Consider the following 51,265-nt stretch of genomic DNA (forward strand, 5'->3'; position numbering starts at 1 on the left):
CCCGCCGCGCGCCGCGCGGCGCGCCACCCTTTCCCGCGCCCGGTCCCGCTTCAGCGCGTATGCCGCTACCGCCGCCTTGACCGCTGCCGTCTTGTTCGGCGCCTTCTGTGGCACGACCGGCACCGCGCTCGCGGCCACGCCCGTCTCCACGGCCAACGCGGCGACGCCCCCCCCGGCCGCGGCAAAACCGAACATCGTCGTGCTCGGCGACAGCCTTTCCGCCGAATACGGCCTGCCGCGCGATACGGGCTGGGTGGCCCTGCTACGCCAGCGGCTCGCCAGCGAGCGGATCGATTATAACGTTGCGAATGCGAGCATCAGCGGGGACACGACCAGCGGCGGACTCACGCGCCTGCCGCTCGTCATGCAGCGCATCAAGCCCGCGATCGTGATCGTCGAACTGGGCGCCAACGACGCACTGCGCGGCGTACCGCTCACGACGACCGAGAGCAATCTGCGCGCCATCGTCGCGCAGATCCGCAAGGGCGGCGCGAAACCCGTGCTCGTCGGCATGTACGTGCCGCCCAACTACGGGGTCGACTATACGCGTGACTTCCACGCCGTCTACGAGCGGCTTGCAAAGGAACTGAACGTGCCGCTCGTGCCCTTTCTGCTCGCGGGTCTCGCCGACAAGCCCGAACTCTTCCAGGCCGACCAGATCCATCCCACCCGGCAGGCACAGCCTTTGCTGCTCGACAACGTGTGGCCAACGCTCAAGCCGCTGCTCGGCAGCGGCGTGCGGCGCTGAGTCGGCAGCTGGGCAAACGTGCGGGCGCCCTCACCGGGCGCCCTTTCCCAGGGCCCCAACCTTGGCGCGTTCAAGCCGCTCGAGCCTCTCAGCCAGCGTGGCGGCGGGCAACCGCGTCGCGCCATTGGCCACCGTTTGCGTCAGACACGCGAGCCCACGAAGCTTCGCTGTCTGAATCCGACCGACCCTGACTGGAGGGAAGAAGCGTGAGATATTTACCTCTCATTGTCGTTACGGCAGCACTTGCTGCCTGCGCCAATCAGCCAATGCCGAGCGGAGCGCAGTCCGTCGGCACGAGCCAGCAACCGCCTGCAACGGTTGCGCAATGCATCGCACAAAAATGGTCCGACAAGTCGCAGCAGCAAGTCATCTCGCAGTCCGTGCTCGCCAACGGCCAGGCTGTCGACGTCTACGTCCCTGGCCAGCAGCCGCCTAACGGCGCAGCGGCAACGGTGCGCCCGGCGTGGAGCGCCAGCGCGAAGACGTGGGTCGGCTTCCGCTCCGGCGGCGGCGCCGGTGGAGACGCCACCAGCGACATCAGCGCCTGCCTCTGATTTCGCGCTCGCCAGAACGCAAAAGCCCCGCAGTGTTTCGCGGGGCTTTTTTGTGCCGGCTCTCGACGCCGGCGGGCTGATGCGGGTCGGGCTTACTGAGCGCCGTCGCCGTCGCCCGACTGGCTCGCCGAGCTGAGCGAGCCGTAGAGCTTCACCTTCGCGCGATCGCGCAGCGCGTCGAGGTACGCCTGCACCTGCGACTGGCCGTCCACCTGGGCCAGCTGCTGCTGCGCGGCGGCCAGGCGCGGGCCTTCTGCGGCCGGACCGTTGGTCACGCTGTTCACGCGGTAGATCGCATAGCCGTCGTTGCCGAGGTCCACGCCCACGTAAGCGGGCAGCTTCTGCGAATCGGCCTTGAAGACGGCGGACAGCGCGCTGGGCGGCAACCCTTGGGCGTCGTTGCGCGACACCTTGAGCGCCGACGAGAAGCCATCGGTCGACTTCGACTTCTGCAACTCCGCGAGCTTCGCCTCGCCATCCTTGTGCGCCATGTCGGCGGCCTGCTGCGCGACCACCTTCTGGCGCACCGCATCCTTGACCGCGGCGAACGCGGGCACAGCGGCCGGCTGGTAGTTCGTCACGTGAGCCGAAATCAGCGTGTTGTTGCCGACGTCGATCGCCTGGGTGTTGTTGTGCTGGTTCACCGAGTCGCTCGCGAATACGGCGGCGAGGAACTTCTGGTTGTTCAGCGGGCTATCCGGCGGCAGCGCTGCATTCGGCTTCGGCGTGACCGTGGCCGTCTGGATCGTCAGCTTGTACTTGTCCGCGGCCGGCTGCAGGCTCTTGGCCTGCTCGTAGACCACCGACGTGAAGCCATCGCTCGCGTCGGCGAGCAGCTTCGCGGCTTGCTGCGCCTTCACGTCGTTCGTGATCTGCGCCTTCACGTCGTCGAACGGCTTCGTGACCGCGGGCTTCAGGTCCGTGACCTTGACGATGTGATAGCCGAAGTCCGACTGGATCACGTCGCTGATCTCGTCCTTCTTGAGCTTGAAGACCGCGGCGTCGAACGCCTGGCCGCCCGCGATCATGCCGGGGCCGAAGTAGCCGAGGTCGCCGCCCTTCGAGGCCGAACCCGGGTCCTGCGACTCCTTCTGCGCGATCTGCGCGAACTGATCCGGATGCGCCTTCACTTCGGCGAGGATCGATTCGGCCTTCTGCTTCGCGGCGTTGCGCACGTCGGCGCTCGCGTCCTTCGGCACCGTGATCAGGATGTGGCTCGCACGCACTTCTTCCTGCGTGCGATAGTGCGCGATGTTGTCGTCGTAGTACTTCTTGAGATCGGCGTCGCTCGGCTGCACGCCGGCGGCAACCGTCGCCGCCGAGAGCACGAGGTACTGGATCTGCGCCGTGGCCGGCGTGGCGAAAGCGTTCTTGTTCGCGTCGTAGTACGCCTGCAGTTGCGCGTCGGTCGGCTGCACCTTCGGCGCATAGTCGCTCACGTGGAACGCGAGGCCCTGCACTTCGCGCTGCTGCTCCGAAAGGCCCGTGAGCTGCTGCGCGAGCGCCTTCGGCGTGAACGCGCTGCTGATGATCGATGCCGGCAGCTGCTGCATGGCGAGGCTATAGCGCACGCGCTCGTCGTACTGCTCGGGCGTCATGCCCTGCATGGCGAGCAGTTGCTTGTACTGGTCGAGATTGATCGAGCCGTCGGGATTCTTGAGCGACGAGATCACCGGGTCGGCGAGCAGCGTGCGACGCACGGCGTCGTCCGAGGCGGTGAGGTGCAGGCGCTGCGTTTCGTCCACGAGCACGCGCTGCTGGATCAGACCGTCGAGGATGTCCTTGCGGTGCTGGGGCGTGTCGAACATGCTCGCGTCGAATTGGGCGCCGAGGACCTGGCGGGCCTGGTCGAGCTGCTGGCGCGCGGCGTTGTCGTACTCGGCACGCGTGATCTTGTGCCCGTTGACGCTTGCGACGTTCGCGCTTTCATCGAAGAAGCCGCGGAAACCTTGAATACCGACGAAGCCCAGCCCTGGCAGGACGACCAGGAGCAGCATGAACATCATCAGGCGTTTGTGATTGCGGAAAAAGTCGAGCATGCGTGACCAGACGTTGAGGGCGCCAAAAAATGGAACGCCCGATATTACAACAGCGGCCAACAAAAAAGGCGAACCGGAGTTCGCCTTCTTGTCGAGATATCCTTGGCGGAGCGGACGGGACTCGAACCCGCGACCCCCGGCGTGACAGGCCGGTATTCTAACCAACTGAACTACCGCTCCGTGCGGGTGCGCTACGTACCGGAACCGAAGCTGTGGTGGGTGCTGAGAGGCTCGAACTCCCGACCTACGCCTTGTAAGGGCGCCGCTCTACCAACTGAGCTAAGCACCCAGCTTCATGCTTTCCTGCGCTGCTTCCAGTGCTGCGACTTCTGCTGCGCTACCAATCAGGTAGCGAGCCCGCTAGTTTAGCGCATCCTTCAGCGCTTTGCCAGGCCTAAATTTGGGCACCTTCGCCGCCTTGATCTTGATCGCGTCGCCGGTCCGCGGATTGCGGCCCGTGCGCGCCGTGCGCTTGCCGACGGCGAACGTGCCGAAGCCGACGAGCGTAACCGAGCCGCCTTTCTTGAGCGTCCCTTTGACGCCGCCGATCACGGCGTCGAGTGCGCGTCCCGCAGCCGCCTTCGAAATGTCGGCTTGTTGCGCAATATGGTCAATCAGTTCCGTTTTATTCATTCCAGCCCCCGAGAATGTGTTTGGGTAAACGTAAGAAAGAAGGTCAACTTATTGGATAGACGTCCCCGCCATAGCGCGGGGCCCGCCCATTTAACGGGGCCGAAAGTGCCGTGTCAAGCGGGGTTGAGCCCGATTCGGCGCGGGATTCGAGGGATTATTCGAGGGAGTATTCGAACAAGGGGGAAATGGCGGAAAAAACCGCTGGTTGTCATCACAACGTCAAGAATCGTGGCGCAAATAAAAAGCCCGCGGAGCATGCCGCGGGCTTTCTGGAGTCCAACGCGCCGCGCAGGAGCGCGACTTGTTGAAGGGGTACTGAAGGTGTACCGAAGGCTTAGTGCTTGACGACTTCCGTCGCGGCGGCATCCTTCGATTCGGCCACGGGCGCCTTGGCGTCCTCGGCCTTCACTTCTTCTTCCGGCAGCGGCTGCGGCACACGTTCGAGCGCGAGTTCGAGCACCTTGTCGATCCAGCGGACCGGCACGATTTCGATCGAGTTCTTCACGTTGTCCGGAATCTCGGTGAGATCCTTGACGTTCTCTTCCGGGATCAGCACGAGCTTGATGCCGCCGCGATGCGCCGCGAGCAGCTTCTCCTTCAGCCCGCCGATCGGCAGCACTTCGCCGCGCAGCGTGATCTCGCCCGTCATCGCCACGTCGGCGCGCACCGGAATACCCGTGAGCACCGACACCAGCGCCGTCGTCATCGCACCGCCTGCGGACGGACCGTCCTTCGGCGTCGCGCCTTCCGGCACGTGGATGTGGATGTCCTGCTTCTCGAACGCTTCGTCCTTGATGCCGAGACGACGCGAACGCGAACGCACCACCGAGCGTGCCGCTTCGACCGATTCCTTCATGACGTCGCCGAGCGAACCCGTGCGGATCACGTTGCCCTTGCCGGGCATGACCGCCGCTTCGATCGTCAGCAGATCGCCGCCGACTTCCGTCCACGCAAGGCCCGTAACCTGGCCGACCTGGTTTTCCTTCGCGGCCAGACCGAAGTCGTACTTGCGCACGCCAAGGAAGGTGTCCAGATTCGCGCTGTCCACCGTGACGGCTTTGTCGGCCTTCTTCAACAGCAGCATCTTCACGACCTTGCGGCAGATCTTCGACACTTCGCGCTCGAGCGAACGCACGCCCGCTTCACGCGTGTAGTAGCGAATGATGTCGCGGATCGCGCCTTCGGTCACTTCGATCTCGGTCGGCTTCAGCCCGTTGTTCTTCTTCTGCTTCGGCAGGAGATAACGCTGGGCGATGCTGACCTTCTCATCTTCCGTGTAACCCGACAGACGGATGACTTCCATCCGGTCGAGCAGCGGCGGCGGGATGTTCAGCGAGTTCGACGTGGCGACGAACATCACATCGGAGAGGTCGAAATCGACTTCGATGTAGTGATCGGCGAACGTGTGGTTCTGTTCCGGATCGAGCACTTCGAGCAGCGCCGACGACGGATCGCCGCGGAAATCCATGCCCATCTTGTCGACTTCGTCGAGCAGGAAGAGCGGATTGCGCACGCCGACCTTGGTCAGGCTCTGCAGGATCTTGCCCGGCATCGAACCGATGTACGTACGACGGTGACCGCGGATCTCGGCTTCGTCACGCACGCCGCCCAGCGCCATACGCACGAACTTGCGGTTCGTTGCGCGCGCAATCGACTGCCCGAGCGAGGTCTTGCCGACGCCCGGAGGCCCGACGAGGCACAGGATCGGCGCCTTGACCTTGTCCACGCGCTGTTGCACCGCGAGATACTCGAGAATGCGTTCCTTCACCTTCTCGAGACCGAAGTGGTCTTCGTCGAGCACGGCTTCTGCGTTCGAGAGATCGTTGTTGACCTTGCTCTTCTTGCGCCACGGCAGGCCGATCAGCGTGTCGATGTAGTTGCGCACGACGGTCGCTTCCGCCGACATCGGCGACATCAGCTTGAGCTTCTTGAGCTCGGCGTCGGCCTTCTTCTTGGCTTCCTTGGGCATGCGCGCAGCCGTGATGCGCTTCTCGAGTTCTTCGAGATCCGCACCCTCTTCGCCTTCGCCCAGTTCCTTCTGGATGGCCTTGACCTGCTCGTTCAGGTAGTACTCGCGCTGGCTCTTTTCCATCTGGCGCTTCACGCGGCCGCGAATGCGCTTCTCCACCTGGAGAATGTCGATTTCGGCTTCGAGTTGCGCGAGCAGGTGCTCGAGACGCTCCACGACCGGGAACATCTCGAGGATGTGCTGCTTCTGGTCGAGCTTGAGCGGCAGATGCGCGGCGATGGTGTCGGCAAGACGACCGGCCTCGTCGATGCCCGACAGCGACGTCAGGATCTCCGGCGGGATCTTCTTGTTGAGCTTCACGTACTGGTCGAACTGCGAGACGATCGCGCGGCGCAGCGCTTCGGTTTCCGCGCTGTCGGCGTGGTCCGGTTCGAGCGGCATCACTTCGCACGAGAACTGCGTTTCCTGTTCTTCGATGGAAAGCGTCTTCGCGCGCTGCAGGCCTTCCACGAGCACCTTCACGGTGCCGTCGGGCAGCTTGAGCATTTGCAGGATGTTGGCGACACACCCTACTTCATACATGTCTTTTTCGGTCGGCTCATCCTTCGCGGCGGTCTTCTGCGCGACGAGCATGATGTGCTTGCCGCCTTCCATAGCCGCTTCGAGGGCCTTGATCGATTTCGGCCGGCCCACGAAAAGGGGAATCACCATATGCGGGAAGACTACGACGTCTCGCAGCGGCAGCAGCGGGAGCGTGGTGCGTTCCGGCGGGAGGAGTTGAGTTCCTGACATTTCATTTCCCCATGAGTGGAATCAATTGTTCGGTAATTGAGGCCTGAGATACCGATTGCAAGCCTCGCGCGTGTGGGAAAAGTTCAGTGACTCCAAAATAGTGCGCCATCGACCACAAGATTAAACGAAAAAGCCGTTCATCCCATTGTATGAACGGCCCTTTTCCGGAACTCTTTAGCCGATCACCACCATCAGTTCGACCCTGCAACCTTCGGAGCGTCTTCGTAGATCAGCAGCGGTTTGCCGTCGCCGTCGATCACGTTGTCGTCGATGATGACCTTGCTCACGCCCTTCATGGCCGGCAGCTCGTACATTACGTCGAGCAATGCCTGTTCCAGGATCGAGCGCAGGCCACGAGCCCCCGTTTTGCGGCGGATCGCCTTGCGGGCGACGGCCTGCAGCGCAGCCGGGCGAATTTCCAGCTCCACGCGCTCCATGTTGAAGAGCTTGTGATACTGCTTGACGAGCGCATTCTTCGGCTCGACCAGAATCTTCATGAGCGCGGCTTCGTCGAGCTTGCCGAGCGTGGCGACCACGGGCAGACGGCCGATCAGTTCGGGGATCAGGCCGAACTTGATCAGGTCTTCCGGTTCCGTTTCGCGCAGCACTTCGCCGGTGTCGCGCTCCTGCTTGCTCTTCACGCTCGCGCCGAAGCCGATGCCGGTCTTTTCCGTGCGGTCGGTGATGACCTTTTCCAGACCGTCGAACGCGCCGCCGCAAATGAACAGGATATTGGTCGTGTCGACCTGGATGAAATCCTGGTTCGGATGCTTGCGGCCGCCCTGCGGCGGCACCGAAGCCATCGTGCCCTCGACGAGCTTGAGCAGCGCCTGCTGCACGCCTTCGCCGGAGACGTCGCGCGTGATCGACGGGTTGTCCGACTTGCGGCTGATCTTGTCGATTTCGTCGATATAGACGATGCCGCGCTGGGCCTTGTCGACCTCGTAATTGCAGTTCTGCAGCAGCTTCTGAATGATGTTCTCGACGTCTTCGCCCACGTAACCGGCTTCGGTCAGCGTGGTGGCGTCGGCGATCACGAACGGCACGTTCAGAAGGCGCGCGAGCGTCTGCGCGAGCAGCGTCTTGCCCGAGCCCGTGGGCCCGATCAGCAGGATGTTGCTCTTGGAGAGTTCGACGTCGTCCTTCTTGTCGAGGTGCTTCAGACGCTTGTAGTGGTTGTACACCGCCACTGCGAGAATCTTCTTCGCGCGTTCCTGGCCGATCACGTACTGGTCGAGGATGTCGCGGATCTCCTGCGGGCTCGGCAGGTCCGAGCGCGACAGCGCCGCGTCGACGCCCGCACCGGCGGCTTCGTCGCGAATGATCTCGTTGCACAAGTCGATGCATTCATCGCAGATGAATACCGACGGACCAGCGATGAGCTTTTTCACCTCATGCTGGCTCTTGCCGCAGAACGAGCAATACAACAGCTTCTCGCTGTTAGAACCTTTCTTGTCCGCCATGGATAAATGAGCCTCCGGACACTCTGTTACATGATACGCCGTTTCCCCCGGCGAGGCCGGAGGGTGCGTGAACCGCTTGCTGTGACGGCGTTGGGGGCCGCAGGCCGCGAAGCGCGTTTGCCGATTATTTCACAAGGTCTGCGCGGCGTCGGCTATCCCCTTTTGTACGGGGGCCGAGCTGTTCCTTTACTTGCATTTTTCGCGGCCTGCGCACCCATCACAGGGTCGGACGCGCAAACCGCTTGCGCAGCTCAAGGACGCTTGTGCAGGACCTGGTCGACGAGACCGTAGGCCTGGGCGTCGTCACCCGACATGAAATTGTCGCGATCCGTGTCGCGCGCAATGCGCTCGACCGGCTGACCCGTATGGTGCGCGAGCAACTGGTTCAGGCGCTCCTTCAGGTACAGGATTTCGCGAGCCTGGATTTCGATGTCCGAAGCCTGGCCGCGCGCGCCACCGAGCGGCTGGTGAATCATCACGCGCGAGTTCGGCAGCGCAAAACGCTTGCCCCTGGCGCCCGACGCCAGCAGGAACGCGCCCATGCTGGCCGCAAGGCCCATGCAAAGGGTCGAAACGTCCGGCTTGATGAACTGCATCGTGTCGTAAATCGCCATGCCGGCCGACACCGAGCCGCCCGGGCTGTTGATGTACAGGCTGATGTCCTTGTCCGGGTTTTCGCTTTCGAGGAACAGCAGTTGGGCGACCACGAGGTTCGCCGTCTGGTCGTTCACCTCGCCGACCAGGAACACCACGCGCTCCTTGAGCAAGCGCGAGTAGATGTCGTAGGAACGTTCGCCGCGGCCGCTCGTTTCGACGACGATCGGCACGAGGCCGAGCGCCTGCGGGTCGAAGTCCCGCGACGAGTGGGAGGTCAACGTATCCAGCGATTGAGCGCGAATGGTCATGCGGTGCATCCTTGTCTGGAAAAGTTCTTCTATATACCCGTATGGCGACGGACCCCGGTTAAATCAACCACACGGACAGCATGGCTAAAACCTGCGGATACAAAAACGGCGTGCTGGCCGTCGGTCGCTCCGACAGCCGGCACGCCGTAGCGGGCAGTTTTAAGCCTGCGCCGTCGCGCTTGCCAGTTCTTCGAAGCTAACTTGCTTGTCCGTCACCTTGGCCTTGCCGAGCACGAAGTCGACGACGTTCGATTCGACGACATAGGCTTCCATTTCGGCCAGACGCTGCTGGTTGGAATAATACCAGCGCACGACCTCCTTCGGGTCCTCATAGCTTTTCGCGAATTCGTCGACTTCAGCACGGATCTGCTCCGGCTTCGCCTCGAGGCTGTTGGCCTTCACGAGTTCGGCGAGCACGAGGCCGAGCTTCACGCGGCGCTCGGCTTGTTCCTTGAACATTTCGGCCGGGATCGGTGCGTCCTTGGCGTTGGGCACGCCACGCTGCGCGAGGTCGGCGCGCGCCATTTCGACGAGGCGTTCCTGATCCTGCTCGACGAGCGCGTTCGGCACGTCGAGTTCGGCGATCTTCAGGAGTGCGTCCATCACCTGGTTCTTGACGATCGACTGCGTGCGGCGCTTCGCTTCGCGCTCGAGGTTGTCCTTGATTTCGGCGCGCATCTTCACGAGGTCGCCGTCGGCGATGCCGAGCGACTTGGCGAATTCGCCGTCGATTTCCGGCAGGTGCGGCCACTCGATCTGCTGCATCGTGATCGTGAACTTCGCCGTCTTGCCAGCGACGTCCTTGCCGTGGTAGTCCTCGGGGAACGCGAGGTCGAATTCGCGCGACTCGCCCTTCTTCAGGCCGATTGCCGCCTTTTCGAATTCCGGCAGCATGCGGCCTTCGCCCAGCACGAACGCGAAGCCTTCCGCGGTGCCGCCCTGGAATGCGACGTCGTCGATCTTGCCGACGAAGTCGACCGTCACGCGGTCGCCTTCCTTCGCTGCGGTGTCGGCGCCGCCGTCGCCGTGCTCGCCGGCTTCGCCGCGAGCGTGGAAGTGCACGCGCTGCTTGCGCAGGATGTCGAGCGTGCGGTCGATTTCCGCTTCGGTGATCGTCGTGGTCGTGCGCTCGATTTCGGCCGTCGCGACGTCGCCGAGCTTCACTTCCGGATAGACCTCGAAGGTCGCGTCGAACGCGTAGTCGCCTTCAGCGGCTTCCGACTTCGGCGCGAAGCTCGGCTGGCCGGCGACGCGCAGGTTCTCGGCGCGGCTGATGTCGAAGAATTCCTTGCCGACCTTGTCGCTCAGGACTTCGGCCTCGACCTGGCCCGAATACTGCTGCGTGACCATCTTGAGCGGCACCTTGCCCGGACGGAAGCCCGGCATGCGCACGTTCTTCGCGAGTTTGCGGATACGCGAATCGATTTCTTTCTGCACGGCGTCCTTCGGCAGGGAAATCGTCACGCGGCGTTCGAGCTTGCCGAGGTTTTCAACAACGTTAGCCATGGCTTCAATCGTCCTAAAATTGTTCGAGCGAATCAGTAATCTGTGGTCTTTGCGAGCCGCGGTCCGCCTGGATCCGATGTGGTCCAGCAACCCGCTTTGGAGCTGAACGCAGGCGCCTCGTGCGCCGCTCAACAGCGCCGAAACGGGCGGCTTGCGGTGCGGTTCCGTCAAAAGAGCCAAGTATTTTAGCAAACTATTTCCCGGTCCCACTGGAATTGCCGTTTGACTGTGCCATGTGGCTGTTTTTGACCCGGTTTTGGCCTGCTTTTGAGCCGCTGCGAGCCTGAAATGCGCTCCGATCCGCGCTATCGCAACGCCGTTATCCAGCCCGCGCGGCGAGGCTGTTAAGCTTACGCTCGCGCCGGACGCCCCGCCGGCCGCAGCCGCTCCCAACACAATTCTTCCAGCAGAGACACCATGCCGAATTCGTCGACTGACGCTCCCGTAATCGTCATTGCTCCTGATTCTTTCAAAGGCTCGCTCAGCGCGGACGGGGTCGCCGCCGCGATCGCCGAGGGCATCCGCCGCGTGCGCGCCGACGCCGACATCCGCATCCGCCCCATGGCCGACGGCGGCGAAGGCACGCTCGACGCGATGCTGTCGATGGGCGGCGAGCGCCGCGTGCTCACCGTGGAAGGCGCAGCGGGGCCGAAGCGCGACGCTGCCGTGGGCCTGCTGCACGACGGCAGCGCGATCGTCGAGACCGCCGAGATCGTCGGCATCACGGACCCCGTGGGCATGGGCGTGCCGGTCGATGCGCGCAGCACGCGCGGCATGGGCGAAGCGATCCGCGCGCTGCTCGACGAAGGCGTGCGGCGCTTTTACGTGGCGCTCGGCGGCAGCAGCACCAACGACGCCGGCGCGGGCCTGCTCGCGGGTCTCGGCCTGCAACTCTTCGACGCCGCCGGCAAGCCCCTCGAGCCCACGCCGCAAGCGCTCGCGCAGGTGGCGCGCGTGGACGTTGCCGGGCTCGACGCGCGACTTGGCGAGGCATCGTTCGTCGGCATGTCCGACGTGGACAATCCGCTCACGGGCGAGCATGGCGCGACCGCCGTGTTCGGCCCGCAAAAAGGCGTGACGCCCGAACAGGTGGCGTCGATCGACGCGGCGCTCGGCCGTTTCGCCGACCTGCTCGAAGCGGCGCTGGGCCGTCGCGTGCGCGACGAAGCTGGTTCCGGCGCGGCCGGTGGCCTGGGTTTCGCGCTGCGCATGCTCGGCGCGAGCTTCGAGCCCGGCGCCGAAGTCGTTGCGCGCACCATCGGTCTGGATGAAGCGCTCGATCGCGCGGACTGGCTCATCACCGGCGAAGGCCGCTCCGACGTCCAAACGCTGCACGGCAAGGCGCCGTTCATCGCCTGCCGCCACGCCGCGGCCCTGGGGGTGCCGGCCACGCTGCTCTCCGGCGCCGTGGACGCCGCCGCCCTGCCGCGGCTCGCGGCGCACTTCAGCGGCTGCTTCTCGCCCGCGCCGGGCCCCATCACGCTCGAAACCGCGATTCGCGACGCCGCACGCCTGCTCGCCAACGAAGCCGAGCAGCTCGTCCGCCTCAAATACGCTGCGCGTACATCCAACTAAGATCCGGGCAGACGAGGCTAGGGCCCGCCGCCTCGGCCTCGTTGCCGGAATCCGTGCGCCAGGATCGCGGCCAGACGCATGACCTCGGCGCATCACGCATTCCGCAGTAAGCGATTAATAGATTCGTGCACCGCATCGGATGCGCTGGACAAGGGTTAGGATGCGTTGACCCGCGCGCAAGATGGGGCAACAATCATGGAATCGCGACACGATCGCGCCCTTCCCAAGCGACCAGACCAGGACTCCCATGAAGGCAAGCAAAGCCGGACTCGAACAATTCCTCACCTATCGGCTGCATGTCCTGAACAAACTCTCCGAACGTGGCGCAAGCGAACGCTACCAGGCGAAGCTCGGCATCACACTTCCGGAGGCTCGGCTCATTGCAGCTGTGGGGGCGTTCGGCCCGTTTTCCGTGATGGAGCTTGCACGTCACGCCAATCTCGACAAGAGCCAGGCAAGCCGTGCAGCCGAGGCGCTGATGCGCCGCGGCCTCATGCAGCGCGACACGAGCGAGGAGGACGGACGCCTCGTGCTCGTTTCGCTCACAACCGACGGACGCGCGCTGTATCGCAAGGTCATGCCCATCGCGCGCAAGTGGAATGTCGACCTCTTCGCGAGCCTCGACGACAAGGAACGCGACGCACTCGCACGTGCGCTCGACAAGGTGATCGAAGCCATGCAGGCCGAACTGTAAGGCAGTCCGAACGAGCAGAGGCAATAAGCCAAACAGATGGCGGGCAGCGTCAAGCCGCCATCGCGAGTGCTTCGCGTAGACCGCCTACAAACAAAAAGGCCACGTACCGGAAGGTACATGGCCTTTTTTGCTTTGGTGCGTGAGGCCGGACTCGAACCGGCACACCCTTGCGGGCGTCAGGACCTAAACCTGGTGCGTCTACCAATTTCGCCACTCACGCGAATTCTTTGCGCTTGTCTTCTTGCGCCCGGCAGGACCGCTGCGAACCACGCGTGCGATACAACCCTGTGCGACATGCCGACTGATCGAGTCCTCGTGAGACGCCGGGCGCGGTGTTGGCCACCTCGCCCGCAATCCAGCCTGCTTCCTGACTGCGCCCGCCGGCAACGATGCTTCATTATGGGCCGGCTGCGCGCTTCCAGCTAAGCGTCAGAAAGCGCAAGCGCGAGATTCTAACCGATTGCCTGGCGCTTGTCTGCATTCCGGAAACAGTGCGCGACGGGGCACGACAGCGCATCGACGCGTGCATCGATCCATGCACCGGCCCGCCCTGCCGGGCCGGCCGAAAGCCGCGCCGATGCTAGAATCGCGGCTCTACCGTCGCGGCGCGCCCTGGCCGCCGCGTGAGCCGCTTCGCCCCACATCTCCGAACGCCGTGAACTTCGACGACTACTGCCTGCAAAAGGCGGCTCCCCCTGGTTCGAGCACTTACTATGCGCTGCGTCAGGCCCGCGCTGCGCGCCAGCCGCTCCTGACCGCCCTCTTCGCGCTGCGCCGCGAACTCGAGGAAACCGCGAAAGAAACGAGCGATCCCACCGTCGGCCGCACCAAGCTCGCCTGGTGGCAAAAGGAACTGGCCGCGCTCGCCGCGGGCAAACCCGCGCATCCGGTCACCCAGGCGCTCGCCGCGCATCTCGGCGATGCAAGCGCCGTCTATCCCGATCTGCAGGCGCTGCTCGCCGGCTTCGAGATGGACTTCGAGCAGGCGCGCTATCTCGATCTGCCGAACCTGCGCCGCTACATGCAGGGCGTGGGCGGCACGTTCGCCTCGCTCGTCGCGCAACTGAGCGCACGCACCGACGAGGACCGCGAGAACGCCGCACACTGGGCCGCGCCGCTCGGCAATGCGCTGATGCTCGCGCAGTTCGTGCCGGAAATCGGCAACGACGCGCGCCATGGCCGCATCTACGTGCCCATCGACGAACTGCAGCGCTACAACGTCACCGCCGCCGATCTCATCAACCGGCGCTACAGCGCGGAGTTTACGGAGCTCATGCAATTCCAGACCTCGCGCGCACGCGAATCGGTCCAGGCCGCGCTCGACGCGATTCCCGCTTCGGCGCGGCGCGACCAGCGCACCCTGCGTGCGCTCGCGGCGCTCGAACTCGCGCTGCTCGACGAAGTCGAGCGCGAAGGCTACCAGGTGCTGCACCAGCAGATCGTACTCACGCCGGTGCGCAAGCTGTGGATCGCCTGGCGCGCCGCGCGGCGCGGTTGAGGCTCGCGGCCGCGCTACGCGCGCAGCAGCGGCAGCGGCTCGAAGCGCTGCTGCAGCACGGCCTGCGCGTCGAGGCCCCACCAGGGCCCTAGCACGGTCGCATAGATCTGCCTGAAATCGACGCCCACCGGCAGGTTGCCGTTGCCGTCGAGCCGCGTGAGTTGGGGCGCCTGACCAAAGAGCCCGCCCGCCACGCGCCCGCCCACGACGAAGTGCGCCGAGGCCGTGCCGTGATCGGTGCCGCGGCTTTGATTCTCGCGCACGCGCCGCCCGAATTCCGCATACGTCACGATGAGCGTGCGGTCCCAACGCCCGAGTTCCACGAGCGCCGAGCGCATCGCCGCCATGCCCGTCGCGAACTGGCGCAGCAGGTCGGCGTGACGCTGCGGCTGGTTCTGGTGCGTGTCGAAGCCGTTCAGCGTCAGACGAATCGCTGCGACGCCACGCCCCGCCATCGGCGCGCCTTGCGGCGTGTCGCTCGAGGCGAGTGCCTGCATGGCCGTTTTGATCGAGGCGCCGAACGCGCCGGCCGGAAACGCCGTCCTCAGCGCGTAATTGCCCGGACGCGGCCGCAGCGCATCGGCGGCATGCACGATGTCGTTCTCCAAGTCGAGGATATGCGCGAGCGCGGGATTGCGTTCCTTGAGCGCGACCGGCGTGACGAGGCGCGACGCCCGCGCGAACTGCGCCGGATTCACGAGCGCGATGGCGCGCGCGCCGTTCGAGAGCGGCCCCATCTCGGCGCTGCCGAGCACGAGCGCGTCGGCGGCGAAGCCGGACGGCACTGGCTCGTGTGCGAACGCGCGCGTGAGCCAGCCCTCGCGCAGATATTCGTTGGAGCGCGAAGCCGTGTCCCAGATCTCGATCGATCGAAAGTGCGAGAGATTGGGCTGCGGGTAGCTCACGCCCTGGACGATCGCCAGCTCGTGCGCGCGCCACATCGGCATGAGCGGCGCAAGCGACGGATGGAGCGCCGTGCGCTCGTCCAGCTGGATCGCCTGGGCGCGCGGCACGGCGATCGATTGCCGGTAGCTGTAGTAGAGCGGATCGGCAAACGGCACGACGGTGTTGAGGCCGTCGTTGCCGCCCTTCAGCTCGACGAGAATCAGCAGGTTCTCGTAGCCGCTCGCCGTGCCCGGATGCATGGGCGCCGTGCCTTGCGCGCGCGCAGCGCGAGGCAGCCATAGCGTCGTACCCGCCACCGCGGCTGCCGTCACACCGGCTGCAAGAAAGTCGCGTCGCTTCATGGCTTGCCTCGCTCGTCGGTGCGGCGGCGCACATTGCCGCCAGGGATTCGGCTATTCGTATTCATGCTTCACTTCAACTGATACACCGGATCCATCAGCAGTGCCTGGAGATATGAACCCGCACGGCTGCCAACTGCAATCGCATCGACAGGCGCCAGCGGCAGCACTGCATGCTGCATTTGCAACTGCGCGGACAGGCCGGGCGTAGCATCGGCAGTGAGACCGTAGCGCGAGAGCCAGCCATCCAGATCGAAGCGCATGCCGCCTTGCAACGCGTCACGCCGCGTCGCGTTCGGCGCGTTCTGCATGGTTTGCGGCATGCTTGCCGCGATCTTCGTCGCTGCGGCCGCAGCATGCGGCCGCCCTGCTTCCGTCGCACGAAACAGCTGCTCGACGAACTGCTTGCGCGCGAGCAGCGTCGAACTGTTGATCCACGACGCCCCGCCGGGCCACCCCTTCACGTTCGGCGGATAGAACAGGTTCTCCCCCAACGCGGCCGCGCGGCGCGCGAGCGGCAGCGTATCGCCATAGGCCACCTCGAAGCGCCGCATCGTGCCGACGATGAACTCCACCGGCGAACTCACGAGCACGCCCCGATTGCGTTCGTCCCAGAACGCGGGAGTGACGAAGAGCGCGCGAAGCGCAGCGCCGATCTCAAATCCACTTGCGTGAAAACGAGCGGCGACGCTTGCGAGCTGCGCATCGTCGGGCGTCGCGGAGATGAACTCGCGCCAAAGTCTCGCCGACACATACCGGGCAGTTTGCGGCTGCGCGAGCAGGATGTCGAGCACCTGATCGCCGTCGAACGGACCGCTGCGACCCAGCACGGTCTTTTCGCCGTCGTCGTGCAAGTCGGCGCGCCAGACGAACGCCTGGGTGTCGGGATCGAGACTCCAACCCGTGTAGGCGCGCGCCGCCTCGGCAACGTCGCGCTGCGAGTACTGCCCTTCGCCCAGCGTGAACAGTTCCATCACTTCGCGCGCGAAATTCTCGTTGGGCCGGCCCTTGCGATTGCTCGCGCCGTCGAGGTAAAGCAGCATCGCGGGGTCCTTCGCGAGCGCGTGCAGCATGCTCGCAAAACTGCCCAGCGCATCGCGCCGCAACAGCGCGTTTTGCGCGGCCATCAACTGCGGCTCACCGACTTTGTCCTGCCCCGAAGTGAAGTGGTTGTGCCAGAAGAGCGTCATGCGTTCGGTCAGCGGCGAAGGCGTGACGAGCATCTCGCGCAGCCACCATGCGCGCAATTCGTCATAGCGCGCACCGCGCTGACGCTGCGCCTGCTGGCGTTCTTCGGGGGTCCATGCGCTGCGCTGTGCCCGGCTCGGCGGCACTTCGGCGGTCCACGCGGGCAGTGGCGTGAGCGCTTCGCTCCGCGCGCTGCCGACGAGTCGCGCGACAGCCTGCTCCCGCGTGAGCCCCACATAAGTCTCGACTTCGCTCTCGCGCGGCGCGAACCCCGTACGCACCAGGAGATGGCGGACGTCGTCGGCGTCGAGCAGCGCATCCGCGCCGTCGTCGGGCGCCGCTGCGCCGGCGGCGGACTGCGCGTTTGGCTTCGACCGTCTGGAGTCGCTCATGATGAATGGGCGCACGACGATTCCGCCGGCGCGATCATTAAATGTACCGGCTTAACGGCTGCGACGAAACGGATGTTGACGGTGCAATTGCAACGGTATTTTTCAGCGCATTTCGGCGGCGCGAGTGCACGAATGCGCGCTTCGATGCCGATAAAATCATGAAAGGCGCGAGAAAGGCGTGCGCGCGGTGCGCAGAGAAAATCGCGTAAACGTTATCGCGGCACTTTCGCAGCAGAGCCGCATTTACGCACGCCGCAGTATCAGCGCTTGTACAGTTCGCGCACGGCGTCTTCGATATGCTGGCGCAGGAGGCGCCGCTCATCGGGCGTCATATGGCCGTCGCGGCGACGCTGATCGAGATCGGGGGGAACTGCGGGACGCTGGTTGATGTCCGATGCGGGGCGCGGGATCGTGTCGCTGCGTACGCGCCGCATCGACGGTTTGCCGCCCGGCGAGCGAGCGGTGGACTGAGAGTTCTCGTAGCGGTCTGCGGAGGGCTGGGCCCGGGCCGGCACCGACTCCAGTGCAGCCGCCACGCCACCGGCTAGCGCCAGTGCAAGCATGGTGTGGCGCATTGTCGGCCTGACCCCTCCCATCGTTTTTTTCCCTTCTTGACGCGGCAAACGGCTACCTCGAATACATGTGCGAACCCGGCTCGGCGCGGGCATGAATTTTAAAGTCGAATGAAGTATCTACCGAACTGCCGCTTTACGTAAAGAAGTCTATCTGTCGGTGCTTGCGGTCGTGGCACAGCACGGGTAAATTTTGTAACTGACTGTAACCTGATAATTGGTGCAAACTCGCATCAGTATCCAATCGCGCTAAGATGCCAGGCATGGAAACCAAAAACCCGTCCAAAATTCTCGTTGTCGATGACGATCCCCGACTGCGGGACCTGCTGCGCCGCTACCTCGGCGAGCAAGGCTTCAATGTCTACGTGGCCGAAAACGCCCCCGCCATGAACAAGCTGTGGGTGCGCGAGCGTTTCGACCTGCTGGTGCTCGACCTCATGCTGCCAGGCGAAGACGGCCTGTCGATCTGCCGCCGCCTGCGCGGCAGCAACGACCGCACGCCCATCATCATGCTCACCGCCAAGGGCGAGGACGTGGATCGCATCGTCGGCCTCGAAATGGGTGCTGACGACTATCTGCCCAAGCCTTTCAACCCGCGCGAACTCGTCGCACGCATTCACGCGGTGCTGCGCCGTCAGGCGCCGTCCGAACTGCCGGGCGCGCCCTCGGAAACCACCGAAGTGTTCGAGTTCGGCGAATTCGCGTTGAATCTCGCCACGCGCACGCTCACCAAGGCAGGCCAGGAAATTCCGCTCACCACGGGCGAATTCTCGGTGCTCAAGGTGTTCGCGCGTCATCCGCGCCAGCCGCTCTCGCGCGAAAAGCTCATGGAGTTGGCGCGCGGCCGTGAATACGAAGTGTTCGACCGCAGCCTCGACGTGCAGATCTCGCGCCTGCGCAAGCTCATCGAACCCGATCCGGGCAGCCCGCGTTTCATTCAAACGGTCTGGGGCCTCGGTTACGTGTTCATTCCCGACGGCGCCGCCTGATCCTGAATGGTGTCTCGTTGTCTGCACTGCCTCTGTTGAAACGGGAAGGGCCCATGCGGATTGACCGGCGTTTGCTCACGCTCGCGTTCGGCGATCTGTTCTGGCGCACCTTCCTGCTGATCGCCCTTCTCATCGCGGTCAGTCTCGCCGCGTGGTTCCAGAGCTTTCGCGTGATCGAACGGGAGCCGCGCGCGCAGCGCGTGGCGCTCCAGCTCGTCGCGATCGTGAAGCTCACGCGCACCGCACTCCTCTACTCCGATCCCGATCTGCGCCGTGCACTGCTGCAGGATCTCGAGAGTAACGAGGGCGTGCGCGTGTACCCGCGCGAAACCACCGACAAATACAAGCTCCAGCCCGACGAGTCGCTCAATCGCCTGATCGAGCACGACATCCGCGGGCGCCTTGGTGACGACACCGTCATCGCCCAGTCCGTGAACGATATTCCAGGCGTGTGGATCAGCTTCAAGATCGACGAAGACGACTACTGGGTCGCGCTCGACCGCGACCAGCTCGACAACGTCACAGGCTTGCAGTGGGTCGGCTGGGGTGTCTCTGCGCTTGCGCTATCGCTCTTCGGGGCGGCCTTCATCACGAGTCTCGTGAACCGGCCATTCGCGCGCCTCGCCATGTCGGCGCGCATGCTGGGTTCGGGGCAGCCGCCCGCGCCCTTGCCTGAGCGCGGCATGGGCGTCGCGGCCGAAACGAATCGCTCGTTCAACCAGATGGTGCGCGACCTCGAGCAGCTGGAGGCCGACCGTGCGCTGATGCTCGCGGGCATCTCGCACGATTTGCGCACGCCGCTCGCGCGCCTGCGGCTCGAAACGGAGATGAGTCCGTCCGACCAGGCCACCAAGGACGCGATGATCGACGACATCGAGCAAATGGACATGATCATCGGCCGCTTCCTCGATTACGCACGGCCGACCCAGCGCATGCCCGAGCGCGTCGACCTCTCGATCATCGCCGGCGAGATGGCCGCGCGCATGGCGAGCGAAGACGGCGTGCGTCTCATCACGCGGCTAGCGCCTTCGGCCATGATCGAAGCCGACGACACCGACATGCGCCGCGTCGTGGGCAATCTGATCGAAAACGCGCGCAAGTACGGCGCGAGCGAAACCGACGGCATTCCGCACATCATGCTCGAAACGCGCGTCTCGCATTCGCGCGTCGAGCTTTCCGTGGTCGACGAAGGCCCGGGCATTCCCGAGGATCAGCTGCCGCTCGTCACGCGGCCGTTTTACCGCGTCGATACGGCCCGCACGCAGGCCAACGGTACGGGCCTCGGCATGGCCATCGTGCAGCGCCTCGTGGGCCGCTATCGCGGCGCGCTGCGCCTGCGCAACCGGCTGCCGGGCCCCGGCCTCGAAGTGACGATCGAGTTCCCGCTCGCCAAGGGCGCCTGAGCCTCGCCCCTCCTGATCGAGACCCGGCGGCGGCGCACCGTCGCACCACGCGCCGCCCGCACCTGCGACAATCGTTTTCATGGGCACGCCACGCAGCGCGTGGCGGCAAAGCGGGCCGCCCGGCCCGTCTCTCGTCTGAGGACCTCCGCCATGAAAACCGTCGGCGACAAACTCGAAGCCTTTACCGTCACGGCCGCGAAGCCCGGCTTCAACCATCCCGAAGAAAACGGCGAATCGGCATTCACCGAGATCACCGAGCAGACCTTCGCCAACAAGTGGAAGGTCATCTACTTCTACCCCAAGGATTTCACGCTCGTTTGTCCCACCGAGATCGTCGCGTTCGCACGGCTCATCAAGGAATTCGATGACCGCGAAACGGTCGTGATGGGCGGCAGCTGCGACAACGAATATGTGAAGCTCGCCTGGCGTCGCGAGGACAAGACGCTCGATCGCCTCAATCACTATTCGTTCGGCGACGTGAAAGGCGAACTCATTGATCAGCTCGGCATACGCGACAAGGAAGCGGGCGTGGCGCTACGCGCGACATTCATCGTCGATCCCGACAACACGATCCAGCATGTCACGGTGAACAACCTCAACGTCGGGCGCAGCGCCGAAGAAGTGCTGCGCGTGCTCGACGGGTTGCAGACCGGCGAGCTGTGTCCGGACGGGCGCGAAGTCGGCGGGGGGACGCTCTAGGCATCGCGCCGGCGGACATCACGTCTGGCTCGCGGCGGCGCGGGTGGGCAGGCGGTTGCGGATCGCCGTTTCGAGCGGCCGCTTCCACTCGAGCACGCGCCTTTCCAGCACCTGCCACGACAGATGCGCGAGCAGCACGGCCAGCGCGAACTGCAGCACGAGTGCGAGGACCGACTGCGCCAGCCCTGGCACATGGAACCTCGTATAGAGCCCCGGCGCCACGCCGAGGCGCGCCGGCACGAGATTGTGAAACAGATAGAAGCCGTAGCTGATCGTGCCGAGATACGCCAGCGGGCGCAGCTCCAGCGCCGCGACCAGCACGCTGTCCTGACGGCGCACGAGCCACAGGAACAGCGCACCGAGCGAGAGCGCGAGCCCGATGTCGAGGCAGCCCGGCAGCATCGTCGCGCTCGTCACGCCTTCGGCGCAGTCCGTGCAATCGGCGCGCGCCAGCGCGAAGCCGGCAATCGCCGCACACGCCCCGACGAACCACGCCGCGCTCAACGCCCCTGCGCGCAATGGCACGCGCGCGCCGCCAATCGCCAGTGCGCCGCCGAGCGCCAGCATGGCGAAATTCCACGGCGAGAATGCGTAGATGAGCGGCGCGATCGCCGCTTCCTCATAGAGCGCGAGATGCGCAAACGCGGCCGCCGCGATGACCACCGCGCAGAGTGCGAGATGGCGCGACGCTCGCACAAATAGCATTGCAAACGGCGCGAAGAGATAGAACTGCTGCTCGACCGCCAGGCTCCAGAAATGCGACACGGTGCCGGGCCAGCCGTCGTGCACCACGCCGATCCAGTAATTGGAGAGGAATACGAAATGCCAGGCGAGCCCAAGATCGACATCGCGCTGGTAGAAGCTCGCATGCGCGATGGTGAGCGCCACGAGCAGCAGGTAATACACGGGAAAAATACGCAGCGTGCGCTTCATGAAAAAGACGTACAGCAGCGCGGCCGTGCGCGCGCCGTGCTGTTCGATGCGGACCCGATTGCGATGCAGCTCACCGATGATCAGATAGCCGCTGATCAGAAAGAACAGCCAGACGCCGATCTTGCCCGCGTCGATCGCGTCGACGTGGGCCTTGTGCGAGAGGAACACGAGCACCACTGCCAGCGCCCGCAGGCCATCGAGGCCTTTCACGCGTCTTTCAACTCCCGCCATCGTCCTCCCCACTTCCGGTTACCCGGTTCAGTATGGGACGAAAAAAACGGAAATTAATCGGCAAGAAAAGCAACGGCGATGATTGCAGCTGCAATCATCGCCGTCAGGTGCGGAGCAGGCACGCGCCCTGCTCGGGCCGTTCAACCCCCTGCTCGGGCCGTTCAACCCTTCACGCGCGCAGCAGCAGTACCGCCGCCTGCGCTTCGATCCCTTCGCTGCGGCCGAGATAGCCGAGCTTTTCATTGGTCTTCGCCTTCACGTTGACGCGCTCGACCGGCAGGTTCAGGTCTTCGGCGATCGTCTGGCGCATCGATTCGATGTGCGGTGCGAGCTTGGGCGCCTGCGCGATCACCGTGGTATCGACGTTCATGAGCGTGAAGCCCGCCTCCTGCACGCGGCGCAGACATTCGCGCAGCAGCACGCGGCTGTTCGCGCCGTAGAACTGCTTGTCGGTGTCGGGGAAATGGCGGCCGATGTCGCCGAGCGCGGCGGCGCCGAACAGCGCGTCGGTGATGGCGTGCAGCAGCACGTCGGCGTCCGAGTGGCCGAGCAGGCCGCGATCGTAGGGGATCGTCACGCCGCCGAGCACGAGCGGGCGGCCGGGCACCAGCGCGTGCACGTCGTAGCCTTGTCCGATTCTGATGTCCATGGTTGGGGTTCCGGGTAAAGGGATTGCGGCGCGCTTACTCTGCGGGCCGGCTGAGGATCGCTTCGGCGAGCGCGAAATCTTCGGGGTACGTCACCTTGAAGTTGCGCAGGCTCCCCTGCACGAGCCGCGGCGCGTGACCGAGCCACTCGATCGCACTCGCTTCGTCGGTGAGATCGTGGCCGTCCTGCTGCGCGCGCTCGATGGCCGTGCGCAGCATGCCGATGCGGAACATCTGCGGGGTCTGGGCCTGCCAGAGGCCGTCGCGCGATTCGGTGCACGCGATATGCGCGCCGGGCGCCGCGGGGTCCTTCGGCGCGACGCGCTTGAGCGTGTCGGCCACCGGCAGCGCCATGATGCCGCCCACGGGGTCGTCCTTGAGCGACTCGACTAGCGCGCGGATCAGCGCGGGCGTAATGCCGGGGCGCGCGGCGTCGTGCACGAGCACCCAGTCGTCGTCGGTTGCGCCGAATTCGGCGAGCGCGGCGAGGCCGTTGTAGACCGAAGCCTGGCGCGAGGCGCCGCCGCAGCGGCGCACGGCAAAGCGCAAGCCGCCAAAGCGCCGGGCATCGAAGTGGTTATCGTCGGGAGAAATCACCACGAGCGTCTGCGAGAATTCGTTGCAGGCGTCAAAAGCGGCAAGCGTATAGTGCAGGAGGTCGCGTCCGGCAACGATTCGATATTGTTTCGGCATGGCCGAGCCCGACCGGCTGCCGGTGCCGGCGCACGGAATCAGGGCAAAGAGGCGTGAAGTCACGGTGTCGCGAGCCGCATGAGTCAAAGTAAAGGACGGATTTTATAATAGGTCCCTTACCCGCACGCCGGACGCCCGCAAAACGGCCATGGAATGCCCGCGCAACCTAAGGAAAACCGCGCCGGTTTCGCTTGAAGTCCACAAACCGGCCCCCATATTCCGGCGTTGCACCGTGCCCGAACTGAACTGGCCACCATACCGACACAAGCGCCGACACAATCGTCGGCCACCCTGTTGCCCATGTCCGATATCGCCGCTTCCTCGCAGTCTCCGTCCCCCGTTGCCGTCGTCAAGCCGGGGCAGCGCTACGCGTTCGACGGCACGCACGGCTCGTCCGACGCGCTCCTGATCGCCCGCTACCGCGAGGCCGCGCGCGCCAGCGCCGCCCGTGCGCCGCTGCTCGCCGTGATCTGCGCGAGCGCCGTGGACGCGCAGCGCCTCGCCCAGGAAATTCCGTTCTTCGCGCCCGAGGCGCGTGTACGGCTTCTGCCCGACTGGGAAACGCTGCCGTACGACACGTTCTCGCCGCACCAGGACCTCGTTTCCGAGCGCCTCGCGACGCTGCACGATCTCGGCGAAGGCCGCTGCGACATTCTCATCGTGCCGGCCACCACGGCGCTCTACCGCATGCCGCCCGCCTCGTTCCTCGCGGCCTATACGTTCTCGTTCTCGCAGGGCGAGCGCCTCGACGAAGCGAAGCTCAAGTCGCAGCTCACGCTCGCGGGCTACGAGCACGTGAGCCAGGTGGTGCGCCCGGGCGAATACTGCGTGCGCGGCTCGCTCATCGACCTCTTTCCGATGGGCTCGCCGCTGCCGTACCGCATCGACCTCTTCGACGACCAGGTCGACTCGATCCGCGCGTTCGATCCGGACAGCCAGCGCAGCCTCTATCCCGTGAAGGACGTGCGCCTGCTGCCGGGCCGCGAGTTCCCGTTCGACGAAGCCGCGCGCACGGCGTTTCGCAGCCGCTGGCGCGAGGTGTTCGAGGGCGACCCGAGCCGCGCGACGATTTACAAGGACATGGGCAACGGCGTGCCGTCGGCGGGCATCGAATACTACCTGCCGCTCTTCTTCGAAGAGACGGCCACGCTTTTCCACTATCTGCCGGCAAACGCCCAGCTGGTGTTCTCGGGCGACCTCGACACGTCGATCCGCCGCTTCACGAACGACACGAAGCAGCGCCACAACTTCCTCTCGCACGACCGCGAGCGGCCGATCCTGGAGCCGCAGCGCCTGTTCCTGACCGACGAGGACTTCTTCACGTTCGCGAAGCCGTTCGCGCGCCTCGTGCTGCCCGCCACGAGCGCGGGCGGCTGGGCCACGGCGCTGCCGAGCCTCGCGATCGACCGCCACGCCGACGACCCGCTCGCATCGCTGCGCGCGTATCTCGACACGACGAAGAACCGTGTGCTGTTCGCGGTGGAATCGGCGGGCCGGCGCGAAACCATCGCGCAGCTGCTCGCCGACAACCACCTGCGCCCCGCGAGCGCGGACAGCTTCGAGGACTGGCTCACCGGCGACGAGCGTTTCGCGATGGGCGTCGCGCCCCTTTCCACGGGCTTCTCGCTGCCGGGCGAGGAGCTCGCGGTCATCACCGAGACCGAGCTTTACGGCCCGCTCGCGCGCCGCGCGGGGCGCCGCCGCCAGGAACAGGCGAGCAACGTCGATTCGATGGTGCGCGACCTCTCCGAGTTGAAAGTGGGCGATCCGGTGGTCCATGCGCAGCACGGCATCGGACGCTATCACGGCCTCGTGACGATGGACCTCGGCGAAGGCGATACCGAGTTCCTGCACCTCGAATACGCGAACGGCAGCAAGCTCTACGTGCCGGTGTCGCAGCTGCACGTGATTTCGCGCTACAGCGGCGCCGATCCCGACAGCGCGCCGCTGCATGCGCTCGGCTCGGGCCAGTGGGAAAAGGCGCGCCGCAAGGCCGCGCAGCAGATCCGCGACACGGCCGCCGAACTCCTGAATCTCTACGCGCGCCGCGCCGCGCGCGAAGGCCACGCGTTCGCGCTCGAACCGCGCGACTACGTCAAGTTCGCGGAGAGTTTCGGCTTCGAGGAAACGCCCGACCAGGCCGCCGCCATCGCCGCCGTGATCGGCGACATGACGAGCGGCAAGCCGATGGACCGCCTCGTGTGCGGCGACGTCGGCTTCGGCAAGACCGAAGTGGCATTGCGCGCGGCATTCATCGCCGTGATGGGCGGCAAACAGGTGGCGATTCTCTCGCCCACCACGCTGCTCGCCGAGCAGCACACGCAGACCTTCACGGACCGCTTCGCCGACTGGCCCGTGCGCATCGCCGAGCTATCGCGCTTCAAGTCCGCCAAGGAAGTGAGCGGCGCGATCCAGCAGATCAACGACGGCAGCGTCGATATCGTGATCGGCACGCACAAGTTGCTTTCGTCCGATGTTCAGTTCAAACGCCTCGGGCTCGTCATCATCGACGAGGAGCACCGCTTCGGGGTGCGCCAGAAAGAGGCGCTCAAGGCATTGCGCGCGGAAGTCGACGTGCTCACGCTCACCGCCACGCCGATTCCGCGTACCCTCGGTATGGCGCTCGAAGGCCTGCGCGACTTCTCCGTGATCGCGACCGCGCCGCAAAAGCGCCTCGCCATCAAGACCTTCGTGCGCCGTGAGGAAGACAGCGTGATTCGCGAGGCCATGCTGCGCGAACTCAAGCGCGGCGGCCAGGTGTACTTCCTGCACAACGAAGTCGAGACCATCGAGAACCGCCGCGCGATGCTCGAAGCGCTCGTGCCGGAAGCACGCATCGCCGTGGCGCACGGCCAGATGCACGAGCGCGAACTCGAAGCCGTGATGCGCGATTTCGTGGCGCAACGTGCGAACGTGCTGCTCTGTACGACGATCATCGAGACCGGCATCGACGTGCCGACGGCCAACACGATCCTCATCCACCGTTCCGACAAGTTCGGTCTCGCGCAACTGCACCAGTTGCGCGGCCGTGTCGGGCGCTCGCACCACCAGGCGTACGCGTATTTGCTCGTGCACGATCCGCAAGGGCTCACGAAGCAGGCGCAACGGCGGCTCGAAGCCATTCAGCAGATGGAGGAACTCGGTTCGGGCTTCTATCTGGCGATGCACGACCTCGAGATCCGCGGGACGGGCGAGGTGCTCGGCGACAAGCAGTCGGGCGAGATCCAGGAGATCGGCTTCCAGTTGTATACGGACATGCTCAACGATGCGGTGAAGGCGCTGAAAGACGGCCGCGAGCCCGATCTGAACGCGCCGCTCGCGGCAACCACCGAGATCAACCTCCACGCGCCTGCCATCCTGCCCGCCGACTATTGCGGCGACGTGCAGGAGCGTCTGTCGCTCTACAAGCGGCTCGCGAACTGCGAGCACGACGATTCGATCGACGGCATTCAGGAAGAGCTGATCGACCGCTTCGGCAAGATGCCGGCGCAGGCGCATGCGCTGATCGAAACGCACCGCCTGCGTCTGGCGGCCAAGCCGCTCGGCATCACGAAGATCGATGCGGGCGAAGCGGCCATCGGCCTGCAGTTCGTGCCGAATCCGCCCGTGGACGCCATGCGTATCATCGAGATGGTGCAGAAGCACAAGCACATCAAGCTCGCGGGACAGGACAAGCTGCGCATCGAAACGCGCAGCCCCGATCTCGCGGTGCGCGTGGCGACCGTGAAGGAGACCTTGCGCGCGCTCGGCGCGCCCAATCGCGCTGGCGCATCGCGCTGAACGCTGCCACAGCGGCGTCGCGGCACGGGCGATGCTGCGGCGCGGCATCGCAGACTAACGACCGGCAAGCGCAATAGAACGTTGCGCTTGCCGGCTTCAGGCGCTTTGGCTTGACGCATTCTTTTTGGGTAAGATGAAGAATACAAGCAAGCTGGAGTCCAACATGTCCCTCGCCGCTGAAACAGCGCAGTCGTCGTCGCCTTCCGCCGCCCTTCCCGCTTCGCTCCCCTGGGTCACCCGTCTGGTTTCGATGGATACGGTCAGCCGCCATCCGAATCTCGGCCTGATCGAGACGGTGCGCGACGATCTGCGCGCGCGCGGTATCGAGTCGACGCTCACTTACGGCCGCGACGGCAAATGGGCCAACCTGTTCGCCACGATCCCCGCGCACGACGGCGAGACGAACGGCGGCATCGTGCTCTCGGGCCACACCGACGTGGTGCCCGTGGACGGCCAGAAATGGGACAGCGACCCATTCAAGCCCGAGATTCGCGACGGCCTGCTCTATGGCCGCGGCACTTGTGACATGAAGGGTTTCATCGGCGCGGCGCTCACCCTCCTGCCCGAGATCCAGCAGACGAAACTGGCGAAGCCTCTGCATCTCGCGCTCTCGTTCGACGAGGAAGTGGGCTGCGTCGGCGCGCCGCTCATGATCGAAGAACTCGTGAAGCGCGGCGTGAAACCCGAAGGCTGCATCGTGGGCGAGCCCACCAGCATGCGCCCCATCGTCGCGCACAAGGGCATCAACGCGTACCAGTGCTGCGTGCGCGGCCAGGCCGCCCATTCGTCGCTCACGCCGCGCGGCCTGAACGCGATCGAGTACGCGGCGCGCCTCATCTGCTACATCCGTGACATGGCCGACGAGTTCCGCGCGAACGGTCCGTTCGACGAGCTTTACGACGTGCCGTTCACGACCGCGCAGACGAGCACGATCGAAGGCGGCAACGCCATCAACACGGTGCCGGCCGAATGCCGCTTCGCGTTCGAGTTCCGCAATCTGCCGACGCTCGACCCCGACACGATCTTCGCGCGCATCGAGCAGTACGCGCGCGAAACGCTCGTGCCGAAGATGCAGCGCGAGCACGCGGTGGGCGCGATCGAGTTCACGAAGATCGCCGCGGCACCGGGCCTCGACGCCACCGAGCAGGCCGCGATCACGCAGCTCGTGCGCGCGCTCACGGCCGACCAGGCGCGCCGCAAGGTGGCCTATGGCACCGAGGCGGGCCTGTTCGCACGCGCGGGCATTCCGAGCGTGGTGTGCGGCCCCGGCGACATCCAGCAGGCGCACAAGCCGAACGAATACGTCTCGCTCGAACAGCTCGCGGCCTGCGAAGGTTTCCTGCGCAAGCTCGTGCACGGCATGTCCGTCGAAGCCCTGGCACGGTAACCACGGCGGACGCGCACCATCATGTCCACCGCCGCGCCGCTGCCCACCAGCCACACGATCGACGGTGAGGCGATCCCCACGCTCGACGAGATCGCCTCGCAGCATTTCGCGCTCGCGCCGTGGGTGCTGCGCACGCCGGTGTTCGACCGCCACGATCTGTCCACGCTCGAAGCGACGCTCGTGAACTTCAAGTTCGAGCTGCTGCAGTCGAGCGGCAGCTTCAAGGTGCGCGCCGCGTTCACGCATCTGCTCGCACTCGACGCCGCGCAGCGCAGCGCCGGCGTCACCTGCGTGTCGGGCGGCAATCACGCCATTGCCGTCGCGTATGCGGCGATGCGCCTCGGCATCAGCGCGAAGGTCGTGCTCTTTCGCACCGCGAGCGCGGCACGCGTCGCGCAGTGCAAGCGCTTTGGCGCGGAAATCGTCGTGGCGGGCAACAGCAGCGAGGCGTTCGAGATCGTGCGCCGTATCGAGACCGACGAGGGACGCTATTTCGTGCATCCCTTCAACGGCTATCGCACGGTGCTCGGCACGGCCACGCTCGGCTACGAATGGGCCACCCAGGCGCCCGATCTCGACGCGGTCGTCGTGCCCATCGGCGGCGGCGGGCTCGCTGCGGGCGTCGCCACCGCGCTGCGGCTGGCGAATCCGCGCGTGCGCGTGTATGGCGTCGAGCCCGAGGGCTCGGACGTGATGGCGCGCAGCTTCGCCGCGAACCACACGGTGCGCCTGACCCACATGCACTCGATCGCCGACTCGCTCATGTCGCCGCATGCCGAGCAATACAGCTACACGCTGTGCCGGCGTCATCTCGAGCGCGTGGTCACGGTCTCCGACGACGCCTTGCGCAGCGCGATGCGCGTGCTCTTCGAGCAGCTCAAGCTCGCCGTGGAGCCCGCTTGCGCCACCGCCACGGCGGGCTTGCTCGGGCCGCTGCGCGACACGCTGCAAGGCAAACGCGTCGGCGTGCTGCTGTGTGGCACCAACACCGACCCGGCGACCTTCCACCAGCAGATCTCGCTCGCGCGCTAACGGCACGTACGCGCGATGGGCACGCCGCGTGCGTTCGCCGGGACTTCGTCGCCGGTCCCCGGCAAAAGGTCAGGGAATGTCAAATTGCTACCGCGATACGGATGCGTTCGCTATGATTGCGCCAATACGCCGTATTGACCCCAGCCCCGTGCTGCGCCATTCAGGGAGAACCCGCTCATGAGCATCGTCCAGGAGTTCAAGGAATTCGCCGTCAAAGGCAACGTGATGGATCTCGCCGTCGGTGTGATCATCGGCGGCGCGTTTTCGAGCATTGTCAACTCGATCGTGAAAGACCTCATCATGCCGGTCATCGGCGTGATCACGGGCGGCCTCGACTTCTCGAACATGTTCGTGCGGCTCGGCCACATTCCGGCCAGCTACAAAGGCAACCCCGAGTCGTACAAGGACCTGCAGACCGCGGGCGTGGCCGTATTCGGCTATGGCTCGTTCATCACCGCGGTGATCAACTTCGTCATTCTCGCGTTCATCATCTTTTTGATGGTGAAGTTCATCAACAAGCTGCGCCAGCCGCAAGCCGCCGCGCCCGCCGAGCCGCCGCCCACGCCCGAAGACGTGCTGCTGCTGCGCGAGATCCGCGATTCGCTGCAGAACAATCCGCGCTAAGCCCGCACGAGCGCCCGGACAAAAGCCCGCGCCGCCGCAAGGCCGCGCGGGCTTTTTTGTGCCCGGATCCAGACGGCGTCAGGAACGAGGCGCGGCGGAATCGGGCTCGGCCGCCGTGCTGCGCGCGGCTGCGGCCTCTTCGATCAGCCGTTCGAGCTGCTCGAAGTTGACGGGCTTCGTGAGATGCGCAGTAAAACCCGCTTCGACGCTGCGGCGCACGTCGTCGTCGGTGCCGAAGCCGGTGAGCGCGATGGCGGGCGCCGTTGATTGCGCACGAAACGCCCGGATGAAGTCGATGCCCGAGCCATCCGGCAGGCCGATGTCGCTCACCACGAGGTCGAAGGCCATGCTGGCCGTGAGCGCGAGCGCGCCGGCCACGCTGCCCGCCACCGCCACCTCGTGGCCGCCCGTGCGCATCAGCTGCGACATGACCTCGGCCGTGTCCTCGTGATCCTCGATCAGCAGGATGTTCAGTGCGCCCACCCGGTGCGGCCCGCGCAACTCGGCGGCCGCCGCCGCCCCCTCGCCGCGCGCCGCGGTCGGCAGCATGATGGTGAAGGTCGCGCCACAATGCGCGCCGGGGCTCCTTGCGCTCACGTTGCCGCCATGCGCCTCGGTCAGCGCCCGTGTCACGGCGAGGCCTAGACCGAGGCCGCCGAACTGGCGCGTGAGATTGTGGCTGCCCTGCTCGAAGGCATGAAAGAGCTTGCCGATCTGCTCGGGCGCGATGCCGATGCCCGTATCCTCGACCTCGATCTCCACCTGCATGCGCTCGTCGCGCGTGCGCACGTAGATGTGGCCGCCGTCAGGCGTGAACTTCGCGGCGTTGCGCACGAGATTCCAGAGCATCTGCTGCAGGCGCGCACGGTCGCCGCGCACGTAGTGCTGCTGCGCGCGCAGATCGACGTGGACGTCCTGCTGCTTGATCTGGATTTCGCTGTGGAAGAGCTCGAGCACGGCCTCGATCACCTCGTGCACGTCGACCGTCTCGAGCGCAAGGCTCAGCTTGCCGTTGGCCACGCGCGTGAGATCGAGCAGATCGTCGATCAGACGCGCCTCGAGTTCGATATTGCGGCGGATCATCAGCACACCCGCGCGTGCCGCCTCGGGCAGGCCCGGGATCTGCTCCAGCAGACGCGTGCCCGCGAGCACCGGCGTGAGCGGCGTGCGCAGCTCGTGCGAAAGCATGGCGAGGAAGCGGTCTTTCGCGCGGTTGGCTTCTTCGGCGGTCTGCCGCGCGGCCTGCTCCGAGGCGAGCAGGCGCTCGCGCTCCTGGGTCGCTTCGCGCTGCGCGTCGATGTCGGTGCAACTGCCGAACCATTTGTTCACGCCGCCGCGCGGGTCGCGCATCGGAACGATTCGGACATCGAACCATCGATAAATGCCATCGTGGCGGCGAATCCGCAACTCGTGGCGGTAATCGGCTGCGCCGCTGCTCACGGCCTTCAGCCACGTGTGGCGAATTTCCTCGCGATCGTCGGCATGCACGGCGTCGAGCCATGCGAGACCGTGCGACTGGCCCGCGTCGAGGCCCGTGTAGTCGAGCCACTGCTTCGAGACGAAGTCGCAATTGCCGTCGGCGCCGCAGGTGAGCACGAGGTGCGGCAAGGCTTCGGAGAGCGTGCGGTAATGCTCTTCGCGGTCGCGCAGGAGCAGCGCTTCGTCGGAGGCGCGCTGCAGCGCGACCTGCGAGAGTACACGCGCGACGGCTTCGGGCAGATAGTCGAGATAGTCGCCCGATTTCGGCACCACGTCCGAGACGCCCGCGCGCAACGCGGCGATCACACGGGATTCGTCGGTGAAGCCGGTCACGAGGATGGCCGGCACGCGCACGTCGTCGGCACGCAGGCGGCGAAAGAAGTCGAGGCCCGTTTCCGCACCGTCGAGCTGATAGTCGAGCACGAGCACGTCGGGCGTCTGCACGGCGAGCAGCGCGCGCGCCTCCCCGACACCCGTGCAGGTGTCCACGCGCGCCCCGGCGCGCAGCAGCGATTTGCGGGCGAGGCGCAGGATGCCTTCGTCGTCGTCGACGACGAGCACGCGTGCGCCGTCCAGCATCGTGGTTTCCTCAGTCATGCGCGAAGCGTCCCTTCGGGTACGGGTCCGGCTTGCCGCCGTTCTTCCATTCGATTGCCAATGCGTGATGAATCCATGCGTGATGCATGCGTAATGCGTTATTGGGTGCCGGCCGGCCGCGCCTGAACGAAGCGATGTCCCGGCGGCAGCTTGACGACCTGGAGAAAGAAGCCGAGCCGGCGAACGGCCTCGATGAACGCGTCATATTCGACCGGTTTCGTGATGTACACGTTGCAGCCGAGTTCATAGCAGCGTTCGATCTCGCGCGGGTCGTCGGTGGTCGTGAGCACGATCACCGGCACCGACGCCGTGGCGGGCTCCGCTTTCAGGCGCCGCAGCACCTCGAAGCCGTCCACGCGCGGCATGCGCAGGTCGAGCAGCACGACAAAATTGCCGAGCGCGTCGCGTGACGGCCAGTTCGCGTGCGCAGCCGGGTGATCGCCCGGCGTGCCGAAAAAGTAATCGAGCGCTTCCTGGCCGTCGCGAAAGCGCAGAAAGCCGTTCGAGATCCCCGAACGCCGCAGGTTACGCTCGACCAGCGTGGCATGCCCGTCGTCGTCTTCGATCAGCACGATGCTGACCTGTTCCCCGTTCGTCATCTCGACTCTCCTACGTGCTGCATGAACTTTTTTAAGGCTTGTTGAAAGCTTGCGGCGCAGCGCACGCCAGATTACCCGCTATGTGGTACGCAACGGCTGGTCGGGCAGCACGACGAAGAACGTCGAACCCGCGCCCTCGGTCGATTCGACCCAGACGCGCCCGCCATGGCGCTCCGCAATGCGCCTGGCGAGCGCGAGGCCGGTGCCCTGCCCCGGCGATTCGCCGCCGTGCAGCCGCTGAAACGCGCGGAACAGCTTGGGCAGATACGCCTGCGCGATACCAACGCCATTGTCGCGCACAAAATAAGTCCGCGTACGTTCGCCAGGCTCTCCGGCCGCTGATTTTCCTCGGTCTTTTCCCGCGCCATTACCGGCTTCGCCGGCGGATTCGCCGCCGGCCTCCAGCGCGCCGATCTCGACCCGGCCCGGTCGCGCGGGATCGAGATGGTGCAGCGCGTTCTCGATGAGGTTCCCGAAGATCTGCTCGAGCGCCGCCGGATCGCCCCACGCGGGCGGCAACTCGCCCACTTCGATGCGCGCGGCCTTCGCGCGTTCCTCGGCGAGGCCGCCGAGCACGCGCTCGACGACCCGCGCGACGTTGACGCGCTGCCAGCGGTATTCGAGCCGCCCGGCGCGCGAGATGCGCAGCAGCGCGTCGATGATGGCCGCCGCGCGCGCCACCGCCTGACGCAGAAATTTCAGCGATTCGTCGACATCGCCGTCGAGCACTTCGGCCATCGCGCGATATTCGTGTTCGGGCAGCCCCGCCGCTTCGACCTGCGCGCGCAAGTCGTCGCACGATACTTGCAGCTCCTTCGAAAAACCCTGCAGGTTCACGAGCGGCGAGCGCAAATCGTGCGACACGCTGTAGATGAACATCTCGTTGTCCTGACTCTCCTGGCGCAAATGCTCGTTGGCGCTCGCCAGATCCGCGGCGCGCGCCTGCAGCTGCGCCTTCAGCGCGGCCTGTTCGCGATCGGCCACGCGCAGCCGCGCGCTGGTCTGATGCAGCACCGCATCGAGCGCGGCGATTTCATCGTCGCCTGAGAGCGGCGGCGCGAGCGGCGCCCCATCGCCCAGACGCTCGGCGTTCGCGCCGAGCGCGGCGAGACGCACGCCCACGTTGCGCGCAAACGCCATGGCCGTGAACGCCCAGATCAGCATCGAGCCCACCACGGCGAAAATCAGCGCGTCCTGCTGGCGCTCGCGCGTCTCGCGCAGCATCGCCGCGCGGGCCTCGTCGAGCCGCGTCTCCTCGGCGATGAACTCGCCCAGCACCTCGCGCACCGTTTCGATCTCGGGCGGCATGCCGTTGCCCGCCACGCGCGCGAACGGCGCGCTACGGCCCGTGCGCAACGCATCGGCAATATCACCCGCTTCCTTGCGCCATGCATAGGCGGCGTCGCGCATGCGCTCGACGCGCGCGAGCTGGCGCGGATTGTCGGCGACCATGCGCGCGAGCAGCGTGATGCGGTCGGAGAACTCGGTCCAGACGGCGTGGCGATCGATGAAGGAAGGGTCTTCGAGCACGATGCCAGTGCGCACGCGTGCGGCTTCGCGCAGCAACGGGTCGACGAGACTGTTGGCTTGCCAAAGGATTTGCTGCGTGTTCTCGGCGCGTTTGGCCGCGAGCGCGGCCTTTCCCTGCGTGTCGAACACGACGCCGAGCAGCGCCAGTTCGATGACGCTCGGAATCGCGATCAGCAAGAGCCCCTTGGCGAAGAGTTTCATGTCGGTCTGGTTCGGTGGCGGTCTGGGCGGCGCGCCGTGCTTTTCGCCATGCTTTTTGCAATGCGTTTTGCAAGCTCTCGCGCCGCGTTCGACCTCGCCATGCCGGTTGGCTCAGGGCGCCGGAGGCAACCGCGGGCACCAGAACCGCAACATTATCTGCGCGATTTTTCAGGATGACAATGTATGTGACACAACACACTTCACGTCGTGGAAAACCCGCTTTTTTGCGGCAATTCGCCACACCGAGTGCACACACAGGTCTATTATTGAGACGGAGACAAGCGAGAGAGCGCCGGGATATCTACATGAGCGCGACGTGCGATCCGGCATGGCGTTTGCGAACGCGATGAGGGTTTTGAAACAGGGGCAGCAAGCCGCGCCGCGCAGGCCGGATCGCTTCAGGCGGTCCGCGCGCCGTTAAAGCGGACCGTCCCCATCTCTATCCTCATGAACACTGCAAATCCGTGTGCTATAAAGGATCGACGTGCGGCGCACCAGTCCGGGAGTGGTCGCATGGGAACGCTGCGTGTACTGCAATCCACCTTTTTCAGGCGAATTTTTATGTCCTTCCCGAAAAAGCGCAAACGCGTCAAGGCAGACGGCGATGAGTCATTTCTCGCCGTGCTGAGCCATTTCAAACCGTTCGGCCAACTGGATACCAAGATCGCGCGTGCGCGCGCGCAGGACGAGCCCGTGCTCTATGCGCATATCCTGCCGGGGCTCGACGTGCTCTTGTGCAGCGTGCGCGGTGCGCAGCCGCCCTATCCGGGCACGAGCGAATTGCGCAAGCGCTGCATCGAATCGATCGCTCACGCGCTCGAGCAGCCGATCGAAGGCCTCGAGAATGGCGGTTACTGGTACGAGGCGGACGGCTTCGGCTTCCTCGTGTTCGCGAGCCGCGCGCGCGGCCGGGTCCTGCCCGAGTTCGGCGCGGCGCGTCCGACCATGACCACCCGGCGCGTGACGCGCCGCCAGGACGCCGCCGGCGACACGGCACCGCGTTCGTTGCGCTAGGTCGCGCTTCCAGCGAAGTTCACTGCACACTGCGCCGGGTCGATTGGCCCGGCGCAGTGTTTTTCGCGTCCGCTTCCCGAATCAGCTTCCCTTGTAGAGCGGCTCCTGCCCTTGGGTCGGCTTGCCCGCCGAGGCCGGCGACGGCGCGTTGCGCGTGGCGGGGCCCGCTTTCGCGCCCTTGTCACCTTTATCGCCCTTGCCGGCCTTGTCAGTCGCCGCAGCCGCGCTCGCCCCCGTGCCTGCGCTGCCGAGGTCGGGCTTCGGCAGCGCGCGCATTTTCTGGCCCGGCGGCGGCGCCACGGGATGCTGGTGCATCTGAGCGAACAGCGTGTCGCACGGCAGTGGCTTGTTGTTGCTCGGCGCGATGAGCGGAATCAGCGCGGCGAACGGGTTGATCAGACCGAGCCCGATCATCGCGCCGCCGCGCAGCGCGAGCGCCGTCGCATCCACGCCCACGTGCGGGTTCTTGAAGGTGCCCTTCACGTAGAGCGGCGAGCGCAGCGTGAAAACGCGGAAGCCCTTGGTGTGCGGGTGGATCTTCATGTTCATCGACTCGTCGCGCAGATCGATCGGGCCGTCGATATTGATCACGGCGTCGTCGGTGTCGAGCGCGAACACGCGTGGATCGAGCACGCCGTTGGTCGCGACGAAGTCGGCCGCCGCGCAATTGATATTCACGTCGCGCGAGCCGAACAGCTTTTCGTAGACCACGTTGGCCACGTTCAGGCCGGCCGCCTCCATGAGCAGCATGCTGATCGTGCCCTGTGTGACGAGCAGCTTCACCTCGCCGTTCGAGGTCGCCGCGAGCGCCGCCGGCGAGTTGCCGGTCGCGGTGAGCGAAGCGTCGCCGTTGATCTCGCCGAGCGCCGACTGCATCGTCTTGAAGTTCGGGAAGAGCTGCTTGAGCTTCAAATGGCGCGCCTCGAGCGTGCCGCGCGCCTTGAGCGGCGCGCCGCTGCCGTCCAGGTTCAGCCGCGTGCCGAGCGTGCCGCCCGCCACGCCGAACTGCAGCGGGTCGAGCACGAGCACGCCGTTCGTCATCACGACGTGCGTGTAGAGGTCCTGCACCGGCAGGCTGCCCTGCTTGATGATGCGCCGGCCCGTGAACTTGACGTCGGCGTCGATGGCGTTCCAGCGGTCGGTGCGGAACTGTTCGACCGGAATCACGCGATCGGCTGGCTGGGTCACCGTGTCGCCGCGCTTTTGCTTGCTGGCCCGGCTGTCGGCGCCGATGATCGGCGCGAGGTCCGAGAACTGCAGCAGGTTCGAGACCAGCTCGCCGGTCAAAAGCGGCCGTGGCGTGCGTTGCTCGTAGACCACCGTGCCGTTCAGATCGCTGCCGCCGACCCGACCCGTGAAGTTCTCATAGCGGAACACGCTCGCGCCGCGCCTGAAATTGCCGACGAAGTGGCCTTCGGTGGCATACGGCGGCGTTTCGGGCAACGTCACGCCGGTGAGGTTGTAAAGGTGCGCCAGGCTTTGCCCCTGCAGCCACAGGCGCAGATCGACGGCGGCCAGATGCATCGGGTCGGTGACCGTGCCGACCAGCGCGATATGCATGTCGCCCACGCGCACGTCGGCCTGGATCGGGAACGGACGCTTCGCGTCCTGCAGGGCGAGCACGCCGCCAAGCTTGCCGTCGCCCGAAAGCGCCGTCTTGCCATAGGTGCCCTTGATCGTCCAGCCGATCGCGTAAAACGGCTGTTTCACGGGCGGCTGCGCGGGCGCCGCGCCCGAGCCGACGACGGCGCCGCTGGCGCTGCCCGCTGCGCTCGCGGCGAGCGCCGGCGAGCCGGCTGCTGGCGCACTTGTTGCCCCCGACGCGCCCGTGGTTGCGCCGGCAACACTCGCGGCCGCCGGCACGCCCGAAGCCGCCGCGCCGCTCGCCTCGCTGGCCGCGCTGGCGGCCGCCGCCTCCGAAGCCTGCTCCTTGTTGACCTGCTGCGTCAGCCGGTTCGCCCCCGCCCGCCCGATGACCTGCGCGGAGCCCTGGCGCGACGCCGCTTCCTGTTCCTCCATCACCTTGCCGATCGGGATGCCGCGCCCGAGCAGGCTCACCACGATCTTCACGTCGGTTTTCGTCTGCTGGTCGCTCACGGCGATATTGCCGCTCGAGAACGTAATGTCGTGCAGATTGAGCCGCCACGTCGACGGCCCGCTCGAGGCGGCCAGCTTGAAGGTCCAGTTGTTGCGCCCGTCGACGAGGCGCTCGACGTCGATCGACGGATTCACGAGATTGATCGCCGGAATCACGATGTCGTGCGCCAGCAGCGGCAGCACGGCCACCTCGAAGTCGATTTCGTCGAGCGTGGCGAACTGCGGGGACTTCGTCCAGTCGGGATTGGCAATCTGGATCTGCGTGGCGGAAAAACGCGGCCAGGGCACCCAGGCGCGCCAGCCCGTTTCGCCGGGCGGCCGTTGCCAGCCCACCTTGAGGTCGCCTTCGATCGCGAACGGCCGCCCGATGGCCTCGGTGACCTTCTCGTTCACGTAGGGTTTGGCGTGGTTCCAGTCGAACGTCAGGATGAAGACGACGAGCACGGCAATCAACACGACGACAACCGCGACGAGCCATGCGATGATCCTGGCGAGCGTGCGGCCAAGGCGGAAAGGCTTGGGCTGCGGTGACGTCATGCGTACTCCACGTTATGCGTTGTTGTATGGCCTGCTATGTTGCAATACCGCAAGAGCAGTCAGCGTGCCCGGTTCCATCGGCATGACTGCCTCGCACGACCTGTATGCCGGCCCTGTTTGCAATCTTTCGATGCTCAAGCACAACCCACTTCCCCCACCCCACGCCGATGGCGCGCCGCTCGTCGAGGCGCACCAGGTCGCCCGGCGCGACGCGCAACGCGGCCAGTGGCTGCTGCATCCCACCGATTTCGCCCTGCAGGCGGGCGAGCGCGCCGTGCTGACGGGACCGTCCGGCTCGGGCAAGAGCGTGTTCCTGCGCGCGCTCGCGCTGCTCGACCCGCTCGACGGCGGCGACGTGCGCTGGCATGGCGAACCGGTCACGCGCGGGCGCATTGTCCACTATCGGCGGCATATTGCGTACCTGCGGCAACGGCCCGCCCTGCTGGACGGCAGCGTCGAGGACAATCTGCGCTACCCCTATACGCTAGCGGTCTACCGCGACATGCGATTCGACCCGGCGCGCGCCGGCGCGCTCTTTGCCGCCATCGGCCGTTCCAGCGACTTCCTCGCGCGTGACACTTCCGAGCTGTCGGGCGGCGAAGCGCAGATCGTGGCGCTCGTGCGCGTGCTCCAGCTCGACCCCGAAGCGCTTCTGCTCGACGAGCCGACCGCGTCTCTCGACCCCGAATCGGCGCGCGCCGTCGAAGCGCTCGTCGCGGGCTGGTTCGACGAGGCGCGTACGGCGCGCGCTACGGTCTGGGTCTCGCACGATCCCGCCCAGGCACAGCGCGTAGGCGCGCGGCATCTGACGATGCGCGCGGGGGTGCTCGAAGAACCCGCCACGCGCTCGGCATTCGCGCAGGGAGCCGCACAATGAGCCCGGGCGTGCTGCAGAACCTCGGCATCGGCGACGTCGCCATTGCGGCGCTGCTCGTGTTCGTCAACGGCGCGGTCTCCGTGCTGCTCAAGCTTGACCTCGAACGCAAGCTGGCGTGGGCCGCCGTGCGCACCGTCGTGCAGCTGCTCGCGATCGGCTACGTGCTCGGCTGGGTGTTCGCGTTCAACCGCTGGTACGTCGTGCTGCCGCTCATGGTACTCATGACGCTGATCGCGGGCTTTGCGGGGGCGCAGCGCGGCGCACGCACCTATGGCGGTCAGCGCGCGGACAGCATCGTGTCGATCTGGGTGAGCGCGTGGCTCGTCGCGGCAGTCGGGCTCTTCGTGGTGATCCGCATCCGGCCGTGGTACGAACCGCAATATGCGATTCCGATCCTCGGCATGATCCTCGGCAACACGCTGACGGGGGTGTCGCTCGGCGTGGAGCGCATGATGCAGGAGCTGACCGCGCGGCGCGACCGTGTGGAGAGCGCGCTCGCGCTGGGCGCTACGCGCTGGGAAGCCGCACAGGCGAGCGCCCGCGAGGCCGTGCGCGCCGGCATGATTCCGACGCTCAACCAGATGGCCGTGGTCGGCGTGGTGAGCCTGCCCGGCATGATGACGGGCCAGGTGCTCGCGGGGCAATCGCCGCTACAGGCCGTGCGCTATCAAATCGTGATCATGTTCCTGATCGCGGCTTCGTCGGCGCTCGGCACGGTGGGCGCGGTGCTGCTCGCGTACCGGCGCCTCTTCTCGCCGCAGCATCGCTTTCTGGTTGCGCGGCTCATCGAGCGCAAGGCACGCGCTTAACGCCTGGGCGCCGTGCGCGGCCGGCGTGCGTTGTGTGCCGCGCCATCCCGCACTCAAGGCGCGCCCTAGCGCTGCGCCGAGATCGTGATCTGCGTGCCGTCGCTGAGCTTGAGCGTCTTCGCGGTGCCATTGGTCGGCATCGTAAGGTGCGCGACCTCGCTATGCGCGACCACGGCGGGGCACGTGATCGACGCGCCGTTGCTCGACACCGACTGCGTGCCGTGCGGCGCCTGGGCGCGAAAGCTCACCTGCACGGTGGCCGTGCCGTTGCTCGCGACGATAGGCGCGAGACGCAGCTGGGTCTGCCGGACCATCGCGCCGTTCGCGTCGAGCGGCAGCGAGGCATAGTCCGGGCAGCCTTGCGGCGTCGCGACCGCACCGCCGGGCGGCGTGGTGCGCCAGGTAAAGTCGTCGGTATCGCCCGAGCGCAGTGTGCGGGTCTCCTGGGCGTCGCCGAACGCCTTCGATGCGACCCGCACGGTATAGCGGATCGGCCCGTCGGTTGCGGCCTTCGAGGTGACCGTGATCGGTGTAGCCGCGAATGCCGGCAACGCGAGGGCGCAGGAAGCGGCGAGGACAAACTGGACGAGCGCCGCGGGACGGCGGCGAGTATGGCGGGAGCTGCGGCAAGGCATGCGTCACCTCCTGGCGGGAACGGCCGCGCCCGCAAGCGAAAAGCGGCGTACGCAACGAACGCGGCGAGCCGCGCAACGCCAGGTACGACGCTCCGCTCCCGTGCGGCGGATGGTCTGTTAGCAGTCTAGCGCGCTGCGCGCTGCCTTGCGCCGAGCACATGCATCGAACGGACCAGGTTTTATCCTGCTTGCCATCGCCAGCAATTTGCTAGCCGTGCGACAGCGCACGGTTGGCGCCGGGCGTCGTCTGCAGCGCCGACGCGTCGTGCATGGACGGCACGCGCAAACCCTCACCTCGCGACGCTACTTGCCGGCGGTTTCGAGACCCAGCGTCAGCTCCGCCGTCAACGTCTGGCGCACGCGCCCATAGGCCGCCCAGGGATCGGCTTGCTCGATCTGCGCGAGACGCGCGTCGATCGTCGCAAGCGTCCATTGCGCGCCGCCCGTCGTCGCCTCCAGTTCGTCCCAGCCGATCGGCACGGACACGCCCATGCCCGGCCGCGCCCGCACGCCATACGCGAGCGCCGTGCTCGCGCCGCGCGCATTGCGCAGATAGTCGACGAAGATCTTCTTCCTGCGATGTTCGGGGCCCATGGTGGCCGTGATCTGCGTGGGCCAGACCGAGGCCAGATGCTGCGCAACCGCACGAGCGAACGCCTTCGCGTCGTCCCAGCCCGCCTCCGGCGTGAACGGCACGACGATATGCAGCCCCTTGCCGCCGCTCGTCTTGCAGAACGATTCGAGCCTCAGTTGCGCAAGCAAGGCGCGCGTGGACTGCGCCGCCTCGATCATGCGGTCCCAGCCCAGCGACGGATCGGGGTCGAGGTCGAACACGACCCGATCGGGCCGCTCGATGTCGTGGACGCAGGCGTTCCAGGTGTGCAGCTCGATGACGTCCATCTGCACGGCGCTCACCAGCGCTCGCGCCGTATCGATCGTGAGCAGCGGCGGATGGCCCGGGTCGAGCCCTTCGTGTTCGCTGAGTTCGGGCAGCGGCGCGCGAGCGCGATGGCGCTGGAAGAACATCTCGCCGCTCAAGCCGCGCGGCGCGCGCACGAGCGATACGGGGCGATCGCGCAGATGCGGCAGGATCCAGCGCGCGGCGCGCTCGTAGTAGCGCACGAGTTCGAGCTTGTGCGTGCCGCTGTCCGCATCGATGACGCGCCGTGCGCTCGTGATGCGTATGCCGTCGATTTCGCAGTCGGCGGAGTCGTCGCGCCGACGCCGTGCGCTACGAGGCAAGCGGTGCACGGACGCGCCAGGCGTGGCCGGTGCGGCGGCGTCCGATGTCGGGGCCCGCTCGCCGCGCGGCGTTCGGGCAGATATCGTGGTTGGGGCCTTGCGGGCGTCCTGCATACCGGTTCCCCTGGCGCCTTGGCGCACATGACGCGTCGCGCGACGCGAGTCGCGACACGTTCGGTTGACGGCACGCGGCGGCCGCCCCCGTCGGATCGCCGCACGTGCTTTCATTGTGCCTCGAATGCGCGCTTTCGTCGCTGCAAGGTGTTCGCAAACGCCCGCCAAAAACAGGGAAGCATCCGCCAGGCGGGCAAGCGCACCGGATGGCACATGCGACCGCAGCGGTCGGCGGGACGTTACAATAACGGGCTTTGCCGCGCACTGCAGGGAGCATTGCGGGGTCTTGCACGCACACGCGCGACTGCGCCCTTTTTCATCCGATCGATCCGACGACGCCGTGCGTCGGCTTTGCCCGTCCTGCCATGAACCTCGTCATCCAGAGTCCCGCCCCGCTCGACACCGTCCATCACAAGCCGCTCCTCGGCCTCGCCCGCGGCAGCCGCCTCGCGCCGATCGACGCCCACGCGCTGCGCATCGAGAACGCCGAGCCGGCCCAGCGCGCCGATCTCGAGGTCTACTGCGGCACGCATCAGCTCGACTATGCGTTCGTCGACGCCGGCCGCGCGCTGGCCGATTTCGGCCTGCTGGCGATGGACATGGACTCGACGCTCATCACGATCGAATGCATCGACGAAATCGCCGACTTCTGCGGTCTGAAAGCCGAGGTCGCGGCGATCACCGAGGCCTCGATGCGCGGCGAAATCAAGGACTTCAACGAGAGCCTCACGCGCCGCGTGGCGCTGCTCGAGGGGCTCGACGCGAGCGCCCTGGAGCGAGTCTACGAGGAACGCCTGCAGCTTTCGCCGGGCGCCGAGCAGATGCTCGCGGGCGCGAAGGCCGCGGGGTTGAAGACGCTGCTCGTTTCCGGCGGCTTCACCTTCTTCACCGAGCGCCTGAAAACGCGGCTCGGGCTCGACTACACGCGCGCGAACACGCTCGAGATCGTCGACGGCAAGCTCACGGGCCGCGTGACGGGCGAGATCGTCAACGCCGACGTGAAGGCGCGTACGCTCGCCGAAACCTGTGCCGAAATCGGCATCGACCCGCGCCGCGCAATCGCGATGGGCGACGGCTCGAACGACCTCAAGATGATGGGCGCGGCCGGTTTGTCGGTCGCGTTCCGCGCCAAGCCGGTGGTGCGCGAGGCCGCGAGCGTCGCGTTCAACTTCGTCGGGCTCGACGGCTTGCTGCGTCTGTTCTGATTCGGGTTTCGCGGCGGCCAGCTACGCCAACGGCCGCTCGTGTCCCTGTGGACGCGAGCGCCCGTTGTGGCTTTGCGCAGGTTATTCAGGCGTACTTGTTTTTTCCGCGAGCCTCGCCAGCGAGCGCTCGATATCGGCGCGCAGGTCGGCTTCGTCTTCGAGACCGATGTAGAAACGCACCAGCGTGCCGCGATACGGCCAGCTCGCAGCCGTGCGCATCGAACCGACGTCGTACGGCATTGCCAGGCTATGCGCCCCGCCCCAGCTCCAGCCCAGCGCGAAGAGTTCGAGCGACTCGCAGAACGTGTCGACCTGCGCCGCGCTATAGCGCTCATCGAACACCACGGAAAAGAGACCGCCCGCGCCCGTGAAGTCGCGCTTGTAGAACTCGTGGCCGGGGCAGTCTTCGAACGCCGGGTGCAGCATCGCCGCGATTTCCGGGCGCGTCTTGAGCCAGCTCGCGAGTCCGAGCGCGGTGCGATCGTGCGCCTCGAAGCGCGCCTTCATGCTCGGCAGCCCGCGCAGCACGAGCGAGCAGTCGTCGACCGATACGCCAATGCCAAGCCGCATGCGCGCGGCCTTCAGCTTGAGATAGAGATCGCGGTCGGCAGTGATGGTCGCGCCCATCAGCACGTCGCTGCCGCCCGATTGATATTTGGTGAGCGCCTGCACCGAGATGTCGATGCCGTGCTCGAACGGCTTGAAGGCGAGGCCCGCCGACCACGTGTTGTCGATCGCCGTCACGACGTTGCGTGCGCGCGCCGCCGCAGTGATCGCGCGCACGTCGGGCACTTCCATCGTCACCGAGCCGGGCGCTTCCAGCCAGACCAGCTTCGTGTTCGGCTGGATCAGATCGGCGATGCCCGCGCCGATCATCGGATCGTAATAGCGCGCCGTGAGGCCGAAATCTCGCGCGAGCCAGTCGCCATGGTCGCGGTTCGGCGAATAGACGTTATCGGGGATCAGCACATCGTCGCCCGACTTCAGCAGTCCGAAGTAGACGTTCGAGATGGCCGAGAGGCCCGAGGGTTGCAGCAGTGCGTGCTTGCCGCCTTCGATCTCGGCGATGCGCTTTTGCAGCATGGCCGAGGTGGGCGTAGCATGCAGGCCGTAGCGCCATTGCGCGTCGTTGCGCCAGTCGAGCGCGCGAACCGAAGCGAGGTCGGGAAACACCACGGTCGAAGCCCGCGTGACAGGCGCGGCAAACGACTCGAAGCCGGGCGTGAGGTCGTCTTGCGGGTGAACGATGCGCGTCTGCAATGCGCGGCTGGAGTCGGATTTGGTCATGTCGGAGCGAATTCGGATTAAGGCGCGATGACGTTGCGGCGCGCGGCTTGCGCGATGGCACGCGCAACGCCGCATACCGAAGAGTAACACCCGCAGCGGCGCTTATTGCCCGATGACGAGATTGCTCACACCATTCACGGCATGTGCGCCGTTCGACGTCGACGCGGGCGCGCTCGCTGCGCCGGTCGAGACGGCCGGCGCCGCGGCCCCCGCCGCGAGCGGCTTCAGATCGAACGGCACGGGGTGGGAATCGTCCGGGTCCATGCGGTCGCCCGAAAGCGAGCCGTCCTCGGCGAACGTGCCCACCCAGTTGCCGGTGATATGCGTGCCGTCGTTCGAGTCTTCGGCTTCGAGCGTGGCGTCCGCGCGGTCGCCGGCGATCAGGATCACCTCGCCGGTGTCCGTGAACTGGTATTCGCCATGCACGCCGGTCGGGTCGTCGTCGCCGGCCTTGGCGCCGAGGCGCATGACGATCTGACGCTGGCCGAGCGTGCCGACGTATTGCGGCAGCTCCGCGAACTCGGGGTTCGGCTTGAGCGTGGATTTGACCGGCGGCGCAGCGCCTGCGTCCTGCGCGCTCGCCGCGAGCGGCAGCGCGAGGACCATGGCCGTGGCGGCCGCGGCCACGAGCCAGCCGCGCGCCCGGATGGCGCGGCCCTGTCGGGCGGCCGCGCGCGGCGGCCGCTGTGCTTGCGTCAATACTTCCATCTGCATCCTTCCTTCACTTGCACAGCGGCCTTGCGCGAGCCGCGCGTTACGAGTCGGCGTCAAATCCGTTCGAAGATGGCCGCAATGCCCTGGCCGCCGCCGATGCACATCGTGACGAGCGCGTAGCGGCCGCCGATACGCTGCAGTTCATAAAGCGCCTTCACGGTGATGAGCGCACCGGTCGCACCGATCGGATGGCCGAGCGAGATACCCGAGCCGTTCGGATTGACCCTGGCCGGGTCGAGCCCGAGCTCCTGCGACACCGCGCAGGCCTGCGCCGCGAAGGCTTCGTTGGCTTCGATCACGTCGAGGTCGCTGACCTTGAGACCCGCGCGCTCGAGCGCCTTCTGCGTGGCCGGCACGGGGCCGATGCCCATGTACGCCGGATCGACGCCCGCATGCGCGTACGAGACGAGGCGCGCGAGCGGCTTCACGCCGCGTGCGCGGGCAGCGTCCGCGCTCATCAGCAGCACCGCGGCAGCGGCGTCGTTGATGCCCGACGCGTTGCCTGCCGTGACCGTGCCGTTCTCCTTCGCGAACACGGGCTTGAGCTTCGAGAAGTCCTCGAGCGTCGCGCCGTGGCGCACGTGCTCATCGGCGTCGAACAGCACTTCGCCCTTCTTCGACTTGATCGAGACGGGCAGGATCTGATCCTTGAAGCGGCCTCCGGCGAACGCGCGCTCGGCGCGGCGATGCGACTCGAGCGCAAGCGCGTCCTGCGCCTCGCGCGTGATGCCGAACTTCTTCGCAACGTTTTCCGCCGTCACGCCCATGTGGATCGTCTGGAACGGGTCGTGCAGTGCGCCGATCATCATGTCGACGAGCTGCGTGTCACCCATGCGCTGGCCGAAACGCGCGGCCGGCATCGAGTACGGCGCGCGGCTCATGTTTTCCGCGCCGCCACCGATCGCGATGTCGGCGTCGCCGAGCAGAATGGTTTGCGCCGCCGAAACGATCGCCTGCAGGCCCGAGCCGCACAGGCGGTTCACGGTCAAGGCCGGCGCGTGCTGGGCAACGCCGCCGTTGATGGCGGCCACGCGCGCGAGGTACATGTCCTTCGGTTCGGTGTGCACGACGTTGCCGAACACCACGTGACCCACCGCGTCGCCTTCCACGTTCGCGCGAGAGAGCACTTCGCGCACCACGCGGGCGCCGAGATCCGTCGGCGAGAAGTCCTTCAGGCTGCCGCCGAAGTCGCCGATTGCCGTGCGCACACCGCTTGCCACCACTACTTCGCGTTCCATGGTCTTGCTCCTCGTCTTCCTGAAGGGATGAATCTTGTTATTGATGCGCTTCGCTTGCGGGCTACCCGGCAAGCAAGCGCTCGACGTCCTCGCGATACGGGATCGGCGCAACTGCGCCAAAACCCAGCGTCGAAAGCGCGGCGGCCGCGTTCGCGTAGCGCGCGGCCGCGAACGGATCGTCGCCGGCTGCGAGCCGCGCGACGAACGCGCCGCCGAAGCAGTCGCCCGCGCCCGTGGCGTCCACCGCCGCGACCACATGGCCCGGCACGACGCGCCGCTCGTCGGGCGTCGCCACATAGGCGCCGTCCTTGCCCAGCTTCAACGCGACCACGCGAGCACCGCGCGCGAGCAGGTAGTCGAGGATCGCGTCGCGGTCGTCGAGGCCCGTGAGCACGGCCACGTCGTCCCAGCTGGGCAGGCAGATATCGGTAAGCCGCAGCACCTCGTTCATCACGGCGCGCGCTCGCGCGAGCGGCCACAGCTTCAGGCGCAAGTTGGTGTCGAAGCTCACGCGCACGCCGTTGGCGCGCGCATGCTCGACGGCGGCGAGCGCCGCGTCGCAGGCGCTGTCGCTGATCGCCACGCTGATGCCGGAAAGATGCAGCACGCGCGCAGCCGCGATGATGTCGAGCGGCAGATCGCGCGGCGTGTAACGGCTCGCGGCCGAGCCCTTGCGCAGATAGTCGAAGGCATGACCGGCCGGGCCGTGCGAGACGAAGTAGACGCCCGTAGGCGCCGTGGCGTCCACCCGCACCGTCGAGGTATCGACGCCTTCGCGCGTCCACAGGTCGGTCAGGAGGCGTCCGAAATGATCGTCGCCAACGGCCGAGACGAAGCCCGTGCGGGCGCCCTGGCGAGCCGCCGCGATGGCGAAGTTCGAGGTGTCGCCGCCAAAGCCCTGCAAATACTCGGGACGGTCCTTCGACGCCTGGTTGAACTCGACCATGGCCTCGCCATACGCGAGCACTTGCGCGGCGACGCTCGTCATGCCGGTCAGACCTCGCCCCAGAGATCGTGGCCATCCGCGCCGGTGATCTTCACCGACACGAAATCGCCGACCTTGTAGCGCTTCGACGCCTTGGTCGCCGGCGCGACATACACCACACCGTCGATCTCGGGCGCATCCGCCGCGGTGCGGCCAATGCCGCCGTCGGCGTTGATCTCGTCGATCAGCACCTTGAGGGTCTTGCCCACCTTGCGCTGGATCCGTTTGGCCGAGACCTCCTCCGCCACTTCCATGAAGCGCGCGCGGCGCTCCTCACGCACTTCGTCGGGCAGCGCGCCGTCGAGTTCGTTTGCCGTTGCGCCTTCGACCGGCGAATAGGCGAAGCAGCCCACGCGGTCGAGTTCGGCCTCGCGGATGAAGTCGAGCAGCGTTTCGAACTGCTCTTCGGTCTCGCCGGGGAAGCCGGCGATGAACGTGCTGCGGATCGTGAGATCGGGGCACACTTCGCGCCAGGCCTTCACGCGCTCCATGACCTTCTCCGCGTTCGCGGGACGCTTCATGCGCTTGAGCACTTCGGGGTGCGCGTGCTGGAACGGCACATCGAGATACGGCAGCACGTGGCCCTTGAGCGGACCTTCGGCCATCATCGGAATGACTTCATCCACGCTCGGATACGGGTAGACGTAGTGCAGGCGCACCCAGGCGCCATATTGCGCGGCCAGCTCGCCCAGCGCGGCGACGAGGTCGGTCATGCGCGTCTTGATCGGCTTGCCGTTCCAGAAGCCGGTGCGGTACTTCACGTCCACGCCGTAGGCGCTCGTGTCCTGGGAGATGACGAGCAGCTCCTTCACGCCGGATTTGAAGAGGTTTTCCGCTTCGAGCATGACCTCGGCGACCGGGCGCGACACGAGGTCGCCGCGCATCGACGGGATGATGCAGAACGTGCAGCGGTGGTTGCAGCCTTCGGAGATCTTCAGGTACGCGTAGTGGCGCGGCGTGAGCTTGATGCCGGCCGCCGGCACGAGGTCGACGAACGGGTCGTGCGGCTTGGGCAAGTGGCTGTGCACGGCCTGCATGACTTCACCCACGGCGTGCGGGCCGGTCACGGCGAGCACCTTCGGATGCACTTCCTCGATCAGGTTCGAGCCGCTCGCGCTCGCCTTCTTGCCGAGACAGCCGGTGACGATCACCTTGCCGTTCTCGGAAAGCGCTTCGCCGATGGCGTCGAGACTCTCCTGCACGGCTTCGTCGATGAAGCCGCAGGTGTTGACGACCACGAGATCCGCACCGTCGTAAGACCCCGAGATTTCGTAACCCTCGGCGCGCAGCTGGGTAATGATCTGCTCGGAGTCGACAAGCGCCTTCGGGCAGCCGAGGGAAACCATCCCGACGCGCGGAGCAGGATTGCGGGAGGTCGTTGATTCAACAGGGTTTTTCACGTGTACGTCCGGATGTGGGGCGCAGGGCGAAAGTAGCGCCGCGCGGGGGTCAAGCCAATCTGCCATTTTACCCGTTTGGCGTATCGTGCGGCGCAGCATGGTGAGTGCGCGCCTCGTGTCGCCGGGGTCGGATGGAATATGGACAGAATCAAACTTTGTTCAGCTATCGCTCGCCTGCGAACGGCGCATCCGGATAATTTTCGCCGCGTGCGCACGACGCACGGTCAAACGCAGCCTGAACCGGTTGTGCGGAAAGAGCGAAAACATGAACGAGAAAATGGACCCGTTTCAGGCTGAACGGCTGGACTCGGTGCGCGGGTCGAACGCGCGCCGGGGCGCCTCGAGCGGTGCGTTGCGCGTCACCGGCCGCAAGCCCACCGCCGCCGCGCTCGCACGTGCGAGCGCCGGCCTCTCGCAGAGCGCGTTCGCGGCACTGCTTGGCGTTTCCACGCGCACGCTGCAGGACTGGGAGCAAGGCCGGCGCCAGCCGACCGGCGCCGCGCAAGCCCTTTTGCGGGTGGCCGTGGCGCACCCTGAAGCCTTGCGCGATCTGCAAAGCGCCTGAGAACACATGAGGACGGCGGCATTGCGCCCGCTGCCTCGCGAAGTGTGGCGCTCGCGCGGCAACGCACCGGCACGGCGCGCCGGATATGCGAGAGCGTGCCGCGACTTGCCGGCGCGCGCCACCCGCCGTGTGCGCCGCGCCGCTTACTTCTTCTCTTCCTCGCCGCCTTCGGGCGCGCCCTGGGCCGGCGCCGCCGCGCCGCCCGGCGTCGCGGGCTTGAACGGGAAACTGCTGAACATGTTCTTCGCCTGGTTCTGCATCTGCTCCTGCATCTGCACGAACATGTTCTTCGACTGCTCGATGTAGCTCGTCATCATGCCCTGCATCATCGGCGCCTGCATGTTCATGAACTGCGACCAGACCTCGGGGTTCATCGCGTTGCCTTCGTAGAGGCTCTTCGACTGGTCCGCGAGCTTGTTCTGGATGTCGATGAACGCCTGGATGTTCTTTTCCAGGTAAGTGCCCATCATGCCCTGCATCGCATGACCGTAGAAACGGATGATCTGCGACAGCATCGACGACGAGAACATCGGCAGACCGCCGCTTTCCTCTTCGAGAATGATCTGCAGCAAGATGCTGCGCGTCAGATCCTCGTTGGTCTTCGCGTCGATGACCTTGAACTCCTCCTGCTCCAGCACGAGTTGCTTCACGTCCGTCAACGTGATGTACGTGCTCGTCTCCGTGTCGTACAGCCGACGATTCGGATATTTCTTGATGAGACGTTCGGCGGTTTTCTTTGTAGTCGTCATGTGTCGCCCTTGTTAGCGCCAACGCGCGACGGCCATTGCCGTCGCGCGTTGGTCTAGCCCGGAAACGGCCTGCCCCGGTGAGCAAACAGGCCCGCTGCCGTCCTCGATCCCAGCTTCGCGCGTCCCCTGCAGGCGCGCTGCGCTCGGGATCAGCCCATGTGCAACCCGCCATTCAGCGAGAAGTCAGCACCGGTTGCAAAGCCTGACTCGTCGGACGCGAGCCACGCCACGATCGACGCGATTTCCTCGGGCGCGCCGAGACGGCGCACGGGAATCGTCGCGACGATCTTTTCCAGCACATCGGGACGGATGGACTTCACCATGTCCGTGCCAATATAGCCCGGCGAAACGGTGTTGACCGTCACGCCCTTGGTCGCCACTTCCTGGGCCAGCGCCATCGTGAAGCCGTGAATGCCGGCCTTGGCCGTGGAATAGTTGGTCTGCCCGAACTGGCCCTTCTGGCCGTTCACCGACGAGATATTGATGATGCGGCCCCAGCCGCGCTCGACCATGCCGTCGATCACCTGCTTCGTGACGTTGAAGAGGCTCGTGAGATTGGTGTCGATCACGGCCGTCCAGTCTTCGCGCGTCATCTTGCGGAAGACGACGTCGCGCGTAATGCCGGCGTTGTTCACGAGCACGTCGATTTCACCGACCTCGGCCTTGACCTTGTCGAACGCCTGGCGCGTCGAATCCCAGTCGCCCACGTTGCCTTCCGAGGCCACGAAATCGAAACCGAGCGCCTTCTGATCTTCCAGCCACTTCACGCGGCGCGGCGAATGCGGGCCGCAGCCGGCGACCACCTTGAAACCCTGCCTGGCGAGGCGCTGGCAAATGCCCGTGCCAATGCCACCCATCCCGCCCGTTACATACGCAATACGCTCTGACATAAACCACACTCCATTATCGTTTTCCGGCTGCGCCGTTCGCGGTTATTGGTCGCCCCGCTGGTCACAAGCGCCGCAGCGGACCACTCGCGGTCCGCTCCGGCAATGACCTCAAGCGCGCTCGAGCGCGAGCGCCACGCCCATGCCGCCGCCGATGCACAGCGAGGCGAGACCCCGCTTCGCATCGCGGCGCTGCATTTCGTGCAGCAGCGTCACGAGAATCCGGCAGCCCGACGCGCCGATCGGGTGACCGATCGCAATCGCCCCGCCGTTCACGTTGATCTTCGACGTGTCCCAGCCCATCTGCTTGTTCA

General features: G+C 66.0%; 41 protein-coding genes, 3 tRNA genes and 2 pseudogenes. 17 read left to right on the forward strand and 29 right to left on the reverse strand.

Translation table 11 applies throughout. From position 1 onward, the window contains the following. Window positions 1–76 precede the first annotated feature (76 nt). Both AB4Y44_RS35165 and AB4Y44_RS35170 read left to right on the forward strand, forming a co-directional pair. Window positions 77–748 carry an arylesterase gene (locus AB4Y44_RS35165; protein WP_368702112.1) on the forward strand — a complete coding sequence of 224 codons (672 nt, stop codon included), beginning with the start codon at window positions 77–79 and terminating at the stop codon, window positions 746–748. Window positions 749–954: 206 nt separating this feature from the next. Continuing rightward, window positions 955–1,302 (forward strand): hypothetical protein, encoded by a 348-nt coding sequence (locus AB4Y44_RS35170; protein ID WP_342923908.1) that lies wholly within the window; start codon window positions 955–957, stop codon window positions 1,300–1,302. Window positions 1,303–1,394: 92 nt separating this feature from the next. On the opposite strand, the gene AB4Y44_RS35175 is transcribed toward AB4Y44_RS35170, so the two are convergent. From AB4Y44_RS35175 to tig, 8 genes and pseudogenes are all read right to left on the reverse strand, one after another. Continuing rightward, the gene (locus tag AB4Y44_RS35175) at window positions 1,395–3,341 is read right to left on the reverse strand and encodes a SurA N-terminal domain-containing protein (protein ID WP_342923907.1); all 1,947 of its coding nucleotides are present in this window, start codon (window positions 3,339–3,341) and stop codon (window positions 1,395–1,397) included. A 103-nt stretch (window positions 3,342–3,444) separates the two neighbouring features. Next, window positions 3,445–3,521 (reverse strand) — tRNA-Asp (locus AB4Y44_RS35180). Window positions 3,522–3,554: 33 nt separating this feature from the next. Then, window positions 3,555–3,630, reverse strand: a tRNA-Val gene (locus AB4Y44_RS35185). Between the two features lie 71 nt (window positions 3,631–3,701). After that, window positions 3,702–3,992: pseudogene (locus tag AB4Y44_RS35190) on the reverse strand (HU family DNA-binding protein); the annotation flags it as partial. Between the two features lie 316 nt (window positions 3,993–4,308). Further along, window positions 4,309–6,735, reverse strand: a complete 2,427-nt coding sequence (gene lon, locus AB4Y44_RS35195) for an endopeptidase La (protein ID WP_342923906.1) — start codon at window positions 6,733–6,735, stop codon at window positions 4,309–4,311. Between the two features lie 191 nt (window positions 6,736–6,926). Then, on the reverse strand, window positions 6,927–8,198 hold the full coding sequence (gene clpX, locus AB4Y44_RS35200) for an ATP-dependent Clp protease ATP-binding subunit ClpX (protein WP_028216418.1): 1,272 nt from the start codon (window positions 8,196–8,198) through the stop codon (window positions 6,927–6,929). Between the two features lie 251 nt (window positions 8,199–8,449). Continuing rightward, the gene (gene clpP / locus AB4Y44_RS35205) at window positions 8,450–9,103 is read right to left on the reverse strand and encodes an ATP-dependent Clp endopeptidase proteolytic subunit ClpP (RefSeq protein WP_042269587.1); all 654 of its coding nucleotides are present in this window, start codon (window positions 9,101–9,103) and stop codon (window positions 8,450–8,452) included. A gap of 159 nt (window positions 9,104–9,262) precedes the next feature. Beyond that, a complete protein-coding gene (tig, locus tag AB4Y44_RS35210) occupies window positions 9,263–10,609 on the reverse strand; it encodes a trigger factor (protein ID WP_342923905.1) in 1,347 nt (448 codons plus the stop codon). A gap of 417 nt (window positions 10,610–11,026) precedes the next feature. On the opposite strand from tig, the gene AB4Y44_RS35215 reads away from it, so the two are divergent. Together AB4Y44_RS35215 and AB4Y44_RS35220 are read left to right on the forward strand one after the other, a co-directional pair. Next, the gene (locus AB4Y44_RS35215) at window positions 11,027–12,184 is read left to right on the forward strand and encodes a glycerate kinase (RefSeq protein ID WP_368702097.1); all 1,158 of its coding nucleotides are present in this window, start codon (window positions 11,027–11,029) and stop codon (window positions 12,182–12,184) included. Window positions 12,185–12,431: 247 nt separating this feature from the next. Then, a complete protein-coding gene (locus AB4Y44_RS35220) occupies window positions 12,432–12,878 on the forward strand; it encodes a MarR family winged helix-turn-helix transcriptional regulator (protein ID WP_110387622.1) in 447 nt (148 codons plus the stop codon). A gap of 133 nt (window positions 12,879–13,011) precedes the next feature. Here the strand turns inward: AB4Y44_RS35220 and AB4Y44_RS35225 are convergent. Further along, window positions 13,012–13,098, reverse strand: a tRNA-Leu gene (locus tag AB4Y44_RS35225). Window positions 13,099–13,533: 435 nt separating this feature from the next. On the opposite strand from AB4Y44_RS35225, the gene AB4Y44_RS35230 reads away from it, so the two are divergent. Beyond that, entirely contained in the window at window positions 13,534–14,376 is an 843-nt protein-coding gene (locus AB4Y44_RS35230) for a squalene/phytoene synthase family protein (protein WP_342923955.1), read from the forward strand. 14 nt (window positions 14,377–14,390) lie between these two features. On the opposite strand, the gene AB4Y44_RS35235 is transcribed toward AB4Y44_RS35230, so the two are convergent. From AB4Y44_RS35235 to AB4Y44_RS35245, 3 genes are all read right to left on the reverse strand, one after another. Continuing rightward, complete coding sequence (locus tag AB4Y44_RS35235) at window positions 14,391–15,623, reverse strand: DUF1501 domain-containing protein (protein ID WP_368702098.1); 1,233 nt, start codon at window positions 15,621–15,623, stop codon at window positions 14,391–14,393. A 68-nt stretch (window positions 15,624–15,691) separates the two neighbouring features. Continuing rightward, the gene (locus AB4Y44_RS35240; protein ID WP_368702113.1) at window positions 15,692–17,200 is read right to left on the reverse strand and encodes a DUF1800 family protein; all 1,509 of its coding nucleotides are present in this window, start codon (window positions 17,198–17,200) and stop codon (window positions 15,692–15,694) included. Window positions 17,201–17,460: 260 nt separating this feature from the next. Next, complete coding sequence (locus AB4Y44_RS35245) at window positions 17,461–17,775, reverse strand: hypothetical protein (protein WP_342923902.1); 315 nt, start codon at window positions 17,773–17,775, stop codon at window positions 17,461–17,463. 260 nt (window positions 17,776–18,035) lie between these two features. Between AB4Y44_RS35245 and ompR the strand changes: the two genes are divergently transcribed. From ompR to AB4Y44_RS35260, 3 genes are all read left to right on the forward strand, one after another. Next, the gene (gene ompR, locus AB4Y44_RS35250; RefSeq protein WP_035514479.1) at window positions 18,036–18,761 is read left to right on the forward strand and encodes a two-component system response regulator OmpR; all 726 of its coding nucleotides are present in this window, start codon (window positions 18,036–18,038) and stop codon (window positions 18,759–18,761) included. Between the two features lie 53 nt (window positions 18,762–18,814). Then, the gene (locus AB4Y44_RS35255) at window positions 18,815–20,164 is read left to right on the forward strand and encodes an ATP-binding protein (protein ID WP_342923901.1); all 1,350 of its coding nucleotides are present in this window, start codon (window positions 18,815–18,817) and stop codon (window positions 20,162–20,164) included. A gap of 150 nt (window positions 20,165–20,314) precedes the next feature. After that, window positions 20,315–20,863, forward strand: coding sequence for a peroxiredoxin (locus AB4Y44_RS35260; protein ID WP_069268103.1), 549 nt, complete (start codon window positions 20,315–20,317; stop codon window positions 20,861–20,863). An 18-nt stretch (window positions 20,864–20,881) separates the two neighbouring features. On the opposite strand, the gene AB4Y44_RS35265 is transcribed toward AB4Y44_RS35260, so the two are convergent. From AB4Y44_RS35265 to ispD, 3 genes are all read right to left on the reverse strand, one after another. Continuing rightward, a complete protein-coding gene (locus AB4Y44_RS35265) occupies window positions 20,882–22,006 on the reverse strand; it encodes an acyltransferase family protein (protein WP_368702099.1) in 1,125 nt (374 codons plus the stop codon). Window positions 22,007–22,196: 190 nt separating this feature from the next. Beyond that, complete coding sequence (ispF, locus tag AB4Y44_RS35270) at window positions 22,197–22,676, reverse strand: 2-C-methyl-D-erythritol 2,4-cyclodiphosphate synthase (RefSeq protein WP_028206967.1); 480 nt, start codon at window positions 22,674–22,676, stop codon at window positions 22,197–22,199. A 34-nt stretch (window positions 22,677–22,710) separates the two neighbouring features. Beyond that, on the reverse strand, window positions 22,711–23,430 hold the full coding sequence (gene ispD, locus AB4Y44_RS35275) for a 2-C-methyl-D-erythritol 4-phosphate cytidylyltransferase (RefSeq protein WP_342923899.1): 720 nt from the start codon (window positions 23,428–23,430) through the stop codon (window positions 22,711–22,713). A 237-nt stretch (window positions 23,431–23,667) separates the two neighbouring features. On the opposite strand from ispD, the gene mfd reads away from it, so the two are divergent. The 4 genes from mfd to mscL all read left to right on the forward strand — a co-directional run bounded on the left by mfd (window position 23,668) and on the right by mscL (window position 30,190). Then, window positions 23,668–27,147 carry a transcription-repair coupling factor gene (gene mfd / locus AB4Y44_RS35280; protein ID WP_368702100.1) on the forward strand — a complete coding sequence of 1,160 codons (3,480 nt, stop codon included), beginning with the start codon at window positions 23,668–23,670 and terminating at the stop codon, window positions 27,145–27,147. Window positions 27,148–27,310: 163 nt separating this feature from the next. Beyond that, complete coding sequence (gene argE / locus AB4Y44_RS35285) at window positions 27,311–28,534, forward strand: acetylornithine deacetylase (protein ID WP_368702101.1); 1,224 nt, start codon at window positions 27,311–27,313, stop codon at window positions 28,532–28,534. A 21-nt stretch (window positions 28,535–28,555) separates the two neighbouring features. Continuing rightward, complete coding sequence (locus AB4Y44_RS35290) at window positions 28,556–29,566, forward strand: threonine/serine dehydratase (protein WP_368702102.1); 1,011 nt, start codon at window positions 28,556–28,558, stop codon at window positions 29,564–29,566. Window positions 29,567–29,743: 177 nt separating this feature from the next. Further along, complete coding sequence (gene mscL / locus AB4Y44_RS35295) at window positions 29,744–30,190, forward strand: large conductance mechanosensitive channel protein MscL (RefSeq protein ID WP_069268109.1); 447 nt, start codon at window positions 29,744–29,746, stop codon at window positions 30,188–30,190. A gap of 78 nt (window positions 30,191–30,268) precedes the next feature. On the opposite strand, the gene AB4Y44_RS35300 is transcribed toward mscL, so the two are convergent. The 3 genes from AB4Y44_RS35300 to AB4Y44_RS35310 all read right to left on the reverse strand — a co-directional run bounded on the left by AB4Y44_RS35300 (window position 30,269) and on the right by AB4Y44_RS35310 (window position 34,596). Then, window positions 30,269–32,266 (reverse strand): response regulator, encoded by a 1,998-nt coding sequence (locus tag AB4Y44_RS35300; RefSeq protein ID WP_368702103.1) that lies wholly within the window; start codon window positions 32,264–32,266, stop codon window positions 30,269–30,271. A 98-nt stretch (window positions 32,267–32,364) separates the two neighbouring features. Next, window positions 32,365–32,865: a response regulator gene (locus AB4Y44_RS35305; protein WP_368702104.1), complete on the reverse strand. Its 501-nt coding sequence runs from the start codon at window positions 32,863–32,865 to the stop codon at window positions 32,365–32,367. Between the two features lie 78 nt (window positions 32,866–32,943). Beyond that, window positions 32,944–34,596 (reverse strand): ATP-binding protein, encoded by a 1,653-nt coding sequence (locus tag AB4Y44_RS35310; RefSeq protein ID WP_342923893.1) that lies wholly within the window; start codon window positions 34,594–34,596, stop codon window positions 32,944–32,946. Between the two features lie 513 nt (window positions 34,597–35,109). On the opposite strand from AB4Y44_RS35310, the gene AB4Y44_RS35315 reads away from it, so the two are divergent. Beyond that, the gene (locus tag AB4Y44_RS35315; protein WP_028206958.1) at window positions 35,110–35,610 is read left to right on the forward strand and encodes a hypothetical protein; all 501 of its coding nucleotides are present in this window, start codon (window positions 35,110–35,112) and stop codon (window positions 35,608–35,610) included. An 81-nt stretch (window positions 35,611–35,691) separates the two neighbouring features. On the opposite strand, the gene AB4Y44_RS35320 is transcribed toward AB4Y44_RS35315, so the two are convergent. Then, entirely contained in the window at window positions 35,692–38,244 is a 2,553-nt protein-coding gene (locus AB4Y44_RS35320) for an AsmA family protein (protein ID WP_368702105.1), read from the reverse strand. Between the two features lie 130 nt (window positions 38,245–38,374). Here AB4Y44_RS35320 and AB4Y44_RS35325 point away from each other — a divergent pair, with 130 nt between their 5' ends. After that, window positions 38,375–39,121 (forward strand): ATP-binding cassette domain-containing protein, encoded by a 747-nt coding sequence (locus AB4Y44_RS35325; protein ID WP_342923953.1) that lies wholly within the window; start codon window positions 38,375–38,377, stop codon window positions 39,119–39,121. Continuing rightward, a complete protein-coding gene (gene fetB / locus AB4Y44_RS35330) occupies window positions 39,118–39,930 on the forward strand; it encodes an iron export ABC transporter permease subunit FetB (protein ID WP_324159704.1) in 813 nt (270 codons plus the stop codon). Before AB4Y44_RS35325 ends, fetB begins: the two co-directional genes overlap by 4 nt. 65 nt (window positions 39,931–39,995) lie before the next feature. Here fetB and AB4Y44_RS35335 read toward each other — a convergent pair whose 3' ends face one another. Continuing rightward, a complete protein-coding gene (locus tag AB4Y44_RS35335) occupies window positions 39,996–40,565 on the reverse strand; it encodes a DUF6013 family protein (protein WP_368702106.1) in 570 nt (189 codons plus the stop codon). A 303-nt stretch (window positions 40,566–40,868) separates the two neighbouring features. Beyond that, window positions 40,869–41,816: a non-homologous end-joining DNA ligase gene (gene ligD, locus AB4Y44_RS35340; protein ID WP_368702107.1), complete on the reverse strand. Its 948-nt coding sequence runs from the start codon at window positions 41,814–41,816 to the stop codon at window positions 40,869–40,871. A gap of 470 nt (window positions 41,817–42,286) precedes the next feature. On the opposite strand from ligD, the gene serB reads away from it, so the two are divergent. After that, a complete protein-coding gene (serB, locus tag AB4Y44_RS35345; protein WP_342923889.1) occupies window positions 42,287–43,126 on the forward strand; it encodes a phosphoserine phosphatase SerB in 840 nt (279 codons plus the stop codon). A gap of 81 nt (window positions 43,127–43,207) precedes the next feature. Here the strand turns inward: serB and AB4Y44_RS35350 are convergent, their stop codons facing one another. From AB4Y44_RS35350 to rimO, 5 genes are all read right to left on the reverse strand, one after another. Further along, window positions 43,208–44,413 carry a cystathionine beta-lyase gene (locus AB4Y44_RS35350; RefSeq protein WP_368702108.1) on the reverse strand — a complete coding sequence of 402 codons (1,206 nt, stop codon included), beginning with the start codon at window positions 44,411–44,413 and terminating at the stop codon, window positions 43,208–43,210. Window positions 44,414–44,515: 102 nt separating this feature from the next. After that, window positions 44,516–45,121, reverse strand: coding sequence for a hypothetical protein (locus AB4Y44_RS35355; protein WP_368702109.1), 606 nt, complete (start codon window positions 45,119–45,121; stop codon window positions 44,516–44,518). A 59-nt stretch (window positions 45,122–45,180) separates the two neighbouring features. Then, window positions 45,181–46,365 carry a beta-ketothiolase BktB gene (bktB, locus tag AB4Y44_RS35360; protein WP_368702110.1) on the reverse strand — a complete coding sequence of 395 codons (1,185 nt, stop codon included), beginning with the start codon at window positions 46,363–46,365 and terminating at the stop codon, window positions 45,181–45,183. A gap of 61 nt (window positions 46,366–46,426) precedes the next feature. After that, complete coding sequence (locus tag AB4Y44_RS35365) at window positions 46,427–47,353, reverse strand: sugar kinase (RefSeq protein WP_342923886.1); 927 nt, start codon at window positions 47,351–47,353, stop codon at window positions 46,427–46,429. Window positions 47,354–47,358: 5 nt separating this feature from the next. Then, on the reverse strand, window positions 47,359–48,696 hold the full coding sequence (gene rimO, locus AB4Y44_RS35370) for a 30S ribosomal protein S12 methylthiotransferase RimO (RefSeq protein ID WP_368702111.1): 1,338 nt from the start codon (window positions 48,694–48,696) through the stop codon (window positions 47,359–47,361). A gap of 319 nt (window positions 48,697–49,015) precedes the next feature. Here rimO and AB4Y44_RS35375 point away from each other — a divergent pair, with 319 nt between their 5' ends. Then, window positions 49,016–49,315 (forward strand): helix-turn-helix domain-containing protein, encoded by a 300-nt coding sequence (locus AB4Y44_RS35375; RefSeq protein WP_342923884.1) that lies wholly within the window; start codon window positions 49,016–49,018, stop codon window positions 49,313–49,315. A 143-nt stretch (window positions 49,316–49,458) separates the two neighbouring features. Here AB4Y44_RS35375 and phaR read toward each other — a convergent pair whose 3' ends face one another. The 3 genes and pseudogenes from phaR to AB4Y44_RS35390 form a co-directional block, all read right to left on the reverse strand. Continuing rightward, window positions 49,459–50,064: a polyhydroxyalkanoate synthesis repressor PhaR gene (phaR, locus tag AB4Y44_RS35380; protein ID WP_342923883.1), complete on the reverse strand. Its 606-nt coding sequence runs from the start codon at window positions 50,062–50,064 to the stop codon at window positions 49,459–49,461. A gap of 149 nt (window positions 50,065–50,213) precedes the next feature. Beyond that, entirely contained in the window at window positions 50,214–50,954 is a 741-nt protein-coding gene (locus AB4Y44_RS35385; protein ID WP_342923882.1) for a 3-ketoacyl-ACP reductase, read from the reverse strand. 108 nt (window positions 50,955–51,062) lie between these two features. Continuing rightward, window positions 51,063–51,265: pseudogene (locus AB4Y44_RS35390) on the reverse strand (acetyl-CoA C-acetyltransferase); the annotation flags it as partial.

Source organism: Paraburkholderia sp. BR10937, from assembly GCF_040965695.1.
Classification (GTDB): Bacteria; Pseudomonadota; Gammaproteobacteria; order Burkholderiales; family Burkholderiaceae; genus Paraburkholderia.

Coding starts and splice junctions, on each gene's coding strand:
- AB4Y44_RS35175 (WP_342923907.1), bottom strand. CDS start 3,341: ATGCTCGACTTTTTCCGCAATCACAAACGCCTGATGATGTTCATGCTG.
- lon (WP_342923906.1), bottom strand. CDS start 6,735: ATGTCAGGAACTCAACTCCTCCCGCCGGAACGCACCACGCTCCCGCTG.
- clpX (WP_028216418.1), bottom strand. CDS start 8,198: ATGGCGGACAAGAAAGGTTCTAACAGCGAGAAGCTGTTGTATTGCTCG.
- clpP (WP_042269587.1), bottom strand. CDS start 9,103: ATGACCATTCGCGCTCAATCGCTGGATACGTTGACCTCCCACTCGTCG.
- tig (WP_342923905.1), bottom strand. CDS start 10,609: ATGGCTAACGTTGTTGAAAACCTCGGCAAGCTCGAACGCCGCGTGACG.
- AB4Y44_RS35215 (WP_368702097.1), top strand. CDS start 11,027: ATGCCGAATTCGTCGACTGACGCTCCCGTAATCGTCATTGCTCCTGAT.
- AB4Y44_RS35220 (WP_110387622.1), top strand. CDS start 12,432: ATGAAGGCAAGCAAAGCCGGACTCGAACAATTCCTCACCTATCGGCTG.
- AB4Y44_RS35235 (WP_368702098.1), bottom strand. CDS start 15,623: ATGAAGCGACGCGACTTTCTTGCAGCCGGTGTGACGGCAGCCGCGGTG.
- AB4Y44_RS35240 (WP_368702113.1), bottom strand. CDS start 17,200: ATGAGCGACTCCAGACGGTCGAAGCCAAACGCGCAGTCCGCCGCCGGC.
- AB4Y44_RS35245 (WP_342923902.1), bottom strand. CDS start 17,775: ATGCGCCACACCATGCTTGCACTGGCGCTAGCCGGTGGCGTGGCGGCT.
- ompR (WP_035514479.1), top strand. CDS start 18,036: ATGGAAACCAAAAACCCGTCCAAAATTCTCGTTGTCGATGACGATCCC.
- AB4Y44_RS35255 (WP_342923901.1), top strand. CDS start 18,815: ATGCGGATTGACCGGCGTTTGCTCACGCTCGCGTTCGGCGATCTGTTC.
- AB4Y44_RS35260 (WP_069268103.1), top strand. CDS start 20,315: ATGAAAACCGTCGGCGACAAACTCGAAGCCTTTACCGTCACGGCCGCG.
- ispF (WP_028206967.1), bottom strand. CDS start 22,676: ATGGACATCAGAATCGGACAAGGCTACGACGTGCACGCGCTGGTGCCC.
- mfd (WP_368702100.1), top strand. CDS start 23,668: ATGTCCGATATCGCCGCTTCCTCGCAGTCTCCGTCCCCCGTTGCCGTC.
- argE (WP_368702101.1), top strand. CDS start 27,311: ATGTCCCTCGCCGCTGAAACAGCGCAGTCGTCGTCGCCTTCCGCCGCC.
- AB4Y44_RS35290 (WP_368702102.1), top strand. CDS start 28,556: ATGTCCACCGCCGCGCCGCTGCCCACCAGCCACACGATCGACGGTGAG.
- mscL (WP_069268109.1), top strand. CDS start 29,744: ATGAGCATCGTCCAGGAGTTCAAGGAATTCGCCGTCAAAGGCAACGTG.
- AB4Y44_RS35300 (WP_368702103.1), bottom strand. CDS start 32,266: ATGACTGAGGAAACCACGATGCTGGACGGCGCACGCGTGCTCGTCGTC.
- AB4Y44_RS35305 (WP_368702104.1), bottom strand. CDS start 32,865: ATGACGAACGGGGAACAGGTCAGCATCGTGCTGATCGAAGACGACGAC.
- AB4Y44_RS35310 (WP_342923893.1), bottom strand. CDS start 34,596: ATGAAACTCTTCGCCAAGGGGCTCTTGCTGATCGCGATTCCGAGCGTC.
- AB4Y44_RS35315 (WP_028206958.1), top strand. CDS start 35,110: ATGGGAACGCTGCGTGTACTGCAATCCACCTTTTTCAGGCGAATTTTT.
- AB4Y44_RS35320 (WP_368702105.1), bottom strand. CDS start 38,244: ATGACGTCACCGCAGCCCAAGCCTTTCCGCCTTGGCCGCACGCTCGCC.
- AB4Y44_RS35325 (WP_342923953.1), top strand. CDS start 38,375: ATGCTCAAGCACAACCCACTTCCCCCACCCCACGCCGATGGCGCGCCG.
- fetB (WP_324159704.1), top strand. CDS start 39,118: ATGAGCCCGGGCGTGCTGCAGAACCTCGGCATCGGCGACGTCGCCATT.
- AB4Y44_RS35335 (WP_368702106.1), bottom strand. CDS start 40,565: ATGCCTTGCCGCAGCTCCCGCCATACTCGCCGCCGTCCCGCGGCGCTC.
- serB (WP_342923889.1), top strand. CDS start 42,287: ATGAACCTCGTCATCCAGAGTCCCGCCCCGCTCGACACCGTCCATCAC.
- AB4Y44_RS35350 (WP_368702108.1), bottom strand. CDS start 44,413: ATGACCAAATCCGACTCCAGCCGCGCATTGCAGACGCGCATCGTTCAC.
- AB4Y44_RS35355 (WP_368702109.1), bottom strand. CDS start 45,121: ATGGAAGTATTGACGCAAGCACAGCGGCCGCCGCGCGCGGCCGCCCGA.
- bktB (WP_368702110.1), bottom strand. CDS start 46,365: ATGGAACGCGAAGTAGTGGTGGCAAGCGGTGTGCGCACGGCAATCGGC.
- AB4Y44_RS35365 (WP_342923886.1), bottom strand. CDS start 47,353: ATGACGAGCGTCGCCGCGCAAGTGCTCGCGTATGGCGAGGCCATGGTC.
- rimO (WP_368702111.1), bottom strand. CDS start 48,696: ATGGTTTCCCTCGGCTGCCCGAAGGCGCTTGTCGACTCCGAGCAGATC.
- AB4Y44_RS35375 (WP_342923884.1), top strand. CDS start 49,016: ATGAACGAGAAAATGGACCCGTTTCAGGCTGAACGGCTGGACTCGGTG.
- phaR (WP_342923883.1), bottom strand. CDS start 50,064: ATGACGACTACAAAGAAAACCGCCGAACGTCTCATCAAGAAATATCCG.
- AB4Y44_RS35385 (WP_342923882.1), bottom strand. CDS start 50,954: ATGTCAGAGCGTATTGCGTATGTAACGGGCGGGATGGGTGGCATTGGC.